The sequence below is a fragment of the Streptomyces sp. NPDC049040 genome (assembly GCF_043197715.1).
Lineage (GTDB): Bacteria > Actinomycetota > Actinomycetes > Streptomycetales > Streptomycetaceae > Actinacidiphila.
Window position 1 is genome coordinate 1 of record NZ_JBICTO010000018.1, and the last position, 56395, is coordinate 56395.

The window sequence follows — 56395 nt, forward strand, 5'->3', positions numbered from 1 at the left end:
CGGTGGCCGTCTCTCTATGCGGGCACCAACCCGGACACCGGGACAAACCCCCGGATCAGGTCCAACCCGCTACACCACTTCCAAGGACGCAACCCAAAGCTGTCCGTGACGACGCTGGCCGCAGCTCTGGCGGTGTCGGGGATCTGCGTGACCGCCCTGCTCCAGCAGCCCACCGCATGGGCCGAATCATCATCGAGCAGCAATGACCACGCGCCCGCCAGGGGTGGTGACAAGACGCCCGCACCCGGCGCGGCAACCGCAGGGGACAGCCTTTTCGGCTACCTGGGGAACGGTGGCTACGACGTCGGGACGTACGACGTGCAGTACGACTACCGGGCCGGCCAAACCACCATGGAATCGTCCGTGGAAATCATGGCCACGGCAACGCAGAATCTGTCCGACCTCAGCCTGGACTCAGTCGGCCAGCAGATCACGTCGGTCTCCGTCCAGGGCAAGCCCGCCCGGTTCCGGACAGCCGATGAGAAGCTCCTCATTGCGCCGGCGCATTGGCTGAGGAAGGGACAGGCCTTCAGGATCGACATCGCCTTTGTCGCCGACCGGTCGGCCAATCCCCCTTCGCCGGCGGTCCTTCCCGGCCAGGAGGACATCCACGCGGATCACTGGAACAACTTCCCCGACGGTTTCGCCCTCTTCGGCCAGCCGGACCGATCCCACCTCTTCTTCCCTATGAACGACCACCCGAGCGACAAGGCCAGGGTGACCTTCCGCATCACCACCCCGAAGGCTCTGCAGGCAGTTGCCGGAGGAACCCTGAAGTCCCGCACCACCCGCGGCGACCGCACGACCTACGTGTACAGCACCAGGGACCCGATCCCCACGGACACCGTCCAAGCGGCCGTCGGCCACTTCATGACGGCAGAGGGGACAGGGCCGCACGGTCTGCCGATCCGCAGTTTCGTCGACACCAAGGACTTCGCCAATGCACAGGCCCAGTTGGGCCGCATCGCGTCCCAGCTGGACTGGGTGGAGAAGAAGATCGGAGCTCCCTTCCCCTTCGAAACCTACGGTGTCCTGGGAGTGGAGTCCTACCCCGCCGCGATGGAATCCGCCACCCTCTCCACGTTCACGTCGAGCGTGGGCCTCACCGAAGGGGACGACAACGACAGCACCATGGTGCACGAACTGGTCCACCAGTACTTCGGTGACGCTGTTTCCGTGAAGACCTGGAACGACATGTGGCTGAGTGAGGGCCATGCCAGCTACTACACGTTCCGCTATTCCGCGGACCGGGGATACACCGGATCCGGGAGCTTCGAGGACAATGTGCGCCGCGCCTATACCTACGACCAGGATGCCCGCCCGCTGGACGGGCCTCCAGGGGATCTCAACGACCCGCTGAACGTGCTGGGCGGGACCAATGCCGCAGGCGTCGTACTCCTCGACGGCCTGGACCACATGGTGGGCGATGCCACCTTCCAGAAAATTGAGGGCACTTTCTTCAAGAAATTCCGGAACAAGGCCGCGACCACTCAGGATTACATCGATGTCGCCAACCAAGTGTCGGGGCGCGACGTCACGGACTACGTCAACAACTGGATCTACGGCAGGACGACACCTCCCGCGGTCGGGCACCCGGACTGGTCCGGTACTCCCGGATCCGCCGTTTCCTGACGGAAGGTGAGGTCTCTGGCGTCTGGAGACTCCGGCCGGACCAGACCAGCCGGCGCCCGTACCGCATCCTCAACGGTTCTTGGCGCTGGCGGTGTCCGTCGGGATTCGCGCTCAGACCGGCGTGATTGCTCGGTCTGGGCGCCGCAGGGGGGCTGGTACCACGCCTTGCGGTTCGTCTGACGAAATCGGCCTCCGCCGCTGAGGATCGCGGCCCCCAGCACTCCCCCTGCCAGCAAGACCCCGTCTGCCGACGGAACCTGGACGCCGTCGCGAGGGACCGAGCCCTGTCGGATTCGAACAACGGACAGTGCCCCGCCCCACCCCGCGGCTCGGAATCCAGCTCGCCGACGGCCGCGGCCGAGCACTGCATCGCCTCCCCCAAATCCCCGTCGGCACGAACGCCTCGCGACCCTGCCCCGCCCCCCAGGAGAAGGGACTCGCCGCCCTCTCTCTGTCTCGATGCGCTCCCCTCGCGCACCCACCCAGCGGCCTCCACGCTCCCAGATCGACCGCCCGCGACAAACCCACAGCTTGCACCCCATGGCGGGGTGAAATGCCGCAGAGCCGGAGAGTACTGACCAACGCACTACACGCACAGGTTCACGCCGCCAGATCTGTCCCTCTACGCAACCGACATCAGCAAGAAACCCCAGGTCAGAAGCCTGACTCAGGGTTTCGGCGGAGCCCCCTGTCGGGTTCGAACCGACGACCTACGCTTTACAAGATCCCTCGGGGCGGGCGGCTGACCTGCGATGATGCGACCCGAAACCCGCTGACCAGCCGAAACTCCACTCACTGGTTGCCGCCAGTTCGGATCGTCTTCCAGGCCGATGTGTACCTAATCCGTGCTGCTGGAGGGCAGGGCTGGCAGCACTGATTGCGATCCAGGGACGTCGACGCGATGACATTAATTTAAGGCATGCCTTAAACTGAGACCAGTCATCATTGAGGAGCCACCTTGGCCTGGGCCGTCAAAGTCACCGATGAGTACGCCGTCTGGTTCGGGACCCTGATCAAGGAAGACCTGGACTCCGCTTCGCTAGTGGCCCAGGCGGTCGCGGCCTTACGCGAGGCCGGGCCGACACTGGGACGCCCTCTCGTCGACCGGCTGAAGGGAGCGGACTTGCACCACCTCAAAGAACTCCGGCCGGGATCGAGCGGACGTTCTGAGCTCCGGATCATTTTCGCGTTCGACCCGACGCGCTCGGCCCTCCTGTTGCTGGGCGGCGACAAAGCAGGGAACTGGGAGCGCTGGTACCGGGACAACATCCCCATCGCCGAGCAGCTCTACCTCGACTACACCCGAGACACCGAGGAGTGACGATGCCCAGAAAGACCCCACAGGACTGGGAGACCCTCGAAGCCCAGTTGTACGCAGCGGGTGTCGATCCCGCCGAAGTCGAAGCCGGTGCTCGACGCCTGCTGGCCGAAGCCCGTGGGCACCAACTCGCCGAGACGCGCAAGCAGTGCTCCATGGCGCAGAAGGATGTGGCCGCCCGGATGGGCGTGAGCATCGCCCGCGTCTCCCAGATCGAACACGGCGAGGTCGCCTCGCTCGACGTCATCGCGCGCTACGTCGAAGCGCTCGGCGGACGTCTCGACCTCGTGGCCGACTTCGGCGACCACACGGTTCGCATGCCGGCCAGCGGCGACAGAAACAGCGCTGCGGCGTAGGTGACGGAGTTCCAGAACACAGCAAGGGCGGGCGCTGTGCCGAACGGGGCAACCCCCTAAACGGAGTCCTGACGCGACAGGCGGTCAACGGTCGGCCTGCGGGCACCCGCGCGGGGGCTGCAATGGCCCTCGGGGAGCGCCGGGGCGCCGATCTGGTCAGTCGTCTACGTGGCCGATGGCAAGGAGGTGGGAGCTGGCCGCGAGTAGTTCGGGGTAAGGCTCGGCGAGGCGGGCGGCGGTCAGGGCGGACTCGAAGAGTTCCTCGCTGGGCGGGGCGCCGGTGGCCTGTTCGACGGCTTTGAGGAGCGACCAGGTCGGGCCTTCGACGCCGAAGACCTGGACGTCGCGCAGTCCCGCAGAGCGCAGTTCGGCGGCCAGTTCTTCCGCGCGGTGGAAGTAGGCGACGGTGAAGCCGCGTCGGCCGTCGTAGGTGGAGGTGGCGAGGGTTTCCTCGATCGACTCCCGCAGGCGCTCGGTGTGGAGGTGGGCCAGCGCGGTGTGTTCGAAGACGGAGGCGTAGCGGTTGATGGCCGCCGCCGCGACGAGTCCGCCGGGGCGGGCGACCCGGACCGCCTCGCGGAGGGCCTGGAGCCGTTCGTCACGGTCGGGTAGGTGGTACAGCGGGCCGAGCAGCGTCACCACGTCGTACGACCCGTCCTCGGCATCCAGACTGCGGGCGTCCCCGACAGAGGCCGCACATACGTGGCGTGCCTGCTCGACATGGCGGGCGACGGGATCGACGAGGTCCACGTCGTAGCCGTCCTGGACCAGCCAGCGCGCGTGCACGCCCGTACCGCCGCCGACATCGAGCACGCCGGCGGGCGCCTTCGGCAGGAAGCGGCGCAACAGCTCCTGCGTGCGCAGCAGTTCCAGCCGCCCATCAGCGGAAGAGGTCAGTCGACTGCCTTCATCGAAGACGTGGGTGTAGAAGGTGGTGACCTCGGGCGCCAACTCGGGGGACGACATCTCGGCAGTATCCTCTGCACCGGTGGACCAGTCCAGCCCACGACCCCACGAGGAGCCATGGCACTACTGAAGTACGAAGAGATCGCAGAGTCGCTGCGCATCCGGATGGCCAGCGGTGAGTTTCCGCCCGGAGCGACGCTTCCCTCGGGCCGGGACCTCGCCGAACAGTGGCAGGTGGCGCGGGCCACCGTGGTCAAGGCGATGGATGTGCTCCGCAATGACGGCGTGGTCGAGGCACGGCAGGGCGCCGGCTTCGTCGTGACCGAGACGGCGATCGGGCGGCCCGCCGGCAACAGGAAGTCAGGCACCGCACGGGTGACCGGAGGTATGCCGTTCACGCGGATCGGCGACCCTGAGCGCACCATCCCGCCCGCTCACATCGCCACCGCGCTGGGCCTGCCCGACGGCACGCATGCCCTGCGTCGCGCCCGGCTGATGCAACTCCCGGACGGCACCCCGCACAGCTATGTCGAGGCATGGTTCCCGCCGGACGTGGTCGACAAGGCACCGCGCCTGGCACAACGTGCGCCGATCGCCGAGGGGACCACGAGGTACATCACCCGGCAGACCGAGCGCACTCCTGCCGAGGGCGTGGACGTGACGACTGCTCGCCTGGTCACGGAGGAGGAGGCACGTCACCTGCGCCTCGACACTCCGGCGGCAGTGGCCGTCGTGCTCCATATTGCCTACGACCAGGAAGGCCGCCCCTTGGCGTGCGAGGAAGGCGTCACACCGGGGTCGCTGTGGGAGCAGACGGACACCTATCCGATGTGACTGACCGACCGTTGAGCTCACGGATCGCTGCCACCTTGCTCCCTCCACCGACGCACGGGCGTACACGCTGAGCTGACCCTTCGCCCCGGGCATTGGGCACGTCACCAGCAGGACTTGACTGGACTGGTCCACCGGTCCAATCTATGGATGACGGTTGGTCACCTCGGTATCCGCGAGGTGCCGTGTTCCGCGATGTGTTGGTGAAGGGGTGGGGTTGGGGTGTCCAGTCGTAGATCTCCGCAGTTGGCGCCGCCACGCGTTGGCCTGACGGCATCGGCCAAAGGGGCGTGGCGGCGCGTCACCTCACCCGGGTTCCCGGTGGAACCGGAGGAGGCAGGTGTCGTGACTGCCCGGCGCGAGGTCGCGCGGATCGTCAGGGAATGGCGGGTGCCGTTGGTGGAGGAACAGCTCGAAGACCTGCAACTGCTGTCCGGCGAGGTGATCGCCAACGCCATCCGCCACACCCAGGCAGCGTGTTCTGTGAAAGTCCGGTGGACCGGAGTCCGGGTGCGGGTCGAGGTCACCGACTCCAGTCCCGTACGCCCGAAACCGCGCAGCAGTTCGCCGGACGCCGAGGACGGGCGGGGACTGGTGCTCGTGGACGCGCTCGCCGCCGACTGGGGCAGCTTCCACGATCCGGCCGGGAAGGTCGTCTGGTTCGAGGTCGCCTCCAGCATCCGGCCCGCGCGGCGGGAGCAGCCGCCGCCGTGGAGTACGCCGGGGACGTGGGCGATCACCACCACCGACGGTGCCATCACGACCGGGTATCTGCCCGCATGGGCCGAGGACGATCCGACCGAAATCGGCGTACTGGCCGGAGAACTGACGCAGCGGCTGGCCCAGGTCAACCACCGGAACTTCTTCGAAGGACCGATGCTGCCCCTCACCGCTCCGGACCTCTGGGACGGCGTCGAGGAGGACTCCGTCTTCGAGGGCAGCATCGACTGCAACCCCTACGCCCCAGACCCCCGCCTGCGCGTACCCGTGGTCAACCTCCAGGTCAGCGTCGGGCGCTGGATCCTCGGCCTCGACCCGGACGGCCTCGCCGACATCGCCACCAAGCTCCGCGCACACGCCGACCTGCTCGACCACAAGGTCGGCCCCGCTCTCATCGCCGCCCGCGACGACTGGGCCGCACGCCACCAGCAGTGAGCGAGCTGTTCTGGCTCGCCCCTGGGGGCCGGAACAGGGAGCCCGAGATTCTGACCACTTCAGGGCGTCGCAGGCCGGCGGAAGATGAGGAAGGCCGACGCGCTCCCCTCGTTGTCGTGGGTGAACGTCGACTGGTCGAGCTGCCATCCGACTTTCTCGATGACTTCGATCTGCTCGGCGACGGAACCGAGCGAGCCGGACCTGTTCAACGAACCCTCGTCGATCCGGTAGGCAAAGACGACACGGCCATCGTCTACGGCCTTCTGCGCGTCATCGCGTATCGACTGAAGCTTGGCCGCCTTCACGGACGCCGCGGTCTCCGCGAGGGACCTCTTGGCCTGCTTGACGAAGCCCTTGACGTTCTGGACGAAGGCCACGGCGTCCCCTTTGGTCGTGTGTAGTGGCTCAATGTGGCTCAATGCATCAATCGTGGAGCTACGAGGACGGCCAGGTGGCCGTCGGGGGGTTCTGCTCGCGAATGCGCTCGCGTTCGATCTCGGCGCCTCCCCGGATCCGCGTCCGCTCAGTCTCCGCCCAGGTCGCCATGCGGGCAGTCTCGGCCTCGATCTCCGGCTTCCGTACGGCTGCCCGCGCCTCGATGGCGGCCTTCGCCACAACGCTGCTCGCTGTCACGGCGGCCCTCGCGGATCGCGCCTTCACCATTGGGTGACGGCGTGCTCGCGCCAGTGGGTTCCTCGGGCATGCCGCCACGGTAGAGCGGACGGATGATCATCCGCGTGGCATTGCGATACCCAGGGTCGTATCCGAGTAGACGGACAGGATGGCGCGGCCAGCGCAGGGCGACCTCTGGGTTGTGCCTGCCTCACCACCGACGCGGCGCCCGGGGCCTGGCATGATGTGCACCATGACGCAGACCCGAAAGGCCGATGGCGCGTAAGCCGCCCGGCGCCGTCCGTGCTCAGCGATGGCCGGCCCGCAGTGACAGTCCCCCCGTCCGCCAGATTTCAGGTGTTCCTCACCGAACCCGGGCAGCCATCGATCGGCTCGAAGTCAGGCATCTCTGGCGTGGTGCCGTCGCCGAGGCCCTGCACCAGTACGAGCGGTTCCTCCGCCGGCCCGGCCGATATCTCTATCTGCCCTTGCACGACTCGCCCTGCTGCGATCCGACAGAGGCACGGGACGTACTCGACGAAGCGCTCCGGCGGCTGCCGCCCGCGGCCCGGGCAGAGCTCCGCAAGATCGTGACCAAGTTGGATGCAGAGTTCCTTCGTCGCACCCTGCCCGACCCCATGGCCGCGTCTATCAGTCCGTGGCATGCCGAAGCGTGGTGGCGGCAGAGGATCCGGGAGAAGTGACTCGTGCCCTGACGGCAGGCGGCATCCTCCTCGCCTACCGCCGGTTGCGTGGCGCTGATCACCCTGGTGTGTGTGGAGGCGGTCGATATCGAAGGTCCCGCTCGACCGCTCCGCCTCGCTGGAACCGCCGGATCTGCTCCCGCTTGCCGCGCAGGCAGGCCAAGAAAGGTCGAGTCCTTCGACCTCACCTGCCAGCGCTCGTCACCGGCGCGATGTGTGCTGAATGTGTGCCGGGCGTCCCGGCCCCGCCGACCGGGACCGGTGAAGGCGCCCTGACCGGGCAAGAAAAAGAGCCCCCTGTCGGGTTCGAACCGACGACCTACGCTTTACAAGAGCGTCGCTCTGGCCAACTGAGCTAAGGAGGCGCAGGAAGCAGTGTAGCGGGCGGGGCGGGGGGAGGGTGGGGAAAAAGGGGGCGGGGGGCTGGTGACAAACGGGGGAACGTGCAGGTAGCGTCACCGGGAGTCCGTGGGATGCGGACTGGACCACTGAAGCGGTACGAAGACATCTGCTTCCTTTACTCGGATCGTCCGGCACGTTCCTGCCGGTGAAGGGACTGCGTAACAGTCATGGCTACAGTCACGTTCGACAAGGCGACCCGGATCTACCCCGGTGGCGACAAGCCCGCGGTGGACGGCCTGGAGATCGAGGTCGGGGACGGCGAGTTCCTGGTGCTGGTCGGGCCCTCGGGTTGCGGCAAGTCGACCTCGCTCCGGATGCTCGCGGGGCTCGAGGACGTCAACGCCGGAGCGATCCGGATCGGTGAGCGGGACGTCACGCACCTGCCCCCGAAGGACCGGGACATCGCGATGGTGTTCCAGAACTACGCGCTGTACCCGCACATGACGGTCGCCGACAACATGGGCTTCGCGCTCAAGATCGCCGGCGTCAACAAGGCCGAGATCCGCAAGCGGGTCGAGGAAGCCGCGAAGATCCTGGACCTCACCGACTACCTGGCGCGTAAGCCGAAGGCGCTCTCCGGTGGTCAGCGCCAGCGTGTCGCGATGGGCCGCGCGATCGTCCGTGAGCCGCAGGTCTTCCTCATGGACGAGCCGCTGTCGAACCTCGACGCGAAGCTGCGTGTGCAGACCCGTACGCAGATCGCCAGCCTGCAGCGCCGCCTCGGCGTCACCACCGTCTACGTCACCCACGACCAGGTCGAGGCCATGACGATGGGCGACCGCGTGGCGGTGCTCAAGGACGGTCTGCTCCAGCAGGTCGACAGCCCGCGCAACATGTACGACAAGCCCGCCAACCTGTTCGTGGCCGGCTTCATCGGCTCCCCCGCGATGAACCTCATCGAGGTCCCGATCGTCGACGGCGGCGTGAAGTTCGGCAACGCGCTGGTCAACGTCGAGCGTGACGCGGTGCAGGCGGCGGCCGACAAGGGTGACCGCACGGTCACCGTCGGTGTGCGCCCGGAGCACTTCGACATCGTCAACGGCGAGAGCGACGCCAAGTCGCTGTCCAAGGACGCCCCGGCGGGCCTGGCCGTGACCGTCAACGTGGTCGAGGAGCTGGGCGCGGACGGTTACGTCTACGGCACGGCGAAGGTCGGCGACGAGGACAAGGACGTGGTCATCCGCGTCGGCGGCCGCGCGATCCCGGAGAAGGGCTCCGTGCTGCACGTGGTGCCCCGCGGCGGCGAGACCCACGTCTTCGCCACCTCCTCCGGCGAGCGCCTCAGCGACTGACCGGGGCTTCGCGGATCCGAGGGTCCGAGCGCTGATTCCGAGCACTGATACGGCCGGGGGGGGGGGGGGGGGGCCCCGGCCCCCCCCCCGCCGGCGGGGGCCCCCCCCCCCCCCCCCCCCCGGCCCCCCCCCCCCCCCCCCCCCCCCCCCCCCGCCGGCCGCCCCCCCCCCCCCCCCCCCCCCCCCCCCCCCCCCGCTACCGCGGCTCTGGGAGGGACGGTCCGGCCTGCCGCATGCGCGGCAGCAGTACCGCGGCCACCAGCAGCGCGGCCAGCGCGAAGCAGGCGCCGATGACGAAGGCGGTGTGGAAGCCGCTCGCCTTGGCGGCCCGCACGGCGGGGTGGTCCGCGGAGGACATCTTGTGGGCGACCCGGGTGAACGCCACTGTCGAGACGACCGCCAGGCCCACCGCACCGCCCGCCTCCTGGCTGGTGTTGATCAGGCCCGCGGCGATGCCGGAGTCCTCTTCCGGCACGCCGAGCGCCGCCGCGATCTGGAGCGGGACGAAGGACATGCCGAGTCCGGTGCCGACCGCGAGGAAGGGCGGCAGCACGTCCACGGCGTACGACGCGTGGACCGGGAGGCGGGCCAGCAGCAGCAGTCCCGCCACGCTGAGGGACAGCCCCGCGACGAGCACCGGTCGGGGCGGCAGCTTCGTGACCAGGCCGGCGGCGAGGCCTGCGCCGACCACGACCGCGAGGGCCAGCGGGACGTACGCGAGGCCGGTCTCGAGGGCGTCGTAGTCCAGCACCTGCTGCATGAAGAGGCTGGCGAAGAAGAAGAGCGTCCCCATCGCGCCGAGCATCAGCGCGGTGCTGATGTTGGCGGCGCGCAGGGCGGGCAGCCGGAGGATCCGCAGCGGCAGCAGCGGCGCCTCGACGCGCAGTTCGACCGCGACGAACGCGCCGAGCAGTACCGCGGCCCCGGCGAGCCCGCCGACGGTCCCGGCCGAGGTCCAGCCGGCGGTGACCGCCCGGTCGAGGGTGTGGATGAGGAGCAGCAGACCCGCGGTGAGGCTCACCGCTCCCGCCGTGTCGAAGCGGCGCCGCGTGCCGGGCACCCGGCTCTCGGGCAGCACGCGGGGCGCGGCGACGGCGGCGGCGAGCGCGATGGGCACGTTGATGAAGAACACCCAGCGCCAGCCGGGCCCCTGGGTGAGCAGCCCGCCGAAGAGCACCCCGAGGACGGAGGCGACGCCGCCGAGGGCGCCCCAGATGCCGAGCGCCTTGTTGCGGGCCGCGCCCTCGGTGAAGGTGGTGGTCAGGGTGGACAGGGCGGCGGGCGCCGTCAGTGCGGCACCGAGGCCTTGTACGGCCCGGGCGGTGATCAGGACCCCGGGGTCCCGGGAGATGCCGGCGACCAGCGAGGCGGCGCCGAAGAGTGCCAGGCCGGTGCGCAGCAGCCTGCGCCGTCCGAGGATGTCTGCAAGCCGGCCGCCCAGCAGCAGGAAGCCGCCCAGCACGGTGCCGTAGGCGGTGACGACGAACTGGAGGTCGCCGTCGGCCATGTCCAGGCTGTGCTGGATCGACGGGAGGGCCACGTTCACGATGGTGACGTCGAGGTAGACCATCGACTGCACCACGCAGAGGAAGGCCAGGATCAGGCCCGGTCGTTCGGTGACCGGGGCACGGGACGCGCGGCTGCGCCGGAAGACGGCGGTGGGAGTCATGGCGCGAAGCTAGCAACGTGAATATAGTAGGTACCTAGAGGATAGTGACTACCTGATCCGGAGGCGCCCGCCATGGCCACGAGGTCCGCACTCCCCGCCAGGCCTGCGCCGGCACCCAAGGCTGCGAAGGTGCATGCGGAACCCTGCCCGATCGGCCCGGTGGTCGACATGGTCTTCAGCCGCTGGACGACGCCGATCCTGTGGGTGCTCAACGAGTTCGGCAGGCAGCGCTTCGTGGAACTCGAACGCCGGATCGGCACCATCACCCCGAAGGTGCTGACCCAGCGGCTGCGGCAGATGGAGCGCGACGGCCTGGTCGTACGCACCTACCACCCCGAGGTGCCGCCGCGGGTGGAGTACGAGATCAGCGAGCTGGGCCTGAGCCTGGCACCGCTCTTCCAGCACCTGGTCGAGTGGTCGCACGCCCATCTGCACGAGGTGGCCGCGTCGCGTACCGACTACGACGACCGCGGCCAGCCGATGCCCTGACCGGCCCTGGGCGCACAGCCGCGGTCCCGGCGAAGTCAGCCGGTGGCCAGCTCGGCCCGCAGCGTGCGGGCCGCGGTGACCATGGCGGCCAGCGACGCCGTCACCTCGGGCCATCCGCGGGTCTTGAGGCCGCAGTCGGGGTTGACCCACAGCCGGTCGGCGGGCACGGCGGCGAGACCCTCCCGCAGCAGGGCGACCTCCTCCGCCACGTCGGGCACCCGCGGCGAGTGGATGTCGTAGACGCCGGGCCCCACCTCGCGCGGGTATCCGGCCGCGGACAGTTCGGCCGCGACCCGCATGTGGGAGCGGGCGGCCTCCAGGCTGATGACGTCGGCGTCCAGGTCCTCGATGGCCTGCACGATGTCGCCGAACTCGGCGTAGCACATGTGGGTGTGGATCTGGGTGTCGGGCCGCACCCCCGAGGTCGCCAGCCGGAAGGCCTCGGTCGCCCACGCCAGGTAGCCGTCCTGGTCGGCGGCCCGCAGCGGCAGCGTCTCGCGGAGCGCAGGCTCGTCGACCTGGATGACCGCGGTGCCGGCGGCTTCGAGGTCGGCGACCTCGTCGCGCAACGCCAGCGCGACCTGGCGGGCGGTCTGCGCCCGCGGCTGGTCGTCGCGCACGAAGGACCAGGCCAGCATGGTGACCGGACCGGTCAGCATGCCCTTGACCGGACGGTCGGTCAGCGACTGGGCGTAGCGGGTCCACTCCACCGTCATGGGTCCCGGGCGGGAGATGTCGCCGACCAGGATCGGCGGGCGGACGTAGCGGGTCCCGTAGGACTGGACCCAGCCGTGCCGGGTGGCGAGATAGCCGGTGAGCTGTTCGGCGAAGAACTGGACCATGTCGTTGCGCTCGGGCTCGCCGTGCACCAGGACGTCGAGGCCGGCCTCCTCCTGGAAGACGATGACCTCGCGGACCGCGGCCGCCATCCGCTCCCGGTAGCCGGCGGCGTCGAGACGGCCGGCCCGCAGGTCGGCCCGTGCCGACCGCAGCTCGTCGGTCTGCGGGAAGGAGCCGATGGTGGTGGTCGGCAGCGGCGGCAGCGCCAGCCGTTCACGCTGGGCGCCGGCGCGCTGCCCGTACGGCCGGGAGCGGTGGCTGCCGGTGGCCGCGGCCTGTTCCGCCCTGGCGCGGACGGCCGGGTCGCGGGTGCGGGAGGAGGTGGCGCGGGCGGCGAGGTCGGCCTGGTTGGCGGCCAGTTCACCGTCGATGGCCGCGCGGCCGCCGGCCAGTCCGCGGGCCAGGGTGACGACCTCGGCGGTCTTCTGGCGGGCGAAGGCCAGCCAGCGCGCGATCTGCGGGTCGACCCCCCGCTCCGCGGCGGCGTCCAGTGGCACGTGCAGCAGGGAGCATGACGTGGCGACGTCGACCCGGCCGGCCAGGCCGAGCAGGGTGTCAAGCACGGTCAGCGACCCGGCGAGGTCGTTGATCCACACGTTGCGGCCGTCCACGACGCCGGCGACCAGCCGCCGGCCGGGCAGGCCGCCCGCCGCCGCGAGGTCGCCGAGGTTGGCGGCACCCGGACCGGTGAAGTCCATGGCCAGGCCCTCGACGGGTGCCCCTGCCAGGACCGGCAGGGCCTCGCCGAGCCGCCCGAAGTAGGAGGCGACCAGCAGTTTCGGCCGGTCGGTGGGCATACCGAGGCTCTGGTAGGCGCGGGCGACGGCGTCGAGCTCCGCCGGGGTGCGGTCCTGGACCAGCGCGGGTTCGTCCAGCTGCACCCATTCGGCGCCCGCCGCCCGCAGGTCCGCGAGCAGCCGCGCGTACACCGGCAGCAGCCGGTCGAGCAGGGTCAGCGGTCGGAAGCCGGGGGCGACGCCCGGGGCGGGCTTGGCCAGCAGCAGGTAGGTCACCGGGCCCACCAGTACCGGGCGCGCGACGAGCCCCAGTGCGCGGGCCTCGGTGAACTCCGCGACCTGCTTGGCGGGGTCGGCCGCGAACCCGGTGTCAGGTCCCAGCTCGGGCACCAGGTAGTGGTAGTTGGTGTCGAACCACTTGGTCATCTCCAGCGGCGGTGCGTCCTGGGTGCCGCGGGCCATCGCGAAGTAGCCGTCCAGGGCGTCCTCCGCGACGGCCGCCCGGTGCCTGGTGGGGACGGCGCCGACCATGACACTGGTGTCCAGCACGTGGTCGTAGTAGGAGAAGTCGCCGGTCGGGACCTCGCCGAGGCCCGCGTCGGCGAGCTGCCGCCAGGCCGACCGCCGCAGCCGCGCGGCGGTGTCGTGCAGCTCACCGGCGGTGACCCGGCCCTTCCAGTAGCCCTCGACGGCCCTTTTCAGTTCCCGGTCGGGGCCCTGCCGGGGCCAGCCGTGGACGGTGGCCCCGGCCTCCCGCGCGGGTGCGTGCGGGGCCGGTGGTGCGGTCTTCGGAGTCACGGAGCCTCCTTCGCGAGCAGATGCCTGCGGGTCCGGCGGGGCGAGCGGCGAAAGGCCGCGGCCGGGTGCGCGGGCCGACCCGCCCTCGGGGCGGCCGGTACTGCGCGCACGAGCCTCGTCCGCGGGCGGACCGGGCCTGTGCCGCCCGCCCGCGTCCCGGGGCGGGACGTCCGCCGATCAGCCGGCGCCTCCCGGACCCTTCGGGTGCGGCGGCGCTCCTTCCCGCCGACCGCTCCCGGGCCGCCCCGGATGCCCACCGGAGTCCCTCGTGCGGTGTCCCGCCCGGCGGACGGGGAGAACCGGCTGCTCCCGCCAGCCTACGACGCCGGCGGCCCGCACCGGCCGCACGGGCGGCACCGCGGACCGCCGGGCGCGCCGGCGCATGCGAACCGCCGCGGCTACTCGTCGTAATCGACGGTGAGGGTGTCGGAGGCGGGGAAGGACTGGCAGGTCAGCACGTAACCGGCGGCGACCTCGGCGGGTTCGAGGGCGAAGTTGCGGCGCATGTCGGCCGTGCCCTGCGTGACCTTGGCCCTGCAGGTGCCGCAGACGCCGCCCTTGCACGCGAAGGGCAGGTCGGGGCGGGTGCGCTGGGCGCCGTCGAGGATCGTCGAGCCGGTCGGCAGGGCGGCGGTGGAGGTGCGGCCGTCGAGGGTGACGGTGACCTGGCTGACCGGTCCCCGCGCGACCTCGTCCGGGTGCCGCAGCGGGGTGATCGGCTCGGCGTCGGCGAAGAACAGCTCCTGGTGGACGCGGTCGTCCGGCACCCCGAGGCCGGCCAGCACCCGCTGCGCGTCGGTGACCATGCCGTGCGGTCCGCAGAGCCACCAGTGGTCGGCGCCGGGGACGTGCACCAGTGCGGCGATCAGTGCCGCGAGCCGGTCCGCGTCGAGCCGCCCGGAGAGCAGTTCGGCCTCGCGCGGCTCACGGGAGAGCACGTGCCCGATCTGGAAGCGGGCCGGATGGGCGTCCTTCAGGTCGGCCAGTTCGTCGGCGAACATCACCGTCCCGGTGCGCCGGTTGCCGTAGAAGAGGGTGACCCGCGAGCGCTCGTCGGCAGCAAGGACGGATTCCGCGATGGACATCATCGGGGTGATCCCGGACCCGGCGGCGATGAGCACATGGTGGCCGGGCGTGTGCAGGTCGGGGGTGAAGGCCCCGGTCGGCGGCATCACCTCGACGGTGTCGCCGGGGCGCACCTCGTGCACCAGCCAGTCGGAGAACAGCCCGCCGGGCACCACGCGGACGCCGATCCGCGGCGGCGACCCCGCCGGTGAGCAGATCGAGTACGAGCGCCGCTCGTCGCGCCCGTCGACGGTGCGCCGCAGCGTCAGCGACTGCCCCGGGCGGTGCGCGAAGCGGGCGGCCAGTTCCTCGGGGATGTCGAAGGCGACGGTCGCGGCGTCCTCGCACAGCGGGCGCACCTCGGCCACCCGCAGCGAGTGGAAGGCCGGCCGGCGGCGCGGCCGTGCGGTTCCGACGGCGGCGGTGGAGGTCGGGGCCATCACAACTCCTTGACGTGCTCGAAGGGTTCGAGGCAGGCGCGGCAGCGCCACAGCGCCTTGCAGGCGGTGGCGGAGAACCGGGAGGTCTCCTCGGTGTCGGCCGATCCGCACCGCGGGCAGTCCACCGCACGCCGGGGTGCGCCGAGCACCAGCGGCACCGGTCCAGCCGTACGGCGGGGGGCGGGTCCCGGTGGCGCGATGCCGTACTCGCGGAGCCTGCGCCGCCCCCGCTCGGTGATCAGGTCGGTGGACCACGGCGGGTCGAGCACCGTGCGGATCTCCACCTTGCCGAACCCGGCGGCACGCAGCCTGGCGGCCACGTCGGCCCGCATCTCGGCCATCGCGGGGCACCCGGAGTAGGTGGGGGTGAGGCTGGCCACCACCGTGCCGTCCTCGGTCGTCGTCACATCCCTGAGCACCCCGAGGTCGGCGAGTGTCAGCATGGGCAGTTCGGGGTCGGGTACCTGCGCGGCGACCTGCCGGGCCCGCCGGGCGATGTCGGTCACCATGTCGCCCCCGGGAAGGCGCGGGCCACGCTCTGCAGTTCCGCCAGCAGCGGGGTCAGGTGGTCGGTGTGCGGGCCGGACGGTCCGGGCGGTGCGGGCGGCAGCCCGAGCCCTGCGGCCGACAGCACCCGGTCGAGGACCTCCAGCGTCTCCTGCCGTACGGCCTCGGTGTCGGCCGCCGCGATCTCCGGGCGGCCGTCGAGGAGTTCGGCAAGGAAAGGAGCCACGGCTTCCAGCGCGGCACGCATCCGCCGGTTCGACTCCTCGGTGCCGTCGCCCAGCCGCACCGCCCAGTCGGCCGCGTACTGGCGGTGGTAGGCGAGTTCGGGCACGCCCTTGGCCGCCACCGCCGCCAGGACGGGGTCAGGAGCCGAGGCAAGCCGGGTGAAGAGGGCGAGCCGCCAGGTGGACAGCACCAGCAGCCGTACCACGCAGGACGCGAAGTCGCTGTCGGGCAGCTCCGCGAGCCGCGTGCTGCGGAAGTCGCCCGCGTCGCGGGAGTACGCGTAGGCGTCCTCGCCTCGGCCGGTGCCGTCGACCTGGCCGCAGCGCGCGTAGAGCAGCCGGGCCTGGCCGAGCAGGTCGAGCCCGATGTTGGCGAGCGCGACCTCCTCCTCCAGTTCCGGGGCGCGGGTGCACCATTGCGCGAGCCGCTGCGCACCGACCAGGGCGTCGTCGGCCAGTGCCAGGCACAGCGCGGCCAGCTCAGCGGTGTCCACGCCCGCGGGCACCTCGGTGTCGACGCCGTGCAGCGGGTCCTCGAAGCCGGTGCCGAAGGCCCAGCGGGCCTCCCCGTCGCTGTCGTGCTGCTCGGCGAGGGACAGGTAGACGTGGTCGTCGGCGGCGTCGCTCGTGTCGGTGGCGTCGCTCATTGCGGCCGGCTCCTAGATGTGCGGGACATCGTCGGGGATGTCGTAGAAGGTCGGATGGCGGTAGACCTTGTCGGCGCTGGGCTTGAAGAAGGGGTCCTTCTCGTCCCGGGTCGAGGCGGCGATGTGGGTCGACCGCACCACCCAGATGGACACGCCCTCGTTGCGCCGCGTGTACAGGTCGCGCGCGTGGGTCAGGGCCATGGTGTCGTCGGCGGCGTGCAGCGAGCCGACGTGCACGTGGTTGAGGCCGCGCTTGCCGCGGACGAACACCTCGTAGAGCGGCCAGTCCTCCCTGGCGGTCTCCTTGCCGCTCATGACGCGGCTCCTTCCTGCTGCCGTGCCCTGGCCGCCCGCTTGGCCGCGTGGGCGGTGGCGGCCTCGCGGACCCAGGCGCCTTCCTCGTGGGCCGCCCGGCGCCGTGCGACGCGCTCGGCGTTGCAGGGGCCGTCGCCGCCGATGACCCGCTGGAGCTCGGACCAGTCGGGGGTGCCGAAGTCGTGGCTGCCGCGCTCGGCATTCCACCGCAGCTCCGGGTCGGGGAGGGTGACGCCGAGCTTGTCGGCCTGCGGGACGGTCATGTCGACGAAGCGGCTGCGCAGCTCGTCGTTGGTGTGCCGCTTGATCTTCCAGGCCATCGACGCGGCGGAGTTGGGCGAGTCGCCGTCCGGGGGGCCGAACATCATCAGTGAGGGCCACCACCAGCGGTCGACGGCGTCCTGCACCGCCTCGCGCTGGGCGGCCGTGCCGCGCATCATCGTCATCAGCAGCTCGTATCCCTGCCGCTGGTGGAAGGACTCCTCCTTGCACACCCGCACCATCGCCCGTGCGTAGGGCCCGTAGGAGCTGCGGCACAGCGGCACCTGGTTGCAGATCGCCGCGCCGTCCACGAACCAGCCGATCACCCCGACGTCGGCGAAGGTGGGCGTCGGGTAGTTGAAGATCGACGAATACTTCTGGCGGCCCTCGACCAGCCGCAGCGTCAGGTCGGAGCGGTCGGCGCCCAGGGTCTCGGCGGCCGAGTAGAGATACAGCCCGTGGCCGGCCTCGTCCTGCACCTTGGCGAACAGGATGGCCTTGCGGCGCAGCGAGGGGGCGCGGGTGATCCACTCGCCCTCCGGCTGCATGCCGATGATCTCGGAGTGGGCGTGCTGCGCGATCTGCCGGATCAGCGTCCTGCGGTAGCCGTCGGGCATCCAGTCACGCGGCTCGATGCGCTGGTCCCGGGCGATGGCGGCGTCGAACCCTTCCTGCAGACCCGGCTCCGCGCGGTCGCCGTCAGGCGAGCCTTCGAGTGGCATGGCGATGTCCCCTCATCCCTACCGACCGTTCGTTCGGTATCAAGTGTGCGGATGTTTCGGCGCCGGGGCAAGCCCCGGCGCGCGGGTGCGTCCTGTGCGGCGCCCCCCTTCACACCCGTTCCACGAGCATCGCCACGCCCTGGCCCACGCCCACGCACAGGGTGGCCAGCCCGCGGCTGCCGCCCTCGCGCTCCAGCCGGCCCAGCAGGGTGAGCAGGATGCGTGCCCCCGAGCAGCCCAGCGGATGGCCCAGCGCGATCGCGCCGCCGTCGGCGTTGACCCGTTCCTGGTCCAGGCCGAGTCGCCCGATCACCGCCAGCGCCTGGGCGGCGAAGGCCTCGTTCAGCTCGACCGCGTCCAGGTCGGCGCTGCGCCACCCGGCCCGGCCGAGCACCTTCTCGGTGGCCGGCACCGGGCCGAGGCCCATTAGGTGCGGCTGCACCCCGGCCGAGGCGGCGGTGACGATACGGGCCCGCGGCGCCAGCCCGTGGCGCTCGACCGCCCGCGCGCTCGCCACGACCAGGGCGGCGGCGCCGTCGGACAGCGGCGAGGAGGAGCCGGCCGTGACGACACCGCCGTCCCTGAAGACCGTGCGCAGCCGGGCGAGCTTGTCCGCCGAGGTGGCAGGCCGCGGCCCCTCGTCCCGGTCGACGGTGCCCTCACCCACCGGGACGGGCACGATCTCCCGGTCGAAGTGCCCGGCTTCCTGGGCGGCCACCGCACGCCGGTGGCTGCGCAGCGCGAAGGCGTCGCTGTCCTGCCGGGTGATGCCGTCGAGTGCGGCGACCTCCTCGGCGGTCTCCCCCATCGACAGCGTCGTCCGCGGCGCGCCGGGACCGGCGCCGGCCGCGGCCGCCCGGTCGGCGGCGGCGAAGCGCGGGTTGGTGAAGCGCCAGCCGAGTGCGGTGTCGTGCACCTCCCCCGGCTTGGCCCAGGGGGTGCCCGGCTTGGCCATGACCCAGGGCGCCCGGGTCATGGACTCCACGCCCCCCGCCACCACCAGGTCGGCCTCGCCCGCGCGGATCGCCTGGGCCGCGGCCGCGACCGCGGTCAGTCCTGAGGCGCACAGCCGGTTGACGGTGTAGCCGGGCACCGTGTGCGGCAGTCCCGCGAGCAGCACCGCCATCCGGGCGACGTCGCGGTTGTCCTCGCCCGCCTGGTTGGCCGCACCGAGGATCACCTCGTCCACCGCTTCGGCCGGGATGCCGCCGCGGCGGACGGCCTCGCCCACCACCAGGGCGGCCAGGTCGTCGGCCCTCACCGTGGCCAGCGCGCCGCCGTACCGCCCCTGCGGGGTGCGCGCACCGTCGATCAGGTAGACGTCGTCAGGCATGGCTCTCCTCGGACACGGCTGCCTGCGCGGCGGTGGGACGCGTGGCGGACAGGCCGGGGCGGCCGTTCCGCGGGCGCGTGCGGGGCATGCGTTCCACCCCTTGACAGGCAGCGGCGATGCTTGCTTACGTGGCGGCACGCTAACCGAATGTTCGGTTGGGAGACAAGGCGGGTGCATCCGTGGGCCAGGTGAGGGACGGGCGGGGCACGGGCACGCGGGGCGGACCGGAGGCGGCCGCCGTCCGGCGGGGAGCCCCGGCCCCCGGGGAACTTCTGGACGACAGCGAGCGGCTGACCCGCGAGCAGCTGCGCGAACTCCAACTCGACCGGCTGCGGGCGACGCTGCGCCACGCGTACGCGCATGTGGAGCTCTACCGCCGCAAGTTCGACGCCGCGGGGGTGCGGCCTGAGGACTGCCGCACCCTGGCGGACCTCGCGCGCTTCCCCTTCACCACCAAGGCCGATCTGCGCGACACCTACCCGTACGGGATGTTCGCCGTGCCGATGGACCGGGTGCGCCGCATCCACGCGTCCAGCGGCACCACGGGCCGGCCCACCGTGGTGGGGTACACCGAGCGGGACCTGTCGGTGTGGGCCGACGTGGTGGCGCGGTCGATCAGGGCCGCGGGCGGCCGGCCTGGCCACAAGGTGCACATCGCGTACGGCTACGGCCTGTTCACCGGCGGCCTCGGTGCGCACTACGGCGCCGAGCGGGCCGGCTGCACGGTGATCCCCGCCTCGGGCGGCATGACCGCCCGCCAGGTGCGGATCATCGAGGACTTCCGGCCGGAGATCATCATGGTGACCCCCTCCTACATGCTCACCCTGCTGGACGAGTTCGAACGGCAGGGCATCGACCCGCGGGCCACCTCGCTCGAGGTCGGCATCTTCGGGGCGGAGCCGTGGACCGAGGCGATGCGCCGGGAGATCGAGGACCGGCTCGACATCCACGCCGTGGACATCTACGGCCTGTCGGAGGTCATGGGTCCCGGCGTGGCCCAGGAGTGCGTGGAGACCAAGGACGGCCTGCACGTGTGGGAGGACCACTTCTACCCCGAGGTCGTCGACCCCGTCGGCGACGCCGTGGTGCCGGACGGCGGGAGTGGTGAGCTGGTGTTCACCTCGCTGACCAAGGAGGCGCTGCCGGTGATCCGCTACCGCACCCGCGACCTGACCCGGCTGCTGCCCGGCACCGCGCGCCCTGCCTTCCGGCGGATGGAGAAGGTCACCGGCCGCTGCGACGACATGATCATCCTGCGGGGCGTCAACGTCTTCCCCGGCCAGGTCGAGGAGATCGTCCTCGGCGTCCCCGGGGTGGCCCCGCACTTCCGCCTGGATCTGACCCGGCAGGGCCGGATGGACCGTATGACGGTCGTCGTGGAGGCCAGGCCCGGTGCCACGGAGCGGCAGCGGGAGAACGCGGTGCGTGCGATCACGCAAGGCGTCAAGGACGCGGTCGGCGTGACCGTCGAGGCCGTCGTCGCCGAGCCGGAGAGCCTGGAGCGCTCGGTGGGCAAGATCCAGCGCGTCAGGGACCTGCGGCAGCCGTGACACCGGTCGGGGCCGCCGTTCTGCGACCCCGTGACCCGCGACCGGCGGGCACCGGCTCCGGAGGGGAACCGGCCTGCCCGCCGGCGCGGCGCGTCAGTCCCGGTGACCGCCGTCGGCCAGGATCCGGTCGATACGGGCGCGGTGCGCGGCCTCCCACTCGTCGAGGCTCTCGGCCGCCTCCTTGGCGAGCTTCTCGCGCGCGTCCGCCAGGACCGGGCCGGCCCGGCCGGCCGGCACGACGGCGACACCCTCCTCGTCGGCGACCACGATGTCGCCCGCGTGCACCTCGACGCCGCCGCAGCGCACCGGGGCACCGAGCGGCATGACCGCCGCCTTGCCGCCGGGGCAGGGGACGATGCCGCGGGCGAAGACCGGGAAGCCCATCGCGCGGATCTCCCCGAGGTCGCGGATCACCCCGTCGATGACGAAACCGGCGATGCCCCTGCGCTGGGCGACCGCGCAGACGTTGCCGCCGGCCACCGCGTGGTCCGTGTCGCCGCCGGACTCCATGACGATCACCGAGCCGGGTGCCGCCCGGTGGATCGCCGCGTGCAGCATCAGGTTGTCACCGGGCGGGCAGCGCACGGTGAAGGCCGGTCCCGCGAGCCGCGGTCCCGGACCCCACAGCGGCCGGATCCCGGCGTCCATCACCCGGTCGCGCCCGAGCAGGTCGGCGAGGGTCGTCGGGGGGATCTCCTGGAATTCGCTCACGTCGTCCACGCTCGCCCTTCGTTCCATGCGCCCTGACCTGGGCGGCTCTCGGAACGCTACCCGAAGGGCCCGGCCGCGCCCCCGCCGGGCGCATCCCGGCGGGGGCGGGGCCGCAGGGGTGCCACGACCAGCGCTGGTCGGCGCCGCCGTTGCGGGTCCACAGCTCCACGAGGGCGCCGTCGGCGGTGGACGCGCCGGTGACGTCGAGGCACAGGCCGGACCGGACCCCGGCGATGGTCCCGTCGGAATTCACCCGCCGCTGCTGGTTGTGGGCGAAGATCGCCACCGACTGCCCGCCGAGTCGACTATTCAGGACAGTTCCTGACGTCAGCGGCCGCTCCCGCCGCGCCGGCGAAGCCGCGGTCTTTGTTACCTTTCGGCTGTGAAGGGATCGCGCCCCCGGTCGGAGGTCCGCGCCTGGCGCCCGGCCGTGGCGGGGATCAGCGAGGTGCTGCACGCGCACTTCGCCGAGCACGCGTATCCGGTGCACACCCATGACACCTGGGACCTGATGCTGCTGGACGACGGCGCCGTCGACTTCGCGCTCGACCGCAGGCGGCACGACGCGACGGACGCCGGCCGGGTGGTACTGCTGCCGCCGGGGGTGCCGCACGACGGGCGGTCGGTCGGCGGGCTCGGATTCCGCAAGCGGGTGCTGTACCTGAGCACGTCAATACTGCCCGAGCGGCTGGCGGGACCTGCGGTGGACGGGCCGATCCTGGGCGACGCCGCTCTGCACGAGCGGGTGCACCTGCTGCACGGGGCGCTGCGGCATGAGGGCGACACACTGGAGGCCGAGTCACGGCTGGCCTTCGTCCGCGAGCGGCTGCTGGCGCACCTGGACGCGCGCCGCCCGACCCCGCCGGCCAGGACCGACCACCGGCTCGCGGAACGGCTGCGTGAACTGCTGGACTCCAGGGTGCGCACCGGCCTGTCGCTCGACGAGGCCACCGCGGTGCTGCACGCCCACCCCACGCATCTGATCCGCTGCTTCACCCGCGCCTACGGGCTGCCGCCGCACACGTATCTGACCGGGCGCCGGATCGACCGCGCCCGCGCGCTGCTGCTGGCCGGTGAGCGGCCGGTCGACGTGGCCAGCGAGGTGGGCTTCTACGACCAGGCGCACCTGAGCCGGCACTTCACCCGGCACCTGGGGGTCCCGCCGGCCCGCTTCGGGCGGCGCGGCGCGTGAACTCGCACGGCGGCCCGGCCGCCGTGACCCGCTGCCCCGGCGGGCGCCGGGGCAGCGGGAATGGCGGGGCGGCCGGTCAGACGGTGGCGATGGCCGGGTCGCTGACGCCCGGCCTGCCGTTCTCCACGTGCCCGGCCAGCCGGCGCAGGTAGCCGGGGTCATGGTCGGCGGTCACGGTGAGGTCATACCAGCGCTTGCTGCGGCCGAGGTCGACGGTGTGCGACTCGCGGCGGCCGGCGCGGACGGTGTACGTCGCGTGCAGGCCGTCGTAGGAATTGCGCACGGTGAGGCGGACGTCCTCGCGGCCCGAGTTGGTGAAGGTCAGCTCGATCCTTCCGGCGGCCGCGTCGTGGCGGGCCGTCACCTCGGCTCCCGCGCGGGCGGCCGAGCCCTTGAAGGTGCGCAGGAAGCCCGCCGGGCCGTACGCCGTCAGGTCGTAGCTGCCGCCCTGCCCGGCGGTGTCCCAGCTGCCGGACAGCTTCCTGCCCGCCTCGGCGGTGTAGGTCCAGGGGCCGTCGGTGCGGCCCGCAGCGGTGACGTGGAAGCACACGCCCGCAGCCACTCCCCCGCCGAAGGTGAGGGTCACCCGCTTGCTGGAGGGGGTCACCGCCGCGTCGACCTGCGGGGCGTACGGCAGCGGGCGGGTCGGGCGGCTGCCCCGCTCCTGCACCGGCAGCACCGGGTGGGCCGGCGGCATTGGCACGTAGCTGTCGTGCCGTTCGCGGTCGGGCGGCCGGTAGGCGTCGGTGTCCGGCAGCGGCGCGGGCCTGCCGTGCGTGAGGCCGAAGTCGAAGGCGGAGGTGAGATCGCCGCAGACCGCCCGCCGCCACGGCGAGATGTTCGGCTCGTGCACCCCGAAGCGGCGCTCCATGAAGCGCAGGATCGAGGTGTGGTCGAAGACCTCGGAGCAGACGTAGCCGCCGGTGCTCCACGGCGAGACCACCGTCATCGGCACCCGCTGGCCCAGCCCGTAGGGGCCCGCCGCGTAGGTGCCGTCGCCCTGGAAGACCTCCAGGCCGGTGTCGACCGTGGAGGCGCCGCGGCCCTCGGCGGGCGGTGCGAAGGGCGGCACGACGTGGTCGAAGTAGCCGTCGTTCTCGTCGTAGGTGATGAACAGCGCGGTCCTGCTCCACACCTCGGGGTCGGAGGTGAGTGCGTCGAGGACCTGAGAGATGTACCAGGCTCCGTAGTTGGCGGGCCAGTTGGGGTGTTCCGAGAAGGCCTCGGGAGCGGCGATCCAGGAGATCTGCGGGAGCCGGCCCGCCTTGACGTCCGCCCTGAGGATGTCGAAGAAGCCGTCGCCGGCCTTGGCATCGGTGCCGGTGCGGGCCTTCTCGTAGAGCGGGTCGCCGGGCTGCGCGTTGCGGTAGTTGTCGAAGTAGAGCAGCGAGTTGTCGCCGTAGTTGCCGCGGTAGGCGTCCTGGATCCAGCCCCAGGAGTTGGCGGCGTCCAGGCCGTCGCCGGCGTCCTGGTAGATCTTCCAGGAGACGCCGGCCCGCTCCAGCCGCTCCGGGTAGGTGGTCCAGGAGTAACCGAGTTCCGAGTTGTCCAGCACCGGGCCCGCACCCTTGCCGTCGTTCCCGGTCCAGCCCGACCACATGTAGTAGCGGTTGGGGTCGGTGCCGCCGATGAACGAGCAGTGGTAGGCGTCGCAGACGGTGAACGCGTCGGCGAGCGCGTAGTGGAAGGGGATGTCCTCCCGGGTCAGATAGGCCATCGTGCCCGCGGACTTGGCGGGGATCCAGCGGTCGTAGCGGCCGTCGTTGAAGGCGTCGTGGCTGCCGGTCCACTCGTGGTTGAGGCCCTCGATGAACTGCAGGCCCAGGTCCTTGGCGTCCGGGTGGTAGGGCAGCACGTCCTTGCCCGTGCCGTCCGGCTGGTGGAAGACCGGCTTGCCGTTCGCGAGCCGCACCGGCCGGGGGTCGCCGAAGCCGCGCACTCCGCGCAGCGAGCCGAAGTAGTGGTCGAAGGACCGGTTCTCCTGCATCAGGACGACGATGTGGTCGACGTCCTTGATGGTGCCGGTGCGGCGTGCCGCCGGAATGGCGGCGGCACGGTTGATGCTGCCGGACAGTGCGCTCAAGCCTGCGGTGGCGCCGGCGATCTGCAGGAAGCGCCGCCTGGTGGGTTCTGCCATGGCTCGGAGTACCTCTTCGCAGGTGGAGGGTGCGGGGCCGTGAGGGGTGGTCCCAAGAGCAGCGAGCGCAGGCGACCTGCCTGTGTCGCCCTGGTGACACGCCGCGGTACGCGTCACGAACAGCCAAGTCTGCCGCACGGCTGCAGCGGCCACTGGGGCGGGTGGGGCACCGGGCCGCGAGGACGCCGGCCACGCCGCCGACCGACGTGATCCGGACAGCCGGTGTTCAACTGGCCGTCGCCGGGGGGCGGGAGTCTTCACGCGTTCGCAGCCCGTGCATGCACCAAGGAGCAACGATGGTCGCACAGATGGACACACCGGAGCCGTCGGGAGACCGCCTCAGCCGGCGCACCGCGGTCGGACTGCTGGGCACCGCGGGGGTCGGCGCGGTCGCCGTACCGCTGCTGGGCGCGGGGCCCGCCGCCGCCGAGCCGGCCGGCGCACCCGCCTTCCACCCCACCCCCGACGCCGGCGGCGCCTCCCCGGTGCAGGGCCTGCATCTGACCTTCGGCAAGGACCCGGCCACCCAGATGGTGGTGTCCTGGCTGACCGACGGCCCGGTCAAGCGCCCCCGGGTGCTGTACGGCACCCTCGACCACGGTCTCGGCTCGGGCGCCTCCGCGCAGACCCGGGTCTACACCGACGGCAAGTCCGGCCGGGTGGTTTACGTCCACCACGCGCTGCTCAGCGGGCTCCGCCCCGGCACCGACCACCTCTACCTGGTCTCGCACGACGGTGCCACACCGGACAGCGGAACCTTCCGCACCGCGCCGCGCGGACGCCAGCCGCTGACCTTCACCAGCTTCGGCGACCAGTCGGCGCCGCAGGTGACATGGGCGAGCGACGGCTCGGTGGCGCTGGACGCCAACTCCACGCCGGCCACCAAGGACATCGTCACCGGCATCGAGCAGGTCGCGCCGCTCTTCCATCTGCTCAACGGCGACCTGTGCTACGCCAACCTGGACCTGGACCGGGTGCGCACCTGGAACAACTTCTTCACCAACAACACGCGTTCGGCGCGCTTCAGGCCGTGGATGCCCGCCGCGGGCAACCACGAGATCGAGTCGGGCAACGGCCCGATCGGCCTGGGCGCCTACCAGACGTACTTCGACCTGCCCTCGACCGAGACCGACGACGAACTCGCCGGCCTGTGGTACGCGTTCACCGCAGGCTCGGTGCGGGTGATCGTGCTCCAGAACGACGACGTCGCCCTCCAGGACGGCGGCGACAACTACGTCCACGGCTACTCCGGCGGCCGCCAGCTCGCCTTCCTGGAGCGGGAGCTGAAGGCGGCCCGGCGGGACACCGGCATCGACTGGGTCGTCGTGGCGATGCACCAGGTGATGATCAGCTCCTCCGACGCCAACGGCGCCGACCTCGGGCTGCGTGCCGCCTACGGCCCGCTGTTCGACCGCTACCAGGTGGACCTGGTGGTGTGCGGCCACGAGCACAACTACGAGCGCTCGCTCGCGGTGCGCGGTGTGGTCGGCGGCAGCGAGACGCTGACCCCGAACCCGGCCTCGACCCGCACCGACGACATCGACACCGGCCTGGGCACGGTCCACATGGTGCTGGGCGGCGGCGGTGTCTCCGGCACCACCAACCAGTCCTTCTTCAAGGACGGCACCGCCAAGGTGATCACCGCGGTCGCCGCCACCCGCCCCGAGGGCGGCAAGCGGGCGTCGACATACGTCAAGGAGGAGGCGGTATGGACCGGCGTGCGCGACATCGAGCACCCCTACGGCTTCGCCGCCTTCACCGTGGACCCGGGCCGCTTCCCCGGCGACACCACCCGGCTGCACGTCACCTACTACAACGTGAACAAGCCGCACGGGGAGCTGTCGGTCTTCGAGAAGTTCACCCTGCACCGCAAGCGCTCCGACGGGCGCCACTGACCCCCGGCCGCGGCGGCGGCAGCGCGGCGGCTTCGCAGCAGTAGCGCGACGGCAGTAGCTCGGCGGCAGTAGCTCGGCGAATTGAGGACGGCCCGCGGGAACCCTTCCCGCGGGCCGTCTTCCGCCGTCGTGTATACCGGGTATGATACCGGGTATACAGAGGGACGGGGAGGTAGTCCGATGAGTGTGCGCCACGCTTTGCTCGCCCTGCTGAGCGAAGGACCGAAGTACGGCCTGCAGCTGCGCCAGGAGTTCGAGGCGCGGACCGGAGAGGTGTGGCCGCTGAATGTCGGCCAGGTCTATTCGACGATGCAGCGCCTGGAGCGCGACGGGCTGGTGGAGTCCGACCAGGACGAGGCCGCGGAGGCCGGTCCGCAGAAGGCCTACCGCATCACACCGGCCGGCGGCGCGGAACTGGCGTCCTGGCTGCGCACCCCGCCGGCCGCCGACGCGCCGCCGCGTGACGAGTTGCTGATCAAGGTGCTGGTCGCCCTGCGGCTGCCCGGTGTGGACCTGCCCGCCATCCTGCAGGCGCACCGCAGGTCCACGATCGAGCGGATGCAGCAGTACACCCGGCTCAAGGAGCACGCCCTCGACGACCTGTCACTGCTGCTGGTCGCCGACGCCCAGCTCTACCGCCTCGAATCGGTGGTCCGCTGGCTGGACTCCGCCCAGGCCAGGCTCAGGCACCACAGCTACGGCCCACCGGACCGCGCCGGCGGGCCCCTGCCCGCGTCGCCGCCGGCCGCCGCGCCGTCCGAGGCACCCGGCAGCGCGGGGGCCGTACGGTGACCCCGCCGCTCGAACTGCGCGGGGTGTCGAAGACCTACGGCGAGGGCCCCGCCGCCGTCCAGGCGCTGATCGGTGCGGACTTGACCGTCGCCGCCGGCGAGATGGTCGCGGTGATGGGGCCGAGCGGGTCGGGCAAGTCCACCCTGCTGACCATCGCGGGCAGCCTGGAGGAGCCGACCGGCGGCGAGGTGTTCATCGAGGGCACCGCGCTGTCGGGGCTGAGCCGCGACGACCGGGCCAGGCTGCGCCGCCGCCACATCGGCTACGTCTTCCAGGACTTCAACCTGCTCGCCGGACTCACCGCGGTCGAGAACATCACGATGCCGCTGGAGCTCGACGGGGTCAGGAGCCGGCAGGCACGGCGCGCCGGACTGGCCGCGCTGGAGGAGCTGGGACTCGCCGACCGAGCCGGCAGCTTCCCCGACGAGCTGTCAGGCGGCCAGCGGCAGCGGGTGGCGCTGGCCAGGGCGCTGGTCGGCGAGCGCAGGCTGCTGCTGGCCGACGAGCCCACCGGTGCCCTCGACTCGCACACCGGCGAGGGTGTGATGCGGCTGATCAGGTCCGCCTGCCACGGCGGCGCCGCGGCCGTGCTGGTCACCCACGACGCCCAACTGGCCTCCTGGGCCGACCGGGTGGTCTTCGTCAGGGACGGCGAGATCGTCGACTCCACCGGCCCGCTGCCGGGACCCGAGTCGCTGCTGGCCCCCGGCGGCCCGCAGACCGGCGGGGAGGCCCGCCGGTGACCGCCACCCGCCCGGGGCCGCGTCCGGCGACCGACGGCCGGGCGTACGGCTCGGGGCACGGCGGGCTGCCCGCCAGGGTCGCCGTACTGCGCTGGTCCTGGCGGCTGCTGCGCCGCGAATGGCGCCGCCAGGTGCTGCTGCTCGCCCTGATCGCCACCGCGGTCGGCGCCGCGGTGTGCGGGCTGGCCGCCGTGCACGCCTACGTGCGCACGCCCGCCGGCACCTTCGGTTCCGCCGCCCAGCGGCTGCACCTGGACGGCGGGACGGGCGGCGGCACGCTGGCCGCGGTGATCGCCGAGGCCCGTGCGAAGCTGGCGCCGGCCGACATCACGGCACACCGCCAAGTGCCGGTGCCCGGCTCGCTCGACGGCCTCGACGTCCGCGCGGAGGACCCGCACGGGCCGTTCGCGGCCGGGCGGCTGCGACTGCTGTCCGGCCGCTATCCGGCAGGGCCCGGCGAGGTGGCACTGACACCGTCGGCCGCCGCCCTCTTCCACGCCCGCACCGGCGCCGCCGTCACCCTCGGCGGCCGGCGGCTGACCGTCACCGGCACGGTGGAGAATCCCGGTCTGCTCGGCGACACCTTCGCACTGGCCGCGCCGGCGGGCAGCACCGTCGCCGGGTTGCCCGCCACCTCCGCCGACGTCCTGACCGACGCGCCGTCGAGTGACGTCGACCGGCTGCGCCGGGCCTCGCCCGCCGGTGCGCCGGTCCTGGTCGAGCGGCGCGGGGACTTCGGCCGGGCCTCGGCCGACACCTTCATCCTGGCGCTGGCCACGGTGGCACTGCTGCTGGTCTCGCTGGTCGCGGCGGCGGGCTTCGCCGCTGTCGCGCAGCGCAGACTGCGGCAGATCGGCATGCTCGGCGCGATCGGCGCCACCGACCGCCAGCTGAGGCTGGTGCTGGTCGGGCACGGCGCGCTGACCGGCACGGTGGCCGCGGCATGCGGCGCGGTGCTGGGAGGCGCCGTGTGGCTGCCGCTCGCCCCCTGGCTGGAGTCCGGCGCCGACCACCGCATCGACCGCCTCGCGCTGCCCTGGCCGCTGCTGGCGCTGCTGCTGGTGATCGGGGTCCTCACGCCGACCGCCGCCGCGTGGTGGCCGGCCCGGACGATGGCGCGCGTACCCACCGCCCGGGCGTTGTCCGCCCGCCCGCCGCGACCGCTGCCGGCCCGGCAGTCGGTGTGGGCCGCGGTGGTCCTGCTCGCGGCCGGCGCCGGCGCGCTGATCCCCTCGCACCGCACCGACGGGCTGCTGGTGGTCGTCGGCATCGTGGCCGTGGTGCTCGGCATGCTGCTGCTCAGCGCGCCGGCCGTCCGGCTGCTGGCCACGGCGGCCGGCCGCGCGCCCTTCACCACCCGGGTGGCGCTGCGGGACCTCGGCAGGCACCAGGCCAGGTCGGGAGCCGCACTGGCCGCGATCACCCTGGCCATCGGCCTGCCGGTGGCGATCAGTGTGCTGGCCGCGGCCAACCAGCACCCGGCCGCGGCAGGCAACCTGTCGGATCGCCAGATGATGATCCGCGTCGGGTCGCGGGAGCCGGTCATCCCGCTGCTGTCGGACGCCGCAGTCCGTGCCCAGCAGTCCGCCGTCAGCCGGTGGGCGGCGGCCGTCGGCGCCACGGCGACACCGCTGGAGATGGCGTACGACCCGGCCGTCCCCCGCACCGCCACGCGCACCGGCATGCCCGGCAGGCCGGTGGTCGAGACGGGACGCAGGACCGGTCAGAACACCTGGTCCGACGAGCCGCTGTACGTCGCCACCCCGGCGGCGGCGCGGGAGTTCGGTCTCGGCGCGGCGGCGGCCGCCGCGCCCGACGCCGAGATCATCTCCTCGACGCCCGGATCCGAACAGCTGACCTTGATCGGCACCGGGCGGCGCGACCAGGACGGAAGCACCGCTCGCACGGTGCACACGGCGGGAAGCGCCTACACCTCGGCGCCGCGGTCCTTCCTCACCCCGGGCGCGGTGCAGGCGCACGGCCTGCGCACCATCGCGGTGGGCTGGCTGATCACCGCGAAGCACGGCCTGACCGCCGACGACCGCTCAAGTGCACGCGATCTGGCAGCGGCGGGCGGCATGTCGACCGAGGTCCGCGACCGGCAGAGCGGGCTGCGTACGGTACGGCTGGCGTCGGTCGGTGCGGGGGCCGCGCTGGCGCTCGGCGTGCTGGCGATGACCGTCGGCACGCTGCGCGCCGAGTCCGCCGACGATCTGCGCACCCTCACCGCAACCGGCGCGACCTCGGGGAACCGGCGGGCACTCACCGCCGCGACGGCCGGCGCGCTCGCGCTGGCAGGCACGGTGCTCGGCACGTTCGGCGCGTACCTGGTCCTGCTGTGCGCCTACAGCGACGACCTCGGCCCGCTGGCCCACATTCCCGTCGTGCCGCTGATCATGGCCTTCCCCGGCATACCGCTGCTGGCCGCCGCGGCCGGCTGGCTGTCGGCCGGCCGCGAACCTCCCGGTCTGGCACGGCGGATGCCGGAGTGAGACGGGCGGGGGTGGCCGCGTCCGACACAGCGGCAGCGCCCGCTGTGTCGGACGCCGCCATGCGCCACGCGCCGTGGTGACACCTAAGCTGCTGGAGCCGCACGGACGGCGTGCGGGCCGAGAGGTGCTGATCGGGGCAGGCATGAGGGAATTCCAGGACGTCGGCGTCGAGGTGGCGGGGGGCACGCTCGCGGTACGCCGCTGGCCCGGTACGGCGGGCGCGGGCACCGTGCTCGCCGCACACGGCATCACGGGCAACGGCCTGTCGTGGTCCGGAGTCGCCGAGGCGCTCGACGGCATCGAGGTGATCGCCCCCGACCTGCGCGGGCGCGGGCACAGCCGCGACGTCAAGGGCGAGAGCAGCATGGCGGCCCACGCCGACGACCTGCTGGCGGTGCTCGACCACTTCGGGGTGGAGGAGGCGGTGCTGGCAGGGCACTCCATGGGCGGCTTCGTCGGCTGCGTCGCCGCCTGCCGGGACCCGGAGCGCTACCGGCACCTGGTGCTGGTCGACGGCGGCCTCGGCTTCCCCGTGCCCGCCGACATGGACATCGACCAGGTGCTGCACGCGGTGATCGGGCCGGCGATGGCCAAGCTCGACATGGAGTTCGCCGACCGGGCCGCCTACCACGCGTTCTGGGCGGCGCATCCGGCGTTCGCCGAGCTCGGCGGCGAGGTGGTGCGGGACTACCTGGACCGCGACCTGGTCGGCGAGGAACCGCGGCTGCGCTCCGCGTGCCGCACGGAGGCGATCCGCGAGGACGCCGAGGACGAGTTGCGCAATCCCGCGGTGTTCGCGGCGATCCATGAACTGCGGGTACCCGCGCGGCTGCTGTGGGCCGAGCGCGGCCTGCGCGACGAGCCCACCGGGCTCTATCCGCCGGGCGTGATCGAGGCAGCGGACCTCGGCAGGGTCGACGTGCACTTCGTGCCCGGCGTGAACCACTACTCGATCCTCCTCGGCGCCGCGGGCGCAGACACGGTGGCCGCCCACATCAGGACCGCCCTCCTGCCGCGGGCCTGACCCTCCGCAGCCCAGGGAACCCCTGAGCCCCCGACCCCGAACGCCTCGGGGTCCAGGGGCGGATCCGCGCGCTCTGGGCCGCCCGCCGGCGGCCGTCCGGGACTGGGCCGCCCCGTCACGGGCCGCCCGGTCACGAGCCGCCAGTGCCCGACCGCCCGGTGACGGGCCGTCGGCCGGGAGTCTTGGGCCGCCGATGTCCCTCCGCCTCGGGCCGTGCCGCCCGGTGACGGACCGTCCACCGGAAGTCGTGCGGCTCGGCGGCCGTCTGCCGCGGGCCGTGTCGCTCTGCGGCCGTCCGCCGCGGGCCGTGCGGCGGGTCCGCCAAGAGCCGTGCGGCGCGTCCGCGCTGCCGCACCTGACACCACCATGGTGGCCGCCCCCATGCCGTCCCCGGCAGGTACATGCTCCGGCCACATGTCCGCCCGGACCCCGCGCTCCTACGGTGTGCGCAACAATCCACCTTTCCGGGAGCCGGTCACCATGCGTCGCAGCAGCACATCGAGCACGTACCGAAGCAGATCCGGCCCCGCGCTTGCGCTGCTGGCCGCCGCCGTCCTGCTGGCGGGCCTGACGGGCTGCAGCAAGGCGGGGACCGCGGGGAGCCCTTCGTCCGGCGGCAAGGGCAAGAACGGCTCCGCGGCCGTCGACGTCGGCCTGGTGTACTCGCGCAGCGGCCCGCTGGCCGCATACGGCAAGCAGTACCTCGACGGCTTCAACGCCGGCCTCGACTACGCCACCCACGGCACCGGCAAGGCGGCGGGCCACGAGATCCGGGTCACCGAGCAGGACGACGCGGGCGACCCGGCGAAGGCGGTCGCCGCGGCCAAGACGCTGATGGGCAAGGGCACGAAGATCATCGCGGGCACCACGGACTCCGGGGTGGCCCTGCAACTGGCGCCGCTGGCCGCGCAGAACCGCGTCCTGTACATCGCGGGCCCCGCCGCCACCGACGCGCTCACCGGCCTGAACGCGTACACCTTCCGCTCCGGGCGGCAGTCGTACCAGGACATCCTCGCGGCCGGTTCGCTGCTCGGCGACTCGCACGGCAAGAAGGTCGTGGTGCTGACCCAGAACTCGGCCTTCGGCCAGGCGAACGTGGCCGCGGTCAAGGCGGTGCTGGGCGCGGGGCAGGGTGCGACGGTCGACTCCGTGCTGGCGCCGCCGAGCGCGGGCGACCTCACGCCCTTCGCGCAGCAGGTGAAGTCGAAGAAGGCGGACCTGGTGTTCGTCGCCTGGGCGGGGGCCAGCGCGCCCGCGCTGTGGACGGCGCTGGACCAGCAGGGCGTGGTGACCTCGACCAAGGTCGTGACGGGGCTGGCCGGCATCGCCTCCTACCCGCTGTTCGGCGCGGCCGGCTCCAAGGTGTCCTTCCTGGCGCACTACTTCCCCGGGGCGGGCAACAACCCGGTGGAGAAGGCGATGCTGGACGGCATCACCAAGGCCGGCGGCACCCCCGACCTGTTCAGCCCGGACGGATTCACCGCGGCCCAGATGATCGTGCACGCGGTGGAGTCCGGCAGCGCGACGGACGCGACGGCGATGGCGAAGTCCTTGGAAGGCTGGTCGTTCCAGGGTCCCAAGGGCGACGAGCAGATCCGCATGGCCGACCACGCGCTGCTCCAGCCGATGTTCACCGCGACGCTGGCCGGGACCGGCGCCGCCGCGAAGCCCGAGCTGGCCGGCCGGCTGCCGAAGGACGCGGTCACCCCGCCGACGAAGCAGATGGCGGGCTGACCCGTGACTCCGGTACTGCGGCTGCGCGACCTGGGCTGGTCGGTGGGCGGCGCGACCATCGTGGACGAGGTGTCCTTCGATGTGCGGGAGGGCGAGTTCCTGGCCTTCATCGGTCCCAACGGTGCGGGCAAGACCTCGCTGTTCAACCTGATCAGCGGGCTCGTGCCGGCCACCCGCGGGTCGATCGGGCTCGACGGCGCGGACGTGACGGCCGAGAGCGTGCCCGCCAGGGCGCGGCGCGGGCTCGGCCGCACCTTCCAGACCTCCAGCCTGTGGCCGGCGATGACCGTCGCCGACCATGTGCGACTCGCGGCGCAGGCAGCCTCCGGGGGTTCCCACCGGATCTGGCGGCGCGCCTCCGCCTTCGCGGGGCGGGTCGGGCAGGTCCTGGAGCGCACCGGGCTCGCGCACCGGGCGCAGGTGCCGTCGGCGGAGCTGTCGCACGGCGAGAAGCGCAAGCTGGAGCTCGCGGTGCTGCTGGTCGGCGAGCCCCGGCTGATGCTGCTGGACGAGCCGATGGCCGGGGTGAGCGCGGAGGAGGTGCCCGCCCTCACCGACCTGATCCGCTCGATGCACCATGACGAGGGCAGGACCGTGCTGATGGTGGAGCACCACATGGATGTACTGCTGGGCCTGGCCGACCGGTTGGCAGTGATGCACCACGGCACCCTGCTGGCGCTCGACACCCCGCAGGCGGTCACCGCCGACCCGGTCGTGCAGCAGGCCTACCTCGGGGAGGCGCTGTGAGCACGCCACCGCTGCTCGCGGTACGGGACCTGGCGGTCGTCATCGGCGGCCGGCACATCCTGCACGGGGTCGACCTGGACGTCGCGCCGTCCGGTGTGACCGCGCTGCTGGGCCGCAACGGGGCAGGCAAGACCACGACGGTGCGCGGGGTGCTGGGCCTGGTGCCGCGTACCGGCAGCGTGCGCTTCCTCGGCGAGGAGACCGTACGGCTGCCGACCCACGCGCTGGTGCGGCGCGGGATCGGCTACGCCCCTGAGGACCGCGGGGTCTTCTCGTCGCTCACCGTCGCGGAGAACCTGCGGCTGGCGGAGCGGCCGGAGGCGGGCGAGCCGGCGTACGGGCTGGTGCACGAGCTGTTCCCCGAGCTCAGGTCCAGGGCCCGGCAGCCGGCCGGCACCCTGTCCGGCGGCCAGCAGCAGATGGTGGCGATCGGCCGCACGCTGCTGAACGGCAACCGGCTGATCATCGCCGACGAGCCGACCAAGGGGCTCGCGCCGAAGGTGGTCACCGAGGTGGCGCGGGTGCTGGAGCGGGCGGCGCAGGCCGTGCCGGTGCTGCTGGTCGAGCAGAACCTGGCGATGGTGCGGCGCCTCGCCGAGCACTGCGTGGTGCTCGCCGACGGCAGGACCGCGCACCGCGGCCCCGCGGCCGGCCTGCTCGCCGACCCCGAGGCCACCCGGCGGCTGCTGGGCGTCGGCCGCCGTATCCATGCCCCGGAGGAGCACCGCATGGCCCCGCAGGACGGCAAGACCGCAGGCCCCGACCGGGCGGCGGCCGACAACGGAAAGGCGGGCGCGTGATGTCGACCGTCGTCCTGCTCGCGGTGACCGGCCTCGGCCTGGGCGCCCTGTACTTCCTGGTGGCCTCGGGACTCACGCTGATCTTCGGGTTGATGGATGTGCTCAACTTCGCCCACGGGGCGCTGCTCTCCGTCGGCGCGTACGCCACCTGGTGGGCGGCCGACGGGCATCTGCCGGGCGCCGGGTCCGGCGGTTTCGGCTTCGTGCTGGCGGTCTGCTTCGGCACCGCGGTCGGCACGGTGGCCGCGGTGGTGCTCGAAGTCGCCCTGATCCGGCCGCTGTACGACCGGCCGCGCGAACAGGTGCTCGCCACCGTGGGTGTCGGTCTCGCTGTTCCGGCGCTGCTCTCCGCGATCTGGGGCCCGGACGCCAGGCCCTTCCCCGGACCGGCCGCGCTGTCCGGCACGTTCGGGCTGCTGGGGGCGCACATCCCGGTGAACCGGCTGGTGCTGATCGGGGCCGCCGCTGTGGTGCTGGTGGCGCTGCGGCTCTTCCTCGGCGGCACGCGGCACGGCCTGGTCGTGCGCGCCGGGGTGGAGGACCGGGCGATGGTCACCGCGCTGGGCATCGACGTACGCCGGGCCTTCAGTCTGGTCTTCGCGATCGGCGGGGCCGCCGCGGCCCTGGGGGGCGCGCTGGGCGGCCTGTACTACGGCTCGGTCGACCCGGGGCAGGGCACCTCGCTGCTGATCTTCGCCTTCGTCGTGGTGGTCATCGGGGGCACCACCCAGGCCGAGGGGTCGGGGGGCGGCATGGGCTCGGTGGCCGGCGCCGCGCTGGCCGCCGTCGGAGTGGGCCTGGTCCAGCAGTTCGCCAACTACTACACCGCGGCGGGCCTGGGCGACCTCGCCGTCGTCGTACTGCTCGCCGCCCTGCTGCTGCTCAAGCCGCGCGGCATCACCGGGAGGCTTTCATGACCACCGCCACGCCCGCCCGCGAGGCGACCGCCGCAGGCGAAGCGGCGGCGCCCGCAGGCTCGTTGCGCCGATACGGCCGCTGGTGGCCGGCCGCCGCGCTGGCCGCACTCCTCGCCGCGCCCTACAGCTCGCTGCCGCTTCCCGGGCTGCTTGACGGGCCGATCGGCAGCGCGGGCAATCTGCAACTGCTGGCCCTGTGCCTGGTGTTCGGCGCGCTCGCCACCGGCTACGACCTGCTGCTGGGACGGACCGGGCTGCTGTCCTTCGGGCACGCGCTGTACTTCGCCGCGGGCAGTTACGCCACCGAGCTCATCATGGTGGAGGCCGGGCTGCCCTTCGCGGTGGCCGCGGTGCTCGGCCTGCTCTGCGGCATCGCGCTCGCGGCGGCGCTCGGCTCGGTGGCGCTGCGGGTCGGCGGCATCGCCTTCTCCATGGTCACGCTGGCCTTCGCGCAGGCCGGGTCCATCCTCGTCGAGCGGGACCCCGGCGGTGTCACCGGCGGCGAGGAGGGCCGGGCCATCCCTGCGGACAAGCTGCCGGCCTCGCTGGTCGGCATCGGCAACACCGCCGATCTCTACTGGATCGCGCTGGCCTACCTGGTGCTGACCCTCGCGGTCGTGCACTGGGCGGTGAACTCCCCCACCGGCCGGGTCTGGGAGGGCATCAAGGAGAACGAGCGCCGCGTGGAGGTGCTCGGCCTGCGCCCCTACGGCTTCAAGCTGATCGCCTTCGTGCTGGCCGGTGCGCTGGCCGCGGTCGGCGGCGTCGTGCACCTGCTGCTGACCGGTGGCGCGACCCCGCAGACGACGACCTCGGACTTCACGCTGTCGCTGCTGGTGATGGTGGTGCTGGGCGGGTCGGGCTCGCGCTGGGGGCCGCTGATCGGCGGTGTCCTCTACACCTGGGCGGACCACCGCCTCGGCGACCTGGCGGGCTCGGGGACGGTGTCCGGTCTGCCGTCCTTCCTGAGGGTGCCGCTGTCGCAGCCGCTCTTCCTGCTGGGCGCCCTGTTCGTCGCGACGGTCGTCGCACTGCCGGGCGGCCTGACCCGCCTGCCGGCCCGCCTGCGGCGGCGCTGACCGGCGGTCAGCGCAGGGTGGCCAGCAGGCTGCGGCCGTACAGCCGGGCGGTGTCGGCCAGGACGGCCGTGCCGGTGCGGGTCGTACGGAACCGCAGTCCGGGGGCGGGCGCCACCGGGCGCAGGCGGCGGCCGCCCAGGTGCAGGGAGACGGTGGAGCGTTCGGTGGTCGGGTCGGCCAGCGCCAGTGTCACCGTGCCGTCGCGGGTCTCGCGGAGCAGGACCGATGCGGGGCCCTCGACGGTGAGGCGGCCCGCGCGGTGGGTGCCGGGTGTGAAGGTGTTGGCCGCCAGCAGGCCGAGCCCGCGGTGGCTGACGGCCTGCACGGCGGTGGTGTTGGCCAGCACGGTGAGCGGCCCGCGGGCGTACCCGCGCAGCCGGCTCTCCGTGGCGCCGGGCACGAGCGCGTAGGCGAGTGAGGTGTGCCGGGCGCCGGGGTCCTGGTGGAAGGCCAGGGTGAAGACCTGCTTGGTGACGGGCGTGTCGGGATTGGTGAGGCGGACCGCCCGGCGGCTGCGGGTGACGGTGTCGAGGGCGACGGTCGGCTGCGGCTGGTGCGGGTCGAGCAGGACGTAGCCGACGGCGGCGCCCTGTACCGGGTCCGCGTACCGCAGCCAGGCCAGCGGGGCGGTGCCGGTGCCGGACCAGGGGGCGCCGCCGCGGGTCTCACCGGTGAGGGCGACAGGGGAGGCGGCGCCGGCGATCCTGGCGTCGGCCGTGGTGGTGACGGCCCGCCCCGCCGAGTCGCCCACTCCCGCGGCGAGGACCACGATCTCGTCGTCGAGCATGAACCACGACTTGGTGGCGTCGGCGCAGCGGTAGGCGACGAAGTCGTCGGGCAGCTGCCCCGCCTGCTTGGCGGCCCAGGCCGCGTCGGGGGCCAGCACCATCGCGGCGGCGCCGTAGGTGCCCAGCACCGCGCCGCCGGACAGGGTGCCGGTGCCGCGGGGGAAGTAGACGTAGGTGTTCTGCGACTCGGAGGACGAGGTGAAGCCGGCCGCGGGGTTGTCGTACCACTGGGTGCCGTACAGTTCGGGGACGGTCAGCCGGGTCTCGACGGGGGCGGTGACGCCCGCCAGCCGGTCGGGCGGCACCGCGGTGAAGTAGTCGACGCCGAAGGCCTGGGTCTGGTCCTGGCCCGCGAGGTAGAGGTAGTGGGCGCCCGCGCCCTGGAACCAGGGCGTCAGGTTCTCGCCGCTCATGTACTCGTAGCCGCTGATGCGGGTGGAGCTGCGGGCCAGTGCGAAGGTCCAGCCGGGGCGGCGGTGGACGCTGCGGTCCATGGCGGGGTAGGCGCTGTGCTGGGCGGCGGGGTTGATGTCGCGGGCCGGGACCGCGGTGTCGGCGAGGATGTCGGCGTAGCGGGCGACGCTGACCGGGGAGACGAAGCCCGCCGGGTCCGGCGGTGTCTTCGTCACCTGGCGCAGGTACTTGGCGTAGCCGGCCAGCGCGGTGGCGCCGTCGCCCGTGGCGTGGGCGGAGAGGTCCACGACGGCCTCGACGACGGCGGCCACGTCGGCGTATCCGGTGCCGGTCCGCGACACCGCGCGGCCCTTGACGATCTCCGTCATCCAGCCTTCGAAGATCAGCGGGGCGAAGCTGCGGGCGACCCAGCCGGCGACGACGTCGGCGAGGTCGCCGTCGCCTGCGGCGTAGCCCGTGCCGTCGAGGATCTTGACGGTCTGCACCACGCGGGTGAGCAGACCTGTGCCGTAGGAGCCTGTGTAGGCGACGGAGCTGTGCTGGAGGAAGGAGCCGTCGGCGTAGAAGCCGTCGGTCACTCCGTGCTGCGGGGCGTAGGGGTCGACGGTCGCGTAGACGGTGAGCTGGTCGGCGACGGCCTTGGTGATGCGCGCGGTGTCGTCGAGTGCGGCGCCCTGCAGGACGCGGTTGGTGGTGATGTCGGCGAGGTTGGCGCCGGTGTGGAAGCGCGAGTCGAGGTCGACGTCGCCGTCCTTGCCGTTGCGCAGGTAGGCGTCCATCGAGGCGACGTAGGTGGCCGTGAGGCCCGGTGCGGTCTGGGCGAGGACGTCGGCGAGCAGTACCAGGGTGCGGCTGACGTAGCTCGGGATGCCGATCTCCCAGTTGAACCAGTTGCCGTAGTAGCCGGTGGCCTGGTCGCCGTAGTAGCCGTCGTAGAGCCAGGTCAGGCCGTCGATGACGCGCTGCTGCACCGCGGTGTCGCCGAGCAGGGCGGAGCCGGGGGCCCGGGTGGCGAGCGCGATCTCGTAGAGGTACTGGAAGGACGTGGTCAGGTGCGGGTCGCTGGTGCCCAGGCCCACGCCGTGGAAGAGCTCGCCGGTGCCCGCGGTGTCCATCGCGGCGAGCCTGGCGGTGGCGGTGGACTGGAGGGCGGCGAGCTTGGCGGCGACCTCGGGGCGGGCGTTGGACTCGGGGGTGCCGCAGAAGACGTCGGTGACGTTGCCGAGCAGGACGGCCCGGTCGGTGGAGGCTGCCGCCCCGGCGGCGCCGGGTTCGGCGGCGGTGGCGCGGGCCTGGCCGGCCAGCGCGAGCAGGGCGCCTGCCGGGGCCATCGACAGCAGGGTACGGCGGGATATCTGCACGGCGGAGGCTCCCAGCGGACGGCGGGCGGCGCACTGCTGACGGCGGGTCGGCAGGGAGCGCCGCACGGCGGCGGCGCCCCCCGCATTGAAGCAACCATGACCCCTTCTGTCACGGGGGGCGACAGCGGCAACGCTCACGGCACCACGATCACCGGCCACTTCCCGGTCCTGACCAGCCGCACCCCTGGCGAGCCGAACCACCGGTGCCGCAGGCCCCTGGACGCGCCGAGGACCACGGTGTCCGCCCGCAGCCGGTCCGCTGTCCCGGCCAGCCCGGCGACGACGTCGGCGGCGCGCAGGATGTGGAATTCCCAGCGCGGCGCCGGCAGCCCCGGAATGCCGCGGAGCCCGGCCGCCACCCGGTGCCGCAGCTGCCTGGCCGTCGCCAGGTCGTCGGCGGCGAGCATCCAGGACATCCCGGCGAGCATCGCGGTCGGATGCGCGGGGAGTATGTGGACGAGTACCAGCAGGGCGTCCTGCCGGCGGGCGAGCCCGACGGCGTAGGCGGCGGCCCGCCACGACGAGTCGGAGTCGTCCACACCGACCACGACCACCCGGCCGCCGCCCGGCCGGGCGGCGGTCCGATCGGCATCCACGGCTTTGCCGTGCCGGCTGCTACGCCGCCGGGCCGCCGGCCGACCCGCCGCCCGCCGCCGCGGCGGCGCCGGGCTGTGCCTCGTCGCGGTCCGCGAAGTCGGCCGCGGTGGTGCGCAGCGGGACCTCCTTGAGCAGCGTGGACAGCAGCAGCGCGATCACCAGGACGCCCGCGCCGACCAGGAAGGCCACGTTGATGGCCTGGGTGAAGCCGACCTTGAAGGGGTGGCCGAGCGCCGGGTCGATGTGGTTGAGGAACGACGTGTCGTTGAGGCTTCCCGACCCGCCGGAGGTCAGCATCTTGAGCTGGTCGGGGTGGGCCGCTGCGGCCTTCTCGAAGGCGGCGTCGCCGCGTGCGCCCGCGTAGGCCGAGCCGATCTTGTCGCCGACCACCGAGTAGACGATGGACAGGAAGACGGCGACACCCAGCGTGCCACCCATCTGCCGGAAGAAGGTGGTCGAGGAGGTGGCCACGCCGATGTCGCGCGGCGACACCGCGTTCTGCATGGCCAGCACGATGGTCTGGAAGTTCAGCCCCAGGCCGGCGCCGACCACGAACATCGCGGCGTCGACGTAGGGCAGGCTGCTGTCGGCGTCCATCTGCCAGAACATCAGCATGCCGGCGACCAGCAGCACGCAGCCGATGATGGGGAAGACCTTGTAGCGGCCGGTTCGCGAGGTGATCAGGCCCGAGGCCATGGACAGCACCATGATGCCGAGCACCAGGGGCAGCGTGAGCAGGCCCGCCTTGGTGGGCGAGTTGCCCTTGACCAGCTGGAGATAGAGCGGGATCAGGGTGATGCCGCCGAACATGCCTATGCCGATGATGGCGGACTGCGCCGAGCCCAGCGCGAAGACGCCGTTGCGGAACAGCCGCAGCGGCAGCAGCGCCTCGTCGCCCGCCCTGCGCTCGGCCAGCAGGAAGCAGACGATGCCGACCGCGCCGACCACGTAGCAGGTCAGCGCGGTGCCGCTGCCCCAGCCCCACTCGCGGCCCTGCTCGGCGACGATCAGCAGCGGCACCAGGGCGACGATCAGCGCGACCGCGCCGAACGAGTCGACCCGGTGGGCGCGGCGGTCCTGCTTGATGTGCAGCACCTTGGCCACCACGATCAGCGCGACGACGCCGATCGGCACGTTGACCAGGAAGATCCACCGCCAGCCGTCGATGCCGAGCAGCGAGTCCTGGCCGGCCAGGGCGCCGCCGATGACCGGGCCGAGCACGCTCGATGTGCCGAACACGGCCATGAAGTAGCCCTGGTACTTGGCGCGTTCGCGGGGCGGGATGATGTCGCCGATGATCGCGAAGGCCAGCGAGAACAGGCCGCCGGCGCCTATGCCCTGGAAGGCGCGGAAGCCGGCCAGCATGTACATCGACGTGGAGAGCATGCACAGCGCGGACCCGACGATGAAGACCGAGATCGCGAAGAGGAAGAAGGGCTTGCGGCCGTACTGGTCGGACAGCTTGCCGTACAGCGGGGTCGCGATGGTCGAGGTGATCAGGAACGAGGTGGTCACCCAGGCCTGCGCGGTGAGGCCGTTGAGGCTCTCGCCGATCTTGTAGATGGCGGTGGAGACCACCGTCTGGTCCAGTGCGGCGAGGAACATCCCCAGCAGCAGTCCGGACAGGATGATCATGATCTGCCGGTGTGTGTAACCCGTCGGAGGTGCGGCGGTGCCGGTCTGCGCGGCGTCTGCTTGGGCGCTCATGGGGACTCTTTCTCCGGATCCTTGCTTGCCCTGGGCAACGATACTGCCGGATGCCGGAAAGCACATGCCGCAGCGGCGTCAATACCCGGCCCGCGGCCCGGAACTGCGCATCATGCCCGTTATGATCACCTTGACGTACTCCGCCGCGTTCATCACCTTCTTCTCCGTGATCGGTCCGCCCAAGGTGCTGCTCGCCTTCGCCGGCCTGGCGCAGCACCACCCCAGAAGGGACCTGCGCACCATCGCCCTGGTGTCGTCGGCCGGCGCCGTGATCATCGGAGTGGCGGCGGGCTTCAGCTCCCCGTGGCTGCTCGAGCTGTTCCACATCTCGACCCCCGCCCTGGCGCTGGCCGGCGGGACCATCTTCTTCCTCTACGCGGTCGGCCTGGTGCTCGGCCTGCACATCGGGACGGACGACGCCGGCGAGGACGGACCGGATCTCACCAGCGGGCTGCGGGAGTTGCTGATGCCGTACGTGGTCAGCCCGCTGGCCATGACGGCGGTGCTGATCGAGGCGGCGGAACGCAACGACTGGGGCTGGCGCGGCACCGTGGTGGTCGCGTTCATCTCGGTCATCGCGGTGGACCTGGCCTGCATCCTGCTGCTCGGCCCGCTGCTGCAGCGCGCCCACACCGCCATCGTCGAACTCGTCGCCCGCCTGGTCGGGCTGCTGCTCGCGGCGGTCGGCGTCGACCTCGTGCTCGACGGGCTGTTCGACCTGGGAGTCACGACGCTGTCGGCCCGCAGCTGACGGCCGCCCCGGGAGGGTGCGGGGGCATCCTAGGCCAGCACGCCGCATGTACCGCGGGAAATTGCCGGAACTCCCCGAACCGAATGGCACGCAGCGTAACTTTCTCGTCACCGCCCGCCCGGGCGGTCGCGCCAGGCGTGTACCGAGGGGAGCCGTGTGTCCGGGATCGACGAGTGCCTGCTGCGGGCGATGGCGCTGCCAGGCGCCCGCGGTGCCGCCCTGGTGGAGTGGGTCAGCGGGCTGGCGCTCGGCGTGATCGGAGAGGCGGCGGGCGGCGACCACGCGGCGGTGGCGGCCGAGACCGCCGCCTACGCCAGGGCCACCGCGGAGCACCCGGTCTTCACCGCCGACCAGCAGGGCCCGGGACCGGCGGCCGAGGAGGCGGTGGTGGTCACCGGGACCGGCTACCACCTGATGCGGTTCGTCGAAGCCCCCTACGAGGGCGGGGTGTTCCTCTACCTGTGGCTCGACAGGGACCAGGCGAACCTCGCGCTCGCCCTGCGCGGCCTGCGCGAACTCGCGGAAGGGCTGGTCCTGGTATGAACGCTGCCGCCGGCCACTCCCCCATGCTGTCCCGGCTCGCAGAACAGCGCGCCACCGGCGTGCTGTTACGCGACACCGGTGCGCTCTACCTGGCCGAAGGCGACGTGGTGCACGCCGAGAGCCCGGCGGCGCCCGGCATCGAGGTGCTGCTGACCGCGAGCGGGCGGCTGGCACCCGAGGCGTGGCAGGAAGCGGTGGACGCGGCGGGCGCCGCATGCGCGATCGGCCGCTGGCTGATCGACCACCGCCGCATGGCCGCGGGGGAGTTGGAGATCATCCGGCTCGGCGCCCTGTACGACGCGGCCTACTTCGTCCTGTGGCCCGCCACGGGGCAGACCCGCTTCCGGCACGGTGTGCGGCACTGGTTCGGCTCGCTGGGCGGCGTCCCGGTGGCGGCGGTGGAGGGCGAGGCGCGGCGGCGCCGGCTGATGCTGGATTCGCTGTGGCCGCACCCGCGGCTGGACGTGGCACCGGTGGCGGTGGCCAGGACCGCCCCGCAGCAGTTCGAGCGGCCGCCGCACATCCCGCACCGGCAGGCCGAACTGCTCCGCCTCGCGGACGGCGTGCGGACCCCGTCGGCCCTCGCGGCGCTGCTGGGCCGCCCGGCCTTCCACGCATTGGTGGACGTGCGCCGGATGGCCGCGCGCGGCCTGGTCGAGACCCCGCGCGGCGGCACGCGGGCGACGGCGCGGGCGCCCGCCTGGTTCCAGAACATCGGCGACGACCCGGACGCGGCGCTGCTGCGCAGGCTGCGGGTCGCGCTGGAGCGGTTGTGAAGCGGGCGTTGCAGCGGCGCGCCCTGCGTGCCGAGCGGAGGAGGTCGATGGTGCACGAAGCCGCTATACGTACCGAGTTGGAAGGCCTGCGGGCGCGGTTGCCCGAGGTGACCGGCGCCCTTGCCGCGACCGCCGACGGTCTGCTGCTCGCCGAGAACGCCCCGGGGCTGCAGGCCGAGGGCTTCGCGGCACTGACCGCCGCGGCCCTCGGCGTGGGGCTGCGGCTGACCGGCACGGCGGGGCAGCGGTCCTTCCGCGAGCTGATGATCCGCGGCGAGACCGGCTGCATCGCGCTCTACCCGGTCGGCCGGGAGGCGGTGCTCGCGGTGCTCGCGGGTCCGCGCACCAACATCGGCCGGCTGCACCTGGAGGCCCGCCGCAGCTGCGCCCGGGTGGCGGACCTGCTCGACGTCGTGCTCGCGGCGCCGGAAGGCGGCGGTATGCCGTGACGGAACAGCAGCCCAGGGCACGCGGCACCAGGGCCAGGACCCGCCAGCAGGACCCGGGGAAGACCCCGAACCCACCGACCCCACCCACCAGCCGGAACACCCGGAACACCCGTAACACACCGTCGAAGGGAAGCACGAACATCATGGCCAACACCGAAACCGCGCTCAAGGACGCGATGACCACCATCGAGGGCGTCATCGGCGTGGCACTCGTCGACTACACCAGCGGCATGGCGCTGGGCACCCTCGGCGGCGGCAAGGACCTCGACCTGTCCGTGGCCGCCGCGGGCAACACCGACGTCGTACGCGCCAAGGCCCGCACCATGGAACTGCTCGGGCTCAAGGACGAGATCGAGGACATCCTGATCACGCTGAACGGGCAGTACCACCTGATCCGCCTGCTGCGGGGCCGCGGCAAGTCCGGGCTCTTCCTCTACCTCGCGCTCGACCGCGGCCGGGCGAACCTGGCCATGGCCCGCCACCAGCTGAGGTCCATCGAGAACGACCTGGAGGTGTGACCTGCCCCGGCGGGCCGGCGCCGATGCGCCGGCCCGCCTTCTGCGCCGTGCCGCGGGCATCTGGCATGGGCGCGCGGGCGGCCTGCGGTTGGTCGCTTCGGGTGACTGTGCACCGGGGCGGCAGCGCGGTGCGGCCCGGCCGTGGTCTGCTGGACGGTGACAAGCCGTCGGCGACCGGCGTGGCGGCAGGGCAAGCGCAGAGGTGCCGATGTGATCAGCAGTGCGCAGGACGCGGAGCCTTCCGGCCTGCGCTGCCTGGTCACCGGGGCGACGGGCTACATCGGCGGCCGCCTGGCGCCGGAACTCCTCGATGCCGGGCACCGGGTGCGCTGCATGGCCCGCACCCCGGTCAAGCTGCGCGACCACCCCTGGGTCGGCGCCACCGAGGTGGTCGCGGGCGACGTGACGGACGAGGCGTCGGTCCGTGACGCGCTGCGGGACATCGACGTCGCCTACTACCTGGTGCACGCACTCGGCACCGGCAAGGACTTCGAGCGCACCGACCGCACGGCGGCCCGGGTCTTCGGCGAGCAGGCGCGGGCGGCGGGAGTGCGCAGGATCGTCTACCTCGGCGGTCTCACCCCGCGCGCGGTGGCCGCGCACGACCTGTCGCCGCACCTGCGCTCCCGCGCCGAGGTGGGCCGGATCCTGCTGGACTCGGGCGTACCCGCCACGGTGCTGCGGGCCGCGGTCATCATCGGTTCCGGCTCGGCCTCCTTCGAGATGCTGCGCTACCTCACCGAGCGGCTGCCGGTGATGGTCACACCGAGCTGGGTGAGCACCAGGATCCAGCCGGTCGCGGTGCGCGACGTGCTGCGCTACCTGGTCGGCAGCGCCACCATGCCGGCCGACGTCAGCAGGGCCTTCGACATCGGCGGCCCCGACGTCGTCACCTACCGGGACCTGATGCGCCGTTACGCGGCGGTGGCCGGACTGCCGCGACGGCTCATCGTGCCGGTGCCGGTACTGACGCCCCGGCTGTCCAGCCACTGGATCGGGCTGGTCACACCGGTGCCGGCCGGGGTGGCCAAGCCGCTGGCCGAGTCGCTGCGGCACGAGGTCGTCTGCGACGAGCACGACATCGCCGACTACGTGCCGGACCCGCCGGGCAGCCCCATCGGGGTGGACAAGGCGCTGTCGCTCGCGCTGCGCCGGGTGCAGGACGCGCAGGTCAGCACCCGCTGGTCCTCCGCCTCCGTGCCCGGCGCCCCCAGCGACCCGCTGCCCACCGACCCCGACTGGGCGGGCGGCAGCCTGTACACCGACCGGCGCGAAGCCGTGGTCGACGCGAGCCCCGCCGACCTGTGGCGGGTGATCGAGGGCATCGGCGGCGAGAACGGCTGGTACTCCTTCCCGCTCGCCTGGGCCGTGCGCGGTCGCCTGGACCGGTTGGCCGGCGGGGTGGGGCTGCGAAGGGGCCGCCGCGACGCGGCACGGCTGCGGGTCGGTGACTCGCTGGACTTCTGGCGGGTCGAGGAGATCGAGCGCGGCCGGCTGCTGCGGCTGCGCGCCGAGATGCGGCTGCCGGGCCTGGCCTGGCTGGAGATGTCCGTGGGCAGGGACGCCGAGGGTCGCACCCGCTACCGGCAGCGCGCGGTATTCCACCCGCGCGGGCTGCTGGGGCACGCCTACTGGTGGGCGGTGTCCCCCTTCCATGCGACGGTCTTCGGCGGCATGGCCCGCAACATCGCGCGTGCCGCGGCCCGGACGCCGGCGAAGCCCGCCGCATGACGCGGGCGGCACGCGTGCCCCACGCAGGGACCTCCCGACCGGCGCCGCGGCCGCGCCACGGCGGCACACCCGACGCCTCACCCCTCCGCCGCGCGGCACACACCCACCACTCCCCCACCCCCCGACCGGCGCCGCGGCCGCGCCACGGCGGCACACCTGACGCCTCACCCCTCCGCCGCGCGGCACACACCCACCACTCCCCCACCTCCCGACCGGCGGCGCAGCCGCGCCACGGCGGCACGCTCCAGGGCGGGGCAGCATGAGGCGGGCGGTGGTGCTGTTCACCGGTGATCTGCGGCTGCACGACCACCCGCCGCTGCGGGCGGCGGTCGCGGCGGCCGACGAGGTGGTGCCGCTTTTCGTGCTGGACCCCGCGGTGGCACGGGTCGGCTTCGCCGCGCCCGTGCGGCAGGCCTTCCTCGCCGGCTGCCTGGCGGATCTGGACGCCGGGCTGCGCGAGCGCGGCGGACGGCTGGTGGTGCGGGAAGGCGACCCGGTCACCGAGGTGTGCGCGGTCGCCGCGGAGTGCGGGGCCACCGAGGTGCATCTGGCGGCGGCCGACAGCGGTTTCGGGCAGCGCCGCGAGGACCGGCTGCGGGACGCGCTCGGCGCCGCCGGGTGCCGGCTGCACGTCCACGACACCGTCGTGACGGCGGTACCGCCCGGCGCGCTGACCCCGCAGGGCTCGGACCACTTCGCGGTGTTCACCCCCTACTTCCGGCACTGGTCGGCGCAGCGGCTGCGGGACACGCTGCCTGCACCGCGAACGGTGAGGGTCCCGGACTCGGTGCGGTCGGCGGATCTGCCGGCCGTCCCGTCCGGCGGTCAGGCCGCGGGCGGTGAACGGGCCGCGCGGCGCCGGCTGTCGGCCTGGCTGCGCGGCGGCCTCGGGTCGTACGACACCGGACAGGACGACCTGGCCGGCGACTCGACCTCCCGGCTGTCGGCTCATCTGCACTTCGGGACGCTGTCCGCCGTCGAGACGGTGCACCGCGCGCGAGCTGCCGGAGGCCCCGGCGCCGACGCCTTCGTACGGCAGTTGTGTTGGCGGGACTTCAACCGCCAGCTGCTGGCCGCCAGGCCTTCGGTGTCGCTGGCCGACTACCGCGACAGGCACGACCGCTGGCGCACCGGCAAGGCGGCGGAGGCGGACGCCGAGGCGTGGCGGGAGGGCCGTACCGGCTATCCGGTGGTCGACGCGGCGATGCGGCAGATGCTCTCCGAGGGCTGGATGCACAACCGCGGGCGGCTGCTGGTGGCGAGCTTCCTGACCAAGACGCTGTATGTCGACTGGCGGGTGGGCGCCCGGTACTTCCTCGACCGGTTGGTCGACGGCGACGTCGCCAACAACCAGCTCAACTGGCAGTGGGTGGCGGGCACCGGTACCGACACCCGCCCCAACCGGGTGCTCAACCCGGTGCTCCAGGCCCGCCGCCACGACCCGGACGGCGCCTACGTACGGCGCTGGGTGCCGGAGTTGGCCGCGGTGGAGGGACCCGCGGTGCACGAGCCATGGAAGCTTCCGGAAATCGATCGCAAGGGATACCCGCAACCTCTTGTCGATCTGTCCGAGGCCAGAGCCCGCTTCCAGCAGGCCCGCGGCCTGGGCTGATGCCACCCCGGGACAAACCATCAGCATCGGATGCGTCAGAGGTGTTGACCGCCCGGAATGTAGGCCTTAGGTTTCGTCCGCAAGTTGCGTAACCGAGCCCGAAACATTCGGAAGCTCGCTCTGCCGGAACGACGCCGTTCCGCCTGCTCGAAGGACCCTGCATGATCAAAATGACCCGCGCTGCCACCGTGGGCGCCGCCGCCGCCGGGCTGATGGCCTTCCTGGTGCCGAACGTGATGGCCAGTGCCCCCGGGCACGAGCACCCCGCCGCACCGGCACCCGGCGGCGGCCCGCACTCCAAGCCCGCCCCCTCCGCCCAGACCCTGCGGGCGCTGGCGCAGCAGGCCGGCATACGCATCGGCACCGCCGTGAACGCCGACGCGCTGGCCGCCGAGGCTCCGTACGCCGCCAAGGTCGGCGCCGAGTTCAACTCGGTCACACCCGAGAACGCCATGAAGTGGGACGCGGTCGAGCCCACCCGCGGCACGTACAACTACACGCAGGCCGACCAGCTGGTGGCGTACGCCAAGGCACACGGCCAGCTCGTCCGCGGCCACACCCTGGTCTGGCACAACCAGCTGCCGTCCTGGGTGACCTCGGGCGACTTCAGCGCCGCAGAACTGCGCGACATCCTGCACCAGCACATCACCGCCGAGGTCACGCACTTCAAGGGCAAGATCTGGCAGTGGGACGTCGTCAACGAGGCCTTCAACGAAGACGGCACCCTGCGCGACAGCATCTGGCTGCAGAAGCTCGGCCCCGGCTACATCGCCGACGCCTTCCGCTGGGCCCACCAGGCCGACCCCAAGGCCGTCCTCTTCTACAACGACTACAACGACGACGGCATCAACGCCAAGAGCACCGCGATCTACGACCTGGTCGCCAAGCTGCGCAAGGAAGGCGTGCCGGTCCAGGGCGTCGGCATCCAGGGCCACCTGGACGTGCAGTACCCGGCGCCGCACGACATCGCCGACAACCTGGCCCGCTTCGACAAGCTCGGCGTCCAGACCGCGATCACCGAGGCCGACGTGCGCATCACGCTGCCCGCCGACAACACCGAGGTCGAGGCGCAGAACGAGGCGTACCAGACGCTGCTCGAAGGCTGCCTGCTGACCAGGAACTGCACCGACTTCACGGTGTGGGGCTTCACCGACAAGTACTCCTGGGTCCCCGGCACCTTCAGCGGTGAGGGCCAGGCCAACATCTACGACGAGAACTACCAGCCGAAGACCGCCTACACCGCGATCAGCCAGGACCTGCGACTGGCCGGCCGCTGACCGGCTCCCCCCGCCGGGACCTGTACCGACAGCGCGGTCCCGGCGGGGGGCCTACTCCGTACGGCCCAGCGGTGGTGCCCCCCGGTTGCGGGCGCCACCGCACCGCCCTTGACTCGTCGTGACACCTGTTGGGCGGCGAGAGGAGAGGCGTGATGCTGTCGGCACGCGGCCTGTTCACCGAGATCCTCGACAACGACGAGTCCTTTCGGCTCTTCTGCTCCATCGCCGCGAGCGGTGAGTCACAGGGCGGCTGGGAGAACGGCAGGATCGCGGCCCTGGTGCCGCCGGGCCTCGCGGCGCTGGCTCCCAAGATCGCCCGGCACGGCGCGGACGAGGACAAGCACGGGCGGATCTTCAACGGCCTGCTCAGGGGACGCGACCTCGAACCGGCCGCGGTCCCCGCGGACACGGACTACACGATGCTGCTGGAGCGCGCCGGGATCGGGCTGGCCCACTCGCGGCTGCGGGCCGACCAGCCGCTCAGCGAGCAGGACATCGTCGTCTACCTGGCGCACAGCCGGGTGACGGAGCAGCGGGCTTCCGAGCAGATGGCACTGCTGGTCAAGCACTTCGGGGACCACCAGGAGATCGGCCGGGCGGTCCGCCAGATCGCCCGCGACGAGGACAACCACCTGGCCTACTGCCACGAGGAGCTGCTGCGGCTGGCCGGCGCCGGGCACGGGCCGCTGATCCAGCGGACCCTGCGCGAGTGCGCGATGGCCGAGATCCGCGTGTACCGCGAGGTCAGCCAGGCGGTGATGTCCCACATGGGACGGCTGCTGCGCTGGTCGGCGCCCAAGGCCGCGGTGCTCAGGGCGGGAATCCACGCGGTGTACGCCTACGAGCGCGCCTTCGGCTGGCGGCGGATGACGTCGCTGACGATGCCGTCCCGGCGCAACGCCCTGGGCGGCGGTCCGGTGGCGGCGGAAGCGGTGTCCTGACGCCCCACCCCCGTTCCGCACCGCCGGCGGACCGCCCTCCCCGCAGCGGGCGGCCGCCGGCGGTGCCCTGTCAGGAGGCCGACGCGACGTCGCGGATGGCGCGGGCCAGGGCGTGCGGCTGGTCGAGCGGGAGCAGGGTGTAGCTGTCGGGCACGACGACGAGCTCGGCCCGGGGCAGCGCGGCGGCGAGCCGCCGGCCGTGCTCGGGGGGCATGACCCGGTCGCCCTCGGCCCACACGACCCGCGCGGGCCGGTCGAAGCCGGCCAGGGAGGCGGCCGCGCCCTCCAGGGCGTGCCGGTCGGCCGCGATGCCGCGCAGCACCTTCACCGTGTCCCGTCTGACCGCCGGCTGGGACAGGATCGGGCGCATCCAGCGGGCGGTGACCGCGTCGCCGCGCTTGGTCAGCCAGCCGAAGGCGATCGGCAGCCGCCGGACCGGCCTGACCCGCATCTGCTGCATGAACAGGCCGAACAGCGCGGGCGGCAGCTTGCCGGTCATGACGACGGTCTTCCCGGTCAGGCCGGGCGGGAAGTTGTCGTAGGCGTCGCAGGACGCCAGCACGACCGACCCCACCCGCTCGGCGCCCTCCGCGATCAGCAGCTGCACCAGAGCGCCGCCGGTGTCGTTGCCCACCAGCGTGACGTCCCGCAGGTCGAGGCGGTCGAGGAACTCCCCGACGAGGCGGGCGAGCCCCCTCGGTGAGAGATCGGCGTCGACATGCGCCGGGCGGGCGTGCGCGCCCATCGGCAGCGTCGGCACCAGGCACCGGTGCCTGGTCCGCAGCTCGGCGGTCACGGTCTCCCACAGGGTCGCGTCCATCAGCAGGCCGTGCAGCAGCACGACCACCGGCCCGTCACCGCCGGTGTCCTGGTAGTCGATGGTCCCGGCGAGGAGTTCGATCGTCTCGGTTGTCATCGTCATCGACCCGTCTGTCGGCGCCAGTGTCGGTATACACCGTAAACTATACACCGTAGACCTTACCTGAGGGGACAACACCCCGGCACGCGCCCGGCCGGCGGGGCCCCTTGAGGTGCCGTCAGGTTTCCAAACTGGTTCCGTCCCCGCTCTTGCCCTCCCCCTCTGTCCTGATTAGTTTGTTCGCTGAACTGACGAACGAACGCTTTGTGTCCCTATCGGCACCCACAGTTCCCCCTCCCTAGGCGGCAATGTGAGTTCTCCTCTGCTTCGAATGCGGGGAATTACCAAGGAATTTCCCGGTGCCAAGGCACTGGACGGCGTCGACCTGGAGGTCGAGCCGGGAGAGGTGCACTGTCTACTGGGCCAGAACGGCGCCGGGAAGTCCACCCTCATCAAGGTGCTGGCCGGCGCCCACCAGCCGGACAGCGGCGATCTGACCTGGGACGGCGAGCCGGTGGTGCTGCCCAGCCCTACGGCGGCGATGCGGCACGGGATCTCCACCATCTACCAGGAACTCGACCTGGTGGACGGCCTGTCGGTGGCGGACAACATCTTCCTCGGCCACGAGCGCGCGCGCTTCGGCCTCACCCGTCGCGGTGAGACCGCCACCGCCGCACGTGCGCTGCTGCGTTCACTCGGACACCCGGAGATATCCCCCGGTACCGAGGTCGCCAACCTCACTCCGGCCCAGCAGCAGATCGTCAGCATGGCCAGGGCGCTGTCCCACGACACCCGGCTGATCGTGATGGACGAGCCCTCCGCGGTTCTGACCCAGGACGAGGTCGGCAACCTCTTCCGGGTCATCCGCGAGCTGACCGCGACCGGTGTGGCCGTCCTCTACATCTCGCACCGGATGGGCGAGATCAGGGCCATCGGCACCCGGGTGACCGTGCTCAAGGACGGCCGCACCGTCGCCGGCGGGCTGCCGGCCGGCACGCCCACCGCCCAGCTGGTCGCGCTGATGACCGGCCGCGAGACCGCGTACGACTTCCCGCAGCGCGACGGGCTGCGGGCAGGACCCGAGCGCGACGAGGTGCTGCGGGTCGAACACCTCACGCAGCCCGGCAGTTTCGAGGACGTGAACTTCAGCGTCAGGGCCGGGGAGATCGTCGGCCTGGTGGGACTCGTCGGCTCGGGCCGCTCGGAGATCCTGCACGCCGTCTACGGCGCCACCCGCCCCTCGTCGGGCACGGTCCTGGTCGACGGGCGGCCGCTGCCGCCCGGCCGGGTGACCGCCGCGGTGAAGGCGGGGGTCGGGCTGGCACCCGAGGAGCGCAAGAGCCAGGCGCTCTTCCTCCATGACAGCGTCGTACGCAACGTCAGCATCTCCTCGCTCGGCCGGTTCGCCCGGTTCGGCTGGCTCGACCGGCGCCGCGAGGCGGCCGCCGCCACCGAGCGGGTCGCCGCACTCGACCTGCGCCCGGCCGACCCGCAGCGCGCCGTCCGCACCCTGTCGGGCGGCAACCAGCAGAAGGCGGTGCTCGCCCGCTGGCTGCTGCGCGGCTGCCGGGTGCTGCTGCTCGACGAGCCCACCCGGGGGGTGGACGTCGGCGCACGGTCGGAGCTCTACGCGCTGGTGCGGGAGCTGGCCGACTCGGGTGTCGCGGTGCTCTTCGTGTCCAGCGAGGTCCCCGAAGTCCTCGGCCTCGCCGACCGCGCCCTGGTGCTGCGCGAGGGCCGGATCGTCCATGAGGCCGACGCCGCCTCGCTGAAGGAATCCCACGTACTCGACCTCGTGATGGAAGAGAGCCGCCCATGAGTGACCAGACCGCGCCGAGACCCGCGACGGACGCCCCCGGGCCGCCCGCGCAGGGCGGGTCCGGCGCCGACGTCGCCACCAAGCCGTCCCTGGTGAAGGAGGGGCCCGACCCCGGGCCCCGGCCGGAGTCGGCCGGAGCCCGGCTGCTCCGGCTGTTCCCGCTGCACCAGGTGCACAGCCTCGGGCTGCTGGTGGTACTGGTCCTGCTGGGCGTGGTGGGCACCGCGACCTCCGGCAACTTCATGACCAGCAGCAACATCGTCAACATCCTGACCAGCGCTGCGGTCATCGGCGTCATCACGGTGGGCCAGACGTTCGTCATCATCGGCGGCGGCATCGACCTGTCGGTCGGCGCGATCGTCGCGGTGGCCTCGGTGTGGTGCACCACGGTGGCCACCCAGTCGTACGGACTCGGCGGGATGCTCTTCACCGCCGTCGTCGTCGGCGCCGTCGTCGGACTGCTCAACGGCGTGCTGATCGCCTACGGCAAGATCGTCGCCTTCATCACCACGCTGGCCATGATGGCGTCGGCCCGCGGCGTCGCCGAGCGGCTGTCCGACCGGCAGTCCCAGGTGGTGACGGTGCAGTCGTTCAACCGGATCGCCACCGACAAGTTCCTCGGCATCCCGCTGCTGGTCTACCTGATGGCCGCGATCGTGGTGCTGGGCTGGCTGCTGCTGAACCGCACGACCTTCGGCCGGCACACCTTCGCGGTCGGCGGCAATCCGGAGGCCGCCCGGCTGGCCGGCATCGCGGTACGGCGGCACACCATGCTGCTCTACCTGCTGTCCGGGGTGTGCTGCGGCATCGCCGCGGTGATGCTCACCTCCCGCACCACCAGCGGCGCGAGCAACCTCGGCAACCTCTACGAGCTGGACTCCATTGCCGCGGTGATCATCGGCGGCACGCTGCTGGCCGGCGGCCGCGGGTCGCTGTTCGGCTCGATCCTCGGCGTCCTGGTCTTCACCACGATCACCAACATCTTCGTGCTCAACAACCTGACCACGGACATCCAGGAGATCGCCAAGGGGCTGATCATCCTGGTCGCGGTCCTGCTGCAGCGCACCCGCGGCGCGCGCTCCCCGGCCTGACCGGCGGCTCAACCCTCTCCACACCACCGCCTCCTCCACTCCCCGGAAGGGAACACCCGTATGAAAGAGACCGGACCCACGGCCATGGGGCGCAGAAACATGCTGTTCGGCGCGGGCGCCCTGGGCAGCGGTCTGCTGCTGTCGGCCTGCACCAGCAACTCCAACGGCGACTCCGACAAGCCCAATGTGAAGGCGGCCGCCAGCTCGTCGGGCAGCACCCCGGGCAAGCACGTCACCGTCGGCTTCTCCGCACCCGCCGCCGACCACGGCTGGATCGCGGCGATCACCAAGAACGCCAAGGCGCAGGCGGGGCAGTACACCGACGTCAGCTTCCAGCCCGCCGAGGGCACCAACGACGTCAACGCGCAGATCAGCGCGGTCCAGACGCTGATCGACAAGAAGGTCGACGTCCTGGTGATCCTGCCCTTCGACGGCAAGGCGCTCACCGCGATCGGCACCCAGGCGATGCAGGCGGGCATCCCGGTGGTCAACCTCGACCGGGTCTTCGACAACTCGCTCGCCTACCGCACCTGGATCGGCGGCGACAACTACGGCATGGGCGTCAACGCCGCGCAGTACATCATCAAGACCCTCAAGGCCAAGGGAGTCAGCAAGCCGGTGATCGGCGAGATCGCCGGCATCGACAACCTCGACCTCACCAAGCAGCGCAGCCAGGGCTTCAAGGAGGCGCTCGCCAAGGCGGGCTTCTCGGTGAGCATCCGGCAGGCCGCCGCCTTCACCGCGGACAGCGGCCAGCAGGTGATGAGCAACGTGCTCCAGGCGCGCTCCAAGCTGGACGCGGTCTGGAACCACGACGACGACCAGGGCATCGGCGTGGAGGCGGCCATCAAGCAGGCCGGGCGCAGCGAGTTCTTCATGGTCGGCGGCGCCGGGTCCAAGCACGCCATGCAGGAGATCAAGGCGGACTCCGGGGTGCTCAAGGCCACCGTGGTCTACCCGTCGAGCATGTCGGCGTCCGCGATCACCCTGGCCCGGCTGATCGGCCAGAACAAGGGCATGGGCGACCTGGTCGAGCAGGAGGTGCCCAGTTCGATCACGCTGTTCTCCGCGACGGTCACCAAGGAGAACGTCGACCTGTACCTGCCCACCTCCTTCACCTGATCCCCCTGGACTCCCGCAGGGAACTGCCCCGGGCCGTCGGCCCGGGGCAGTTCCGTGTGCGGTGTGCGGTGCTCAGGCGGTGCTCAGGTCGAACTCCTCCCAGGGGCCGATGGCGTCCCGGTTGGCGATCAGGGCCGCGGCGCCGGCGTTCTCCGCCGTCACGTACTTGCCGTTGACCGTGGCCTTCAGGCTGATGCTGCCGTCGGCGTTGTGGATCAGCTGGAAGGTCTCCCACGACCCCTGCGCCGCCCGGTTGGCGATCAGCGACGCCGCGCCGGCGTTCTCCGCCGTCACGAACTGGTTGTTGACGTGGGCGCGCAGTGCGATGTTGCCGCCGCCCAGGTCGATCTCGTCGAACTGCTCCGCGGTGCCCACCGTGCTGCTGCTCGCGATCAGCGGCTGCGCGCCGCCGCCGGGTGCGGTGACGTACTTGCCGTTGGCGTGCGCCTTGAGGCTGATGCCGGTGCCGCCGCCCGGGGTGCCGGGTGTCCCGACCCCCGCCCCGGCGAACAGCATCCAGTTGACGTTCATCAGCGCGCCGGGACCGGTGTGCCCCGAGGCGTTGCGGGCGACGAAGTAGACCTTGCCGCTGCCGGAGGGCACGTTGCTGAGGGCGGCGCTGACGTCGGTGTACGTCTGCCAGCCACCGGTGGCCGGAACCGTCGCGGTGCCCAGCAGCGTCCCGGTCGGGGAGTTCCAGCGGACCTCGATGCGGCCGCCGGCGTTCGCCGAGGCGGTGCGGAAGCCGACCGAGGTGATGTTGTTGAGCGCGATCGGCGACAGGCTCCAGTAGTCGCCGTCCTCGATGAAGCCGATGTCCTGGCCGCCGCCGGCGCTGTCCGCGCCGTTCTCGACGGTGACGCCCGGCGTGTCGGTGCCCTGCCCGTTGGCGGCGCGGCCGGTGTCGGTGAAGAACTCGGCCTGCTTGTGCTTGGGTTGCAGGGTGATCTGGGCCCGGCCGGTGAGCGGCG

Annotated in this window: 50 protein-coding genes and 1 tRNA gene (1 of these 51 cut by a window edge); 31 read left to right on the forward strand and 20 right to left on the reverse strand. The window is 72.4% G+C overall.

The window, feature by feature from the left end:
* The 3 genes from ACGFMP_RS30530 to ACGFMP_RS30540 form a co-directional block, all read left to right on the forward strand.
* Positions 1 to 1632 (forward strand): M1 family metallopeptidase (locus ACGFMP_RS30530; RefSeq protein WP_393676407.1); only part of this gene is annotated, 1632 nt, incomplete at its 5' end.
* A gap of 958 nt (positions 1633 to 2590) precedes the next feature.
* Positions 2591 to 2953, forward strand: coding sequence for a type II toxin-antitoxin system RelE/ParE family toxin (locus ACGFMP_RS30535; RefSeq protein WP_393676409.1), 363 nt, complete (start codon positions 2591 to 2593; stop codon positions 2951 to 2953).
* A 2-nt stretch (positions 2954 to 2955) separates the two neighbouring features.
* Positions 2956 to 3306: a helix-turn-helix domain-containing protein gene (locus ACGFMP_RS30540; protein ID WP_393676411.1), complete on the forward strand. Its 351-nt coding sequence runs from the start codon at positions 2956 to 2958 to the stop codon at positions 3304 to 3306.
* A gap of 156 nt (positions 3307 to 3462) precedes the next feature.
* On the opposite strand, the gene ACGFMP_RS30545 is transcribed toward ACGFMP_RS30540, so the two are convergent.
* On the reverse strand, positions 3463 to 4272 hold the full coding sequence (locus tag ACGFMP_RS30545) for a class I SAM-dependent methyltransferase (protein ID WP_393676412.1): 810 nt from the start codon (positions 4270 to 4272) through the stop codon (positions 3463 to 3465).
* 57 nt (positions 4273 to 4329) lie between these two features.
* Between ACGFMP_RS30545 and ACGFMP_RS30550 the strand changes: the two genes are divergently transcribed.
* Complete coding sequence (locus ACGFMP_RS30550; RefSeq protein WP_393676414.1) at positions 4330 to 5046, forward strand: GntR family transcriptional regulator; 717 nt, start codon at positions 4330 to 4332, stop codon at positions 5044 to 5046.
* Between the two features lie 342 nt (positions 5047 to 5388).
* A complete protein-coding gene (locus ACGFMP_RS30555) occupies positions 5389 to 6198 on the forward strand; it encodes an ATP-binding protein (protein WP_393676415.1) in 810 nt (269 codons plus the stop codon).
* A 59-nt stretch (positions 6199 to 6257) separates the two neighbouring features.
* On the opposite strand, the gene ACGFMP_RS30560 is transcribed toward ACGFMP_RS30555, so the two are convergent.
* From ACGFMP_RS30560 to ACGFMP_RS30570, 3 genes are all read right to left on the reverse strand, one after another.
* Positions 6258 to 6575, reverse strand: coding sequence for a hypothetical protein (locus ACGFMP_RS30560; protein ID WP_393676417.1), 318 nt, complete (start codon positions 6573 to 6575; stop codon positions 6258 to 6260).
* Between the two features lie 58 nt (positions 6576 to 6633).
* Entirely contained in the window at positions 6634 to 6831 is a 198-nt protein-coding gene (locus ACGFMP_RS30565; RefSeq protein ID WP_393676418.1) for a hypothetical protein, read from the reverse strand.
* Between the two features lie 974 nt (positions 6832 to 7805).
* Positions 7806 to 7879: transfer RNA gene (locus tag ACGFMP_RS30570), tRNA-Thr, on the reverse strand.
* Between the two features lie 204 nt (positions 7880 to 8083).
* Between ACGFMP_RS30570 and ACGFMP_RS30575 the strand changes: the two genes are divergently transcribed.
* Complete coding sequence (locus ACGFMP_RS30575) at positions 8084 to 9208, forward strand: ABC transporter ATP-binding protein (protein ID WP_393676419.1); 1125 nt, start codon at positions 8084 to 8086, stop codon at positions 9206 to 9208.
* 196 nt (positions 9209 to 9404) lie between these two features.
* Here the strand turns inward: ACGFMP_RS30575 and ACGFMP_RS30580 are convergent, their stop codons facing one another.
* The gene (locus ACGFMP_RS30580) at positions 9405 to 10877 is read right to left on the reverse strand and encodes an MFS transporter (RefSeq protein ID WP_393676421.1); all 1473 of its coding nucleotides are present in this window, start codon (positions 10875 to 10877) and stop codon (positions 9405 to 9407) included.
* Positions 10878 to 11045: 168 nt separating this feature from the next.
* Here ACGFMP_RS30580 and ACGFMP_RS30585 point away from each other — a divergent pair, with 168 nt between their 5' ends.
* The gene (locus ACGFMP_RS30585) at positions 11046 to 11366 is read left to right on the forward strand and encodes a winged helix-turn-helix transcriptional regulator (protein ID WP_393676550.1); all 321 of its coding nucleotides are present in this window, start codon (positions 11046 to 11048) and stop codon (positions 11364 to 11366) included.
* Between the two features lie 35 nt (positions 11367 to 11401).
* Here ACGFMP_RS30585 and metE read toward each other — a convergent pair whose 3' ends face one another.
* The 7 genes from metE to ACGFMP_RS30620 all read right to left on the reverse strand — a co-directional run bounded on the left by metE (position 11402) and on the right by ACGFMP_RS30620 (position 19255).
* A complete protein-coding gene (gene metE / locus ACGFMP_RS30590) occupies positions 11402 to 13741 on the reverse strand; it encodes a 5-methyltetrahydropteroyltriglutamate--homocysteine S-methyltransferase (protein ID WP_393676423.1) in 2340 nt (779 codons plus the stop codon).
* 398 nt (positions 13742 to 14139) lie between these two features.
* Complete coding sequence (gene paaE / locus ACGFMP_RS30595; RefSeq protein ID WP_393676425.1) at positions 14140 to 15246, reverse strand: 1,2-phenylacetyl-CoA epoxidase subunit PaaE; 1107 nt, start codon at positions 15244 to 15246, stop codon at positions 14140 to 14142.
* Complete coding sequence (paaD, locus tag ACGFMP_RS30600) at positions 15246 to 15755, reverse strand: 1,2-phenylacetyl-CoA epoxidase subunit PaaD (protein WP_393676427.1); 510 nt, start codon at positions 15753 to 15755, stop codon at positions 15246 to 15248. Before paaD ends, paaE begins: the two co-directional genes overlap by 1 nt.
* Entirely contained in the window at positions 15749 to 16624 is an 876-nt protein-coding gene (gene paaC / locus ACGFMP_RS30605) for a 1,2-phenylacetyl-CoA epoxidase subunit PaaC (RefSeq protein ID WP_393676429.1), read from the reverse strand. Before paaC ends, paaD begins: the two co-directional genes overlap by 7 nt.
* 12 nt (positions 16625 to 16636) lie before the next feature.
* Complete coding sequence (paaB, locus tag ACGFMP_RS30610) at positions 16637 to 16939, reverse strand: 1,2-phenylacetyl-CoA epoxidase subunit PaaB (protein WP_393676431.1); 303 nt, start codon at positions 16937 to 16939, stop codon at positions 16637 to 16639.
* On the reverse strand, positions 16936 to 17922 hold the full coding sequence (paaA, locus tag ACGFMP_RS30615; RefSeq protein ID WP_393676433.1) for a 1,2-phenylacetyl-CoA epoxidase subunit PaaA: 987 nt from the start codon (positions 17920 to 17922) through the stop codon (positions 16936 to 16938). Before paaA ends, paaB begins: the two co-directional genes overlap by 4 nt.
* Before the next feature lie 109 nt (positions 17923 to 18031).
* The gene (locus tag ACGFMP_RS30620; protein WP_393676435.1) at positions 18032 to 19255 is read right to left on the reverse strand and encodes a thiolase family protein; all 1224 of its coding nucleotides are present in this window, start codon (positions 19253 to 19255) and stop codon (positions 18032 to 18034) included.
* A 188-nt stretch (positions 19256 to 19443) separates the two neighbouring features.
* Between ACGFMP_RS30620 and paaK the strand changes: the two genes are divergently transcribed.
* Entirely contained in the window at positions 19444 to 20805 is a 1362-nt protein-coding gene (gene paaK, locus ACGFMP_RS30625; protein ID WP_393676552.1) for a phenylacetate--CoA ligase PaaK, read from the forward strand.
* 93 nt (positions 20806 to 20898) lie between these two features.
* Here the strand turns inward: paaK and ACGFMP_RS30630 are convergent, their stop codons facing one another.
* Together ACGFMP_RS30630 and ACGFMP_RS30635 are read right to left on the reverse strand one after the other, a co-directional pair.
* The gene (locus ACGFMP_RS30630) at positions 20899 to 21474 is read right to left on the reverse strand and encodes an RraA family protein (RefSeq protein ID WP_393676554.1); all 576 of its coding nucleotides are present in this window, start codon (positions 21472 to 21474) and stop codon (positions 20899 to 20901) included.
* A complete protein-coding gene (locus ACGFMP_RS30635) occupies positions 21371 to 22012 on the reverse strand; it encodes an RICIN domain-containing protein (protein ID WP_393676436.1) in 642 nt (213 codons plus the stop codon). The genes ACGFMP_RS30630 and ACGFMP_RS30635 overlap by 104 nt, the downstream gene beginning before the upstream one ends.
* Here ACGFMP_RS30635 and ACGFMP_RS30640 point away from each other — a divergent pair.
* Positions 21899 to 22708 (forward strand): AraC family transcriptional regulator, encoded by an 810-nt coding sequence (locus tag ACGFMP_RS30640; protein ID WP_393676438.1) that lies wholly within the window; start codon positions 21899 to 21901, stop codon positions 22706 to 22708. The genes ACGFMP_RS30635 and ACGFMP_RS30640 overlap by 114 nt on opposite strands.
* A 76-nt stretch (positions 22709 to 22784) precedes the next feature.
* Here ACGFMP_RS30640 and ACGFMP_RS30645 read toward each other — a convergent pair whose 3' ends face one another.
* On the reverse strand, positions 22785 to 24845 hold the full coding sequence (locus tag ACGFMP_RS30645) for a phosphocholine-specific phospholipase C (RefSeq protein ID WP_393676440.1): 2061 nt from the start codon (positions 24843 to 24845) through the stop codon (positions 22785 to 22787).
* 296 nt (positions 24846 to 25141) lie between these two features.
* On the opposite strand from ACGFMP_RS30645, the gene ACGFMP_RS30650 reads away from it, so the two are divergent.
* The 10 genes from ACGFMP_RS30650 to ACGFMP_RS30695 all read left to right on the forward strand — a co-directional run bounded on the left by ACGFMP_RS30650 (position 25142) and on the right by ACGFMP_RS30695 (position 37068).
* Positions 25142 to 26740 carry a purple acid phosphatase family protein gene (locus tag ACGFMP_RS30650; protein ID WP_393676442.1) on the forward strand — a complete coding sequence of 533 codons (1599 nt, stop codon included), beginning with the start codon at positions 25142 to 25144 and terminating at the stop codon, positions 26738 to 26740.
* 180 nt (positions 26741 to 26920) lie between these two features.
* Complete coding sequence (locus ACGFMP_RS30655) at positions 26921 to 27532, forward strand: PadR family transcriptional regulator (protein WP_393676443.1); 612 nt, start codon at positions 26921 to 26923, stop codon at positions 27530 to 27532.
* On the forward strand, positions 27529 to 28275 hold the full coding sequence (locus ACGFMP_RS30660) for an ABC transporter ATP-binding protein (protein ID WP_393676445.1): 747 nt from the start codon (positions 27529 to 27531) through the stop codon (positions 28273 to 28275). The genes ACGFMP_RS30655 and ACGFMP_RS30660 overlap by 4 nt, the downstream gene beginning before the upstream one ends.
* On the forward strand, positions 28272 to 30767 hold the full coding sequence (locus ACGFMP_RS30665; protein WP_393676447.1) for an FtsX-like permease family protein: 2496 nt from the start codon (positions 28272 to 28274) through the stop codon (positions 30765 to 30767). The genes ACGFMP_RS30660 and ACGFMP_RS30665 overlap by 4 nt, the downstream gene beginning before the upstream one ends.
* 73 nt (positions 30768 to 30840) lie before the next feature.
* The gene (locus tag ACGFMP_RS30670) at positions 30841 to 31791 is read left to right on the forward strand and encodes an alpha/beta hydrolase (protein WP_393676448.1); all 951 of its coding nucleotides are present in this window, start codon (positions 30841 to 30843) and stop codon (positions 31789 to 31791) included.
* A gap of 480 nt (positions 31792 to 32271) precedes the next feature.
* Positions 32272 to 33525 carry a substrate-binding domain-containing protein gene (locus ACGFMP_RS30675; RefSeq protein ID WP_393676449.1) on the forward strand — a complete coding sequence of 418 codons (1254 nt, stop codon included), beginning with the start codon at positions 32272 to 32274 and terminating at the stop codon, positions 33523 to 33525.
* Positions 33526 to 33528: 3 nt separating this feature from the next.
* Entirely contained in the window at positions 33529 to 34272 is a 744-nt protein-coding gene (locus ACGFMP_RS30680) for an ABC transporter ATP-binding protein (protein WP_393676451.1), read from the forward strand.
* Entirely contained in the window at positions 34269 to 35072 is an 804-nt protein-coding gene (locus ACGFMP_RS30685) for an ABC transporter ATP-binding protein (protein ID WP_393676453.1), read from the forward strand. Before ACGFMP_RS30680 ends, ACGFMP_RS30685 begins: the two co-directional genes overlap by 4 nt.
* The gene (locus ACGFMP_RS30690; RefSeq protein WP_393676455.1) at positions 35072 to 35989 is read left to right on the forward strand and encodes a branched-chain amino acid ABC transporter permease; all 918 of its coding nucleotides are present in this window, start codon (positions 35072 to 35074) and stop codon (positions 35987 to 35989) included. Before ACGFMP_RS30685 ends, ACGFMP_RS30690 begins: the two co-directional genes overlap by 1 nt.
* A complete protein-coding gene (locus tag ACGFMP_RS30695; protein ID WP_393676456.1) occupies positions 35986 to 37068 on the forward strand; it encodes a branched-chain amino acid ABC transporter permease in 1083 nt (360 codons plus the stop codon). The genes ACGFMP_RS30690 and ACGFMP_RS30695 overlap by 4 nt, the downstream gene beginning before the upstream one ends.
* Positions 37069 to 37075: 7 nt before the next feature.
* Here the strand turns inward: ACGFMP_RS30695 and ACGFMP_RS30700 are convergent, their stop codons facing one another.
* The 3 genes from ACGFMP_RS30700 to ACGFMP_RS30710 all read right to left on the reverse strand — a co-directional run bounded on the left by ACGFMP_RS30700 (position 37076) and on the right by ACGFMP_RS30710 (position 41935).
* Positions 37076 to 39631, reverse strand: coding sequence for a polysaccharide lyase family 8 super-sandwich domain-containing protein (locus ACGFMP_RS30700; RefSeq protein WP_393676458.1), 2556 nt, complete (start codon positions 39629 to 39631; stop codon positions 37076 to 37078).
* Positions 39632 to 39765: 134 nt separating this feature from the next.
* Positions 39766 to 40227: a universal stress protein gene (locus ACGFMP_RS30705; protein WP_393676460.1), complete on the reverse strand. Its 462-nt coding sequence runs from the start codon at positions 40225 to 40227 to the stop codon at positions 39766 to 39768.
* 19 nt (positions 40228 to 40246) lie between these two features.
* A complete protein-coding gene (locus ACGFMP_RS30710; RefSeq protein WP_393676462.1) occupies positions 40247 to 41935 on the reverse strand; it encodes an MDR family MFS transporter in 1689 nt (562 codons plus the stop codon).
* Between the two features lie 121 nt (positions 41936 to 42056).
* Here ACGFMP_RS30710 and ACGFMP_RS30715 point away from each other — a divergent pair, with 121 nt between their 5' ends.
* The 9 genes from ACGFMP_RS30715 to ACGFMP_RS30755 all read left to right on the forward strand — a co-directional run bounded on the left by ACGFMP_RS30715 (position 42057) and on the right by ACGFMP_RS30755 (position 50533).
* The gene (locus ACGFMP_RS30715; RefSeq protein ID WP_393676463.1) at positions 42057 to 42686 is read left to right on the forward strand and encodes a MarC family protein; all 630 of its coding nucleotides are present in this window, start codon (positions 42057 to 42059) and stop codon (positions 42684 to 42686) included.
* Positions 42687 to 42875: 189 nt separating this feature from the next.
* Positions 42876 to 43229, forward strand: a complete 354-nt coding sequence (locus ACGFMP_RS30720; protein WP_393676556.1) for a hypothetical protein — start codon at positions 42876 to 42878, stop codon at positions 43227 to 43229.
* Entirely contained in the window at positions 43226 to 44005 is a 780-nt protein-coding gene (locus ACGFMP_RS30725; RefSeq protein WP_393676465.1) for a transcriptional regulator, read from the forward strand. Before ACGFMP_RS30720 ends, ACGFMP_RS30725 begins: the two co-directional genes overlap by 4 nt.
* A 47-nt stretch (positions 44006 to 44052) precedes the next feature.
* Positions 44053 to 44454: a roadblock/LC7 domain-containing protein gene (locus ACGFMP_RS30730; protein ID WP_393676467.1), complete on the forward strand. Its 402-nt coding sequence runs from the start codon at positions 44053 to 44055 to the stop codon at positions 44452 to 44454.
* 143 nt (positions 44455 to 44597) lie between these two features.
* On the forward strand, positions 44598 to 44972 hold the full coding sequence (locus ACGFMP_RS30735) for a hypothetical protein (RefSeq protein WP_393676468.1): 375 nt from the start codon (positions 44598 to 44600) through the stop codon (positions 44970 to 44972).
* A gap of 213 nt (positions 44973 to 45185) precedes the next feature.
* Positions 45186 to 46703, forward strand: coding sequence for an SDR family oxidoreductase (locus ACGFMP_RS30740; RefSeq protein ID WP_393676558.1), 1518 nt, complete (start codon positions 45186 to 45188; stop codon positions 46701 to 46703).
* 259 nt (positions 46704 to 46962) lie between these two features.
* The gene (locus tag ACGFMP_RS30745; RefSeq protein ID WP_393676470.1) at positions 46963 to 48315 is read left to right on the forward strand and encodes a cryptochrome/photolyase family protein; all 1353 of its coding nucleotides are present in this window, start codon (positions 46963 to 46965) and stop codon (positions 48313 to 48315) included.
* A gap of 161 nt (positions 48316 to 48476) precedes the next feature.
* On the forward strand, positions 48477 to 49592 hold the full coding sequence (locus ACGFMP_RS30750) for an endo-1,4-beta-xylanase (RefSeq protein WP_393676471.1): 1116 nt from the start codon (positions 48477 to 48479) through the stop codon (positions 49590 to 49592).
* Positions 49593 to 49744: 152 nt separating this feature from the next.
* On the forward strand, positions 49745 to 50533 hold the full coding sequence (locus ACGFMP_RS30755) for a ferritin-like domain-containing protein (RefSeq protein WP_393676473.1): 789 nt from the start codon (positions 49745 to 49747) through the stop codon (positions 50531 to 50533).
* 70 nt (positions 50534 to 50603) lie between these two features.
* Here the strand turns inward: ACGFMP_RS30755 and ACGFMP_RS30760 are convergent, their stop codons facing one another.
* Positions 50604 to 51455, reverse strand: coding sequence for an alpha/beta fold hydrolase (locus ACGFMP_RS30760; RefSeq protein WP_393676475.1), 852 nt, complete (start codon positions 51453 to 51455; stop codon positions 50604 to 50606).
* 268 nt (positions 51456 to 51723) lie between these two features.
* Here ACGFMP_RS30760 and ACGFMP_RS30765 point away from each other — a divergent pair, with 268 nt between their 5' ends.
* The 3 genes from ACGFMP_RS30765 to ACGFMP_RS30775 are packed head-to-tail and all read left to right on the forward strand — an operon-like array spanning position 51724 to position 55424.
* A complete protein-coding gene (locus ACGFMP_RS30765) occupies positions 51724 to 53211 on the forward strand; it encodes a sugar ABC transporter ATP-binding protein (protein ID WP_393676476.1) in 1488 nt (495 codons plus the stop codon).
* Complete coding sequence (locus ACGFMP_RS30770) at positions 53208 to 54302, forward strand: ABC transporter permease (protein ID WP_393676478.1); 1095 nt, start codon at positions 53208 to 53210, stop codon at positions 54300 to 54302. The genes ACGFMP_RS30765 and ACGFMP_RS30770 overlap by 4 nt, the downstream gene beginning before the upstream one ends.
* Positions 54303 to 54362: 60 nt before the next feature.
* Entirely contained in the window at positions 54363 to 55424 is a 1062-nt protein-coding gene (locus tag ACGFMP_RS30775) for a substrate-binding domain-containing protein (protein WP_393676480.1), read from the forward strand.
* 72 nt (positions 55425 to 55496) lie between these two features.
* Here ACGFMP_RS30775 and ACGFMP_RS30780 read toward each other — a convergent pair whose 3' ends face one another.
* Positions 55497 to 56395, reverse strand: partial view of a PQQ-dependent sugar dehydrogenase gene (locus ACGFMP_RS30780; protein ID WP_393676482.1) — the end only. Its footprint extends 2044 nt past the window's final position; the window shows 899 of its 2943 coding nt (coding positions 2045-2943); its start codon lies off the right edge, out of view; it ends in the stop codon at positions 55497 to 55499.

What these genes read in the sequence shown, in the direction of transcription:
- ACGFMP_RS30540 (WP_393676411.1), top strand. Translation starts at nt 2,956, where the DNA reads ATGCCCAGAAAGACCCCACAGGACTGGGAGACCCTCGAAGCCCAGTTG.
- ACGFMP_RS30545 (WP_393676412.1), bottom strand. Translation starts at nt 4,272, where the DNA reads ATGTCGTCCCCCGAGTTGGCGCCCGAGGTCACCACCTTCTACACCCAC.
- ACGFMP_RS30550 (WP_393676414.1), top strand. Translation starts at nt 4,330, where the DNA reads ATGGCACTACTGAAGTACGAAGAGATCGCAGAGTCGCTGCGCATCCGG.
- ACGFMP_RS30575 (WP_393676419.1), top strand. Translation starts at nt 8,084, where the DNA reads ATGGCTACAGTCACGTTCGACAAGGCGACCCGGATCTACCCCGGTGGC.
- ACGFMP_RS30580 (WP_393676421.1), bottom strand. Translation starts at nt 10,877, where the DNA reads ATGACTCCCACCGCCGTCTTCCGGCGCAGCCGCGCGTCCCGTGCCCCG.
- ACGFMP_RS30585 (WP_393676550.1), top strand. Translation starts at nt 11,046, where the DNA reads ATGGTCTTCAGCCGCTGGACGACGCCGATCCTGTGGGTGCTCAACGAG.
- paaE (WP_393676425.1), bottom strand. Translation starts at nt 15,246, where the DNA reads ATGGCCCCGACCTCCACCGCCGCCGTCGGAACCGCACGGCCGCGCCGC.
- paaD (WP_393676427.1), bottom strand. Translation starts at nt 15,755, where the DNA reads ATGGTGACCGACATCGCCCGGCGGGCCCGGCAGGTCGCCGCGCAGGTA.
- paaC (WP_393676429.1), bottom strand. Translation starts at nt 16,624, where the DNA reads ATGAGCGACGCCACCGACACGAGCGACGCCGCCGACGACCACGTCTAC.
- paaB (WP_393676431.1), bottom strand. Translation starts at nt 16,939, where the DNA reads ATGAGCGGCAAGGAGACCGCCAGGGAGGACTGGCCGCTCTACGAGGTG.
- paaA (WP_393676433.1), bottom strand. Translation starts at nt 17,922, where the DNA reads ATGCCACTCGAAGGCTCGCCTGACGGCGACCGCGCGGAGCCGGGTCTG.
- ACGFMP_RS30620 (WP_393676435.1), bottom strand. Translation starts at nt 19,255, where the DNA reads ATGCCTGACGACGTCTACCTGATCGACGGTGCGCGCACCCCGCAGGGG.
- ACGFMP_RS30635 (WP_393676436.1), bottom strand. Translation starts at nt 22,012, where the DNA reads ATGGGTGTGCACCGGATACGCGTGCTCGGCGAAGTGCGCGTGCAGCAC.
- ACGFMP_RS30645 (WP_393676440.1), bottom strand. Translation starts at nt 24,845, where the DNA reads ATGGCAGAACCCACCAGGCGGCGCTTCCTGCAGATCGCCGGCGCCACC.
- ACGFMP_RS30650 (WP_393676442.1), top strand. Translation starts at nt 25,142, where the DNA reads ATGGTCGCACAGATGGACACACCGGAGCCGTCGGGAGACCGCCTCAGC.
- ACGFMP_RS30655 (WP_393676443.1), top strand. Translation starts at nt 26,921, where the DNA reads ATGAGTGTGCGCCACGCTTTGCTCGCCCTGCTGAGCGAAGGACCGAAG.
- ACGFMP_RS30675 (WP_393676449.1), top strand. Translation starts at nt 32,272, where the DNA reads ATGCGTCGCAGCAGCACATCGAGCACGTACCGAAGCAGATCCGGCCCC.
- ACGFMP_RS30690 (WP_393676455.1), top strand. Translation starts at nt 35,072, where the DNA reads ATGTCGACCGTCGTCCTGCTCGCGGTGACCGGCCTCGGCCTGGGCGCC.
- ACGFMP_RS30695 (WP_393676456.1), top strand. Translation starts at nt 35,986, where the DNA reads ATGACCACCGCCACGCCCGCCCGCGAGGCGACCGCCGCAGGCGAAGCG.
- ACGFMP_RS30710 (WP_393676462.1), bottom strand. Translation starts at nt 41,935, where the DNA reads ATGAGCGCCCAAGCAGACGCCGCGCAGACCGGCACCGCCGCACCTCCG.
- ACGFMP_RS30715 (WP_393676463.1), top strand. Translation starts at nt 42,057, where the DNA reads ATGATCACCTTGACGTACTCCGCCGCGTTCATCACCTTCTTCTCCGTG.
- ACGFMP_RS30720 (WP_393676556.1), top strand. Translation starts at nt 42,876, where the DNA reads ATGGCGCTGCCAGGCGCCCGCGGTGCCGCCCTGGTGGAGTGGGTCAGC.
- ACGFMP_RS30725 (WP_393676465.1), top strand. Translation starts at nt 43,226, where the DNA reads ATGAACGCTGCCGCCGGCCACTCCCCCATGCTGTCCCGGCTCGCAGAA.
- ACGFMP_RS30730 (WP_393676467.1), top strand. Translation starts at nt 44,053, where the DNA reads ATGGTGCACGAAGCCGCTATACGTACCGAGTTGGAAGGCCTGCGGGCG.
- ACGFMP_RS30735 (WP_393676468.1), top strand. Translation starts at nt 44,598, where the DNA reads ATGGCCAACACCGAAACCGCGCTCAAGGACGCGATGACCACCATCGAG.
- ACGFMP_RS30745 (WP_393676470.1), top strand. Translation starts at nt 46,963, where the DNA reads ATGAGGCGGGCGGTGGTGCTGTTCACCGGTGATCTGCGGCTGCACGAC.
- ACGFMP_RS30750 (WP_393676471.1), top strand. Translation starts at nt 48,477, where the DNA reads ATGATCAAAATGACCCGCGCTGCCACCGTGGGCGCCGCCGCCGCCGGG.
- ACGFMP_RS30755 (WP_393676473.1), top strand. Translation starts at nt 49,745, where the DNA reads ATGCTGTCGGCACGCGGCCTGTTCACCGAGATCCTCGACAACGACGAG.
- ACGFMP_RS30760 (WP_393676475.1), bottom strand. Translation starts at nt 51,455, where the DNA reads ATGACGATGACAACCGAGACGATCGAACTCCTCGCCGGGACCATCGAC.
- ACGFMP_RS30765 (WP_393676476.1), top strand. Translation starts at nt 51,724, where the DNA reads ATGCGGGGAATTACCAAGGAATTTCCCGGTGCCAAGGCACTGGACGGC.
- ACGFMP_RS30770 (WP_393676478.1), top strand. Translation starts at nt 53,208, where the DNA reads ATGAGTGACCAGACCGCGCCGAGACCCGCGACGGACGCCCCCGGGCCG.
- ACGFMP_RS30775 (WP_393676480.1), top strand. Translation starts at nt 54,363, where the DNA reads ATGAAAGAGACCGGACCCACGGCCATGGGGCGCAGAAACATGCTGTTC.